The sequence below is a fragment of the Rhodospirillales bacterium RIFCSPLOWO2_02_FULL_58_16 genome, from assembly GCA_001830425.1.
Lineage (GTDB): Bacteria > Pseudomonadota > Alphaproteobacteria > Rhodospirillales > 2-02-FULL-58-16 > 2-02-FULL-58-16.
Genome location: MIAA01000050.1, coordinates 546 through 49,602, shown reverse-complemented (window position 1 = coordinate 49,602; position 49,057 = coordinate 546). Strand labels below are relative to the sequence as shown.

At 54.5% G+C, this 49,057-nt stretch carries 43 protein-coding genes and 3 pseudogenes (1 of these 46 running past the window's edge); 3 read left to right on the top strand and 43 right to left on the bottom strand.

What is annotated here, in order from left to right:
• Positions 1–549: pseudogene (locus tag A3H92_00365) on the bottom strand (hypothetical protein); it reaches 54 nt to the left of the window's first position.
• Between the two features lie 76 nt (positions 550–625).
• Between A3H92_00365 and A3H92_00360 the strand changes: the two are divergent.
• Positions 626–1,615 (top strand): GDP-mannose 4,6-dehydratase, encoded by a 990-nt coding sequence (locus tag A3H92_00360; GenBank protein OHC73501.1) that lies wholly within the window; start codon positions 626–628, stop codon positions 1,613–1,615.
• Here A3H92_00360 and A3H92_00355 read toward each other — a convergent pair.
• From A3H92_00355 to A3H92_00250, 22 genes are all read right to left on the bottom strand, one after another.
• Positions 1,597–2,352 carry a hypothetical protein gene (locus A3H92_00355; GenBank protein ID OHC73500.1) on the bottom strand — a complete coding sequence of 252 codons (756 nt, stop codon included), beginning with the start codon at positions 2,350–2,352 and terminating at the stop codon, positions 1,597–1,599. The genes A3H92_00360 and A3H92_00355 overlap by 19 nt on opposite strands.
• On the bottom strand, positions 2,349–3,641 hold the full coding sequence (locus A3H92_00350) for a hypothetical protein (GenBank protein OHC73499.1): 1,293 nt from the start codon (positions 3,639–3,641) through the stop codon (positions 2,349–2,351). Before A3H92_00350 ends, A3H92_00355 begins: the two co-directional genes overlap by 4 nt.
• A complete protein-coding gene (locus tag A3H92_00345; GenBank protein ID OHC73498.1) occupies positions 3,638–4,831 on the bottom strand; it encodes a hypothetical protein in 1,194 nt (397 codons plus the stop codon). Before A3H92_00345 ends, A3H92_00350 begins: the two co-directional genes overlap by 4 nt.
• Positions 4,828–6,198, bottom strand: coding sequence for a hypothetical protein (locus A3H92_00340; protein ID OHC73497.1), 1,371 nt, complete (start codon positions 6,196–6,198; stop codon positions 4,828–4,830). The genes A3H92_00345 and A3H92_00340 overlap by 4 nt, the downstream gene beginning before the upstream one ends.
• Before the next feature lie 31 nt (positions 6,199–6,229).
• Complete coding sequence (locus A3H92_00335) at positions 6,230–7,093, bottom strand: hypothetical protein (GenBank protein OHC73496.1); 864 nt, start codon at positions 7,091–7,093, stop codon at positions 6,230–6,232.
• A complete protein-coding gene (locus A3H92_00330; GenBank protein OHC73495.1) occupies positions 7,093–8,382 on the bottom strand; it encodes a hypothetical protein in 1,290 nt (429 codons plus the stop codon). Before A3H92_00330 ends, A3H92_00335 begins: the two co-directional genes overlap by 1 nt.
• A complete protein-coding gene (locus tag A3H92_00325; GenBank protein OHC73494.1) occupies positions 8,382–9,581 on the bottom strand; it encodes a hypothetical protein in 1,200 nt (399 codons plus the stop codon). The genes A3H92_00330 and A3H92_00325 overlap by 1 nt, the downstream gene beginning before the upstream one ends.
• Positions 9,578–10,354 (bottom strand): hypothetical protein, encoded by a 777-nt coding sequence (locus A3H92_00320; GenBank protein OHC73493.1) that lies wholly within the window; start codon positions 10,352–10,354, stop codon positions 9,578–9,580. Before A3H92_00320 ends, A3H92_00325 begins: the two co-directional genes overlap by 4 nt.
• A complete protein-coding gene (locus A3H92_00315; GenBank protein OHC73492.1) occupies positions 10,355–11,353 on the bottom strand; it encodes a hypothetical protein in 999 nt (332 codons plus the stop codon).
• Positions 11,350–12,297, bottom strand: a complete 948-nt coding sequence (locus tag A3H92_00310; protein OHC73491.1) for a hypothetical protein — start codon at positions 12,295–12,297, stop codon at positions 11,350–11,352. The genes A3H92_00315 and A3H92_00310 overlap by 4 nt, the downstream gene beginning before the upstream one ends.
• Positions 12,297–13,925: a hypothetical protein gene (locus A3H92_00305; GenBank protein OHC73490.1), complete on the bottom strand. Its 1,629-nt coding sequence runs from the start codon at positions 13,923–13,925 to the stop codon at positions 12,297–12,299. The genes A3H92_00310 and A3H92_00305 overlap by 1 nt, the downstream gene beginning before the upstream one ends.
• A complete protein-coding gene (locus A3H92_00300; protein ID OHC73489.1) occupies positions 13,925–14,692 on the bottom strand; it encodes a hypothetical protein in 768 nt (255 codons plus the stop codon). The genes A3H92_00305 and A3H92_00300 overlap by 1 nt, the downstream gene beginning before the upstream one ends.
• Positions 14,680–15,780 carry a hypothetical protein gene (locus A3H92_00295; GenBank protein OHC73488.1) on the bottom strand — a complete coding sequence of 367 codons (1,101 nt, stop codon included), beginning with the start codon at positions 15,778–15,780 and terminating at the stop codon, positions 14,680–14,682. Before A3H92_00295 ends, A3H92_00300 begins: the two co-directional genes overlap by 13 nt.
• Positions 15,771–16,778 (bottom strand): hypothetical protein, encoded by a 1,008-nt coding sequence (locus A3H92_00290; protein ID OHC73487.1) that lies wholly within the window; start codon positions 16,776–16,778, stop codon positions 15,771–15,773. The genes A3H92_00295 and A3H92_00290 overlap by 10 nt, the downstream gene beginning before the upstream one ends.
• Positions 16,778–17,536, bottom strand: coding sequence for a hypothetical protein (locus A3H92_00285; protein ID OHC73532.1), 759 nt, complete (start codon positions 17,534–17,536; stop codon positions 16,778–16,780). Before A3H92_00285 ends, A3H92_00290 begins: the two co-directional genes overlap by 1 nt.
• Before the next feature lie 326 nt (positions 17,537–17,862).
• Positions 17,863–18,660, bottom strand: coding sequence for a hypothetical protein (locus A3H92_00280; GenBank protein ID OHC73486.1), 798 nt, complete (start codon positions 18,658–18,660; stop codon positions 17,863–17,865).
• A gap of 128 nt (positions 18,661–18,788) precedes the next feature.
• Positions 18,789–19,823: a spore coat protein gene (locus A3H92_00275; protein OHC73531.1), complete on the bottom strand. Its 1,035-nt coding sequence runs from the start codon at positions 19,821–19,823 to the stop codon at positions 18,789–18,791.
• A 107-nt stretch (positions 19,824–19,930) separates the two neighbouring features.
• A complete protein-coding gene (locus A3H92_00270; protein ID OHC73485.1) occupies positions 19,931–20,527 on the bottom strand; it encodes a hypothetical protein in 597 nt (198 codons plus the stop codon).
• A 1-nt stretch (position 20,528) separates the two neighbouring features.
• Positions 20,529–21,437, bottom strand: a complete 909-nt coding sequence (locus tag A3H92_00265) for a hypothetical protein (protein ID OHC73484.1) — start codon at positions 21,435–21,437, stop codon at positions 20,529–20,531.
• On the bottom strand, positions 21,437–21,679 hold the full coding sequence (locus tag A3H92_00260; GenBank protein OHC73483.1) for a hypothetical protein: 243 nt from the start codon (positions 21,677–21,679) through the stop codon (positions 21,437–21,439). Before A3H92_00260 ends, A3H92_00265 begins: the two co-directional genes overlap by 1 nt.
• On the bottom strand, positions 21,676–23,280 hold the full coding sequence (locus tag A3H92_00255; protein OHC73530.1) for a hypothetical protein: 1,605 nt from the start codon (positions 23,278–23,280) through the stop codon (positions 21,676–21,678). The genes A3H92_00260 and A3H92_00255 overlap by 4 nt, the downstream gene beginning before the upstream one ends.
• Positions 23,281–23,294: 14 nt before the next feature.
• A complete protein-coding gene (locus tag A3H92_00250; protein OHC73482.1) occupies positions 23,295–24,014 on the bottom strand; it encodes a dolichol-phosphate mannosyltransferase in 720 nt (239 codons plus the stop codon).
• A gap of 165 nt (positions 24,015–24,179) precedes the next feature.
• On the opposite strand from A3H92_00250, the gene A3H92_00245 reads away from it, so the two are divergent.
• Complete coding sequence (locus tag A3H92_00245; GenBank protein OHC73481.1) at positions 24,180–25,847, top strand: hypothetical protein; 1,668 nt, start codon at positions 24,180–24,182, stop codon at positions 25,845–25,847.
• Between the two features lie 13 nt (positions 25,848–25,860).
• On the opposite strand, the gene A3H92_00240 is transcribed toward A3H92_00245, so the two are convergent.
• Together A3H92_00240 and A3H92_00235 are read right to left on the bottom strand one after the other, a co-directional pair.
• On the bottom strand, positions 25,861–27,684 hold the full coding sequence (locus tag A3H92_00240; protein OHC73480.1) for a hypothetical protein: 1,824 nt from the start codon (positions 27,682–27,684) through the stop codon (positions 25,861–25,863).
• A gap of 58 nt (positions 27,685–27,742) precedes the next feature.
• Positions 27,743–29,458, bottom strand: a complete 1,716-nt coding sequence (locus tag A3H92_00235) for a hypothetical protein (protein OHC73479.1) — start codon at positions 29,456–29,458, stop codon at positions 27,743–27,745.
• Positions 29,459–29,570: 112 nt separating this feature from the next.
• Between A3H92_00235 and A3H92_00230 the strand changes: the two genes are divergently transcribed.
• Complete coding sequence (locus A3H92_00230) at positions 29,571–29,891, top strand: hypothetical protein (GenBank protein OHC73478.1); 321 nt, start codon at positions 29,571–29,573, stop codon at positions 29,889–29,891.
• A 166-nt stretch (positions 29,892–30,057) separates the two neighbouring features.
• Here the strand turns inward: A3H92_00230 and A3H92_00225 are convergent, their stop codons facing one another.
• From A3H92_00225 to A3H92_00140, 18 genes and pseudogenes are all read right to left on the bottom strand, one after another.
• Positions 30,058–31,089 carry a hypothetical protein gene (locus A3H92_00225; protein OHC73477.1) on the bottom strand — a complete coding sequence of 344 codons (1,032 nt, stop codon included), beginning with the start codon at positions 31,087–31,089 and terminating at the stop codon, positions 30,058–30,060.
• A 9-nt stretch (positions 31,090–31,098) separates the two neighbouring features.
• Positions 31,099–32,412, bottom strand: a complete 1,314-nt coding sequence (locus A3H92_00220; GenBank protein ID OHC73476.1) for a DegT/DnrJ/EryC1/StrS aminotransferase — start codon at positions 32,410–32,412, stop codon at positions 31,099–31,101.
• Positions 32,409–33,398, bottom strand: a complete 990-nt coding sequence (locus A3H92_00215) for a hypothetical protein (GenBank protein OHC73475.1) — start codon at positions 33,396–33,398, stop codon at positions 32,409–32,411. Before A3H92_00215 ends, A3H92_00220 begins: the two co-directional genes overlap by 4 nt.
• Positions 33,395–34,096: a hypothetical protein gene (locus A3H92_00210; GenBank protein OHC73474.1), complete on the bottom strand. Its 702-nt coding sequence runs from the start codon at positions 34,094–34,096 to the stop codon at positions 33,395–33,397. Before A3H92_00210 ends, A3H92_00215 begins: the two co-directional genes overlap by 4 nt.
• Before the next feature lie 36 nt (positions 34,097–34,132).
• Positions 34,133–35,314 carry a hypothetical protein gene (locus A3H92_00205; GenBank protein OHC73473.1) on the bottom strand — a complete coding sequence of 394 codons (1,182 nt, stop codon included), beginning with the start codon at positions 35,312–35,314 and terminating at the stop codon, positions 34,133–34,135.
• Positions 35,315–35,483: 169 nt separating this feature from the next.
• Positions 35,484–35,996: a hypothetical protein gene (locus A3H92_00200; protein ID OHC73472.1), complete on the bottom strand. Its 513-nt coding sequence runs from the start codon at positions 35,994–35,996 to the stop codon at positions 35,484–35,486.
• Between the two features lie 129 nt (positions 35,997–36,125).
• The gene (locus tag A3H92_00195; protein ID OHC73471.1) at positions 36,126–36,668 is read right to left on the bottom strand and encodes a GNAT family N-acetyltransferase; all 543 of its coding nucleotides are present in this window, start codon (positions 36,666–36,668) and stop codon (positions 36,126–36,128) included.
• Positions 36,669–36,670: 2 nt separating this feature from the next.
• A pseudogene (locus tag A3H92_00190) lies at positions 36,671–37,747 on the bottom strand (N-acetylneuraminate synthase).
• Positions 37,744–38,598, bottom strand: coding sequence for a hypothetical protein (locus A3H92_00185; protein OHC73470.1), 855 nt, complete (start codon positions 38,596–38,598; stop codon positions 37,744–37,746). The pseudogene A3H92_00190 and the gene A3H92_00185 overlap by 4 nt, the downstream one beginning before the upstream one ends.
• Positions 38,598–39,632, bottom strand: a complete 1,035-nt coding sequence (locus A3H92_00180; protein ID OHC73469.1) for a UDP-N-acetylglucosamine 4,6-dehydratase (inverting) — start codon at positions 39,630–39,632, stop codon at positions 38,598–38,600. The genes A3H92_00185 and A3H92_00180 overlap by 1 nt, the downstream gene beginning before the upstream one ends.
• A 49-nt stretch (positions 39,633–39,681) precedes the next feature.
• Positions 39,682–41,070, bottom strand: coding sequence for a hypothetical protein (locus A3H92_00175; GenBank protein OHC73468.1), 1,389 nt, complete (start codon positions 41,068–41,070; stop codon positions 39,682–39,684).
• 7 nt (positions 41,071–41,077) lie between these two features.
• Entirely contained in the window at positions 41,078–41,719 is a 642-nt protein-coding gene (locus tag A3H92_00170) for a hypothetical protein (protein ID OHC73467.1), read from the bottom strand.
• A 232-nt stretch (positions 41,720–41,951) separates the two neighbouring features.
• A complete protein-coding gene (locus tag A3H92_00165; GenBank protein ID OHC73466.1) occupies positions 41,952–43,103 on the bottom strand; it encodes an NAD-dependent dehydratase in 1,152 nt (383 codons plus the stop codon).
• A 94-nt stretch (positions 43,104–43,197) separates the two neighbouring features.
• Positions 43,198–43,887 (bottom strand): hypothetical protein, encoded by a 690-nt coding sequence (locus A3H92_00160; protein ID OHC73465.1) that lies wholly within the window; start codon positions 43,885–43,887, stop codon positions 43,198–43,200.
• A gap of 9 nt (positions 43,888–43,896) precedes the next feature.
• Positions 43,897–45,042, bottom strand: a complete 1,146-nt coding sequence (locus A3H92_00155; protein OHC73464.1) for a UDP-N-acetyl-D-glucosamine 2-epimerase, UDP-hydrolysing — start codon at positions 45,040–45,042, stop codon at positions 43,897–43,899.
• Positions 45,039–46,079: a hypothetical protein gene (locus tag A3H92_00150; protein ID OHC73463.1), complete on the bottom strand. Its 1,041-nt coding sequence runs from the start codon at positions 46,077–46,079 to the stop codon at positions 45,039–45,041. The genes A3H92_00155 and A3H92_00150 overlap by 4 nt, the downstream gene beginning before the upstream one ends.
• Before the next feature lie 117 nt (positions 46,080–46,196).
• Positions 46,197–47,759, bottom strand: a complete 1,563-nt coding sequence (locus A3H92_00145) for a hypothetical protein (GenBank protein OHC73462.1) — start codon at positions 47,757–47,759, stop codon at positions 46,197–46,199.
• Positions 47,760–47,833: 74 nt separating this feature from the next.
• A pseudogene (locus A3H92_00140) lies at positions 47,834–49,057 on the bottom strand (hypothetical protein).

The window sequence follows — 49,057 nt, the reverse complement described above, 5'->3', positions numbered from 1 at the left end:
GCAGACGGCGCCGTCCGGCACGCCCAGCCGCGTCCGCATTGCGCGCCTTTGTTCCTCGCCGGGCGGATAAAACAAGGACGTATCCACCCCCAGCGGCACGCGGACCAGTTTTTCCCTGGGGACGCCCCATTGCAATAAGCGCCGCTCAACGAGCGAGGCCGCCGTCACCACCCGCTCCAGCCGCCCCAGGTTAGAGAGGAAATAGTCAATGTTTTGCGACATTTCCGGGCCGTCCTCATGCTTGCCGTGAAAAAAGGTAACGACGGCCCTGTTGGAGGGCGACAAGGATTCGGCCCACAGTCGCCAGAAAAACTGCGAGCCGAAATGAACGATGCGGTCAAAGAGTTTATAAGGGCGATGAGTCAACCCGATGGTTCCGGGATGAACGGCTTCTATGCCGTCCGCATAACCTTTGCCGATGAAATGAATGGTCCAATTGGCGCCTTCGGTGACGAACATAACCGGAGGAGCGCCGCAACGATAAACGCCCAGATCATGCATTGCGCCGTAGCCGACGCCGATCCCTTTTCGTAAAGCGCCCGCCGCCATGGTTCTTAACGGCGGCATTAAGAGAGAACTTTCATGGAGTGTATACTTGCCCTGAAAAAAGATGTAGCAAACTAAGATGCCGATAACAGAAAAGAAGCCATGCGCCTTGATCTTCGGCGTTTCCGGTCAGGACGGCGCGTATCTTTGCCGATTGCTTCTTGATAAAGGTTATCAGGTCCATGGGACATCCCGCGACGCCGAAACAACGTCTTTTGTTAATCTCGAAACATTGGGAGTTCGTCACCGGGTAACTATCCATTCAGCGACGCCCGCCGATATTCAAAGCGTAGAAAAAGCCATCGAACTAACGTCCCCGACGGAAATTTATAACCTGCTCGGCCCCAGTTCGGTCGCCATGTCATTTGAAAAACCGAAAGAGACTATCGAGGTCATTACTCTAGGCTCACTCAATATACTCAAGGCGATTCTCGCCGCCGACGTTTCCATCCGCTATTATAATGCCGCCACTTCGGAATGCTTCGGCGATACGGGCGATTCCCCGGCTGATGAACAGACGCCGTTCAATCCGCAAAGCCCTTATGCCGCAGCCAAGGCCGAAGCCTTTTACAAAACCGCGAAATACCGTGAAGACTTCGGTCTGTTTGCCTGTTCGGGAATATTTTTCAATCACGAATCACCCCTGCGCCCGGAACTCTTTGTCACCGGAAAGATCATCAGGGGAGCCGCTCGCATCGCCGCCGAAGGCTCCGGTGTTTTGCATCTTGGAAACCTGGATATCCGCAGAGACTGGGGCTGGGCGCCGGAATACGTCGATGCCATGTGGCGAATGCTGCAACAGAACCGGCCCGGCGACTTCGTTATCGCCACCGGCAAAAGTCATTCGCTGAAAGACCTCGCCGCCGCCGCTTTCTCTCATTTCAATCTTGATTGGCGCGATCATGTAAAAAGCGATCCGTCACTGTTCCGCCCCACCGACATAATCACCAGCGCCGGCGATCCGTCCAAGGCTCTCCGAATATTGAAATGGCGCGCCGAGACGCAGATGAAAGACGTTGTCCGCCTGATGGCCGAAGCGGAAAGCGGCAGTCACGCCGGTCGGCAATAAGCCCACATTTCACCCCATAGGGTCTGCCTATCGACAATGATCAAGCCGGCGTCCTTCATCTCCGCCTCGAATTCATCGACGGTGTGCTCGATATGATGAGTCGGGTCGGAAAAATAATTGACCCCCAACTCCTTCCTCAACGGCAAATGCCAGTGGCGCTCGAATAAAGGCACGCGGATCAGAACCCGCTTGGGCGTGTTGCGGCGCAGCAGATCGGCAAGCAGTTCCTTACGGTCCTCCATATGCTCCAATACATTGGACAAGACGATCACATCCCAATGTTCGTCCGCCAGATCCCGAACGCCATCGCTATGGATGAATGTCAGATTGACCGGCGTCTCCTCGCCACGCGCTCTTTCAAGCACCGCCTTATCCAGATCAACGGCGGTGACCAGGACGCCTTCGACGCGATTGGCGATAGAACGCGCCACGGCGCCGATGCCGCAGCCGACATCCAGAACCCGGCTCCCCGCCGGGATGTTATCGACAAAAAAATCATGATAGCCGGTCAACCTGTGCTTGGGGTTGGCGCCATTGCCATAAGCGGTGGCCCGTTCATTAATGAACAGGTCCAGATCGTCCCACAAAGCGAACAGACGCCTCAATCCGCTCTCAGGCGAACCGATTCGCGATTCAATCAGCAACAACCCGACGATCAGGCCGCGCCGCATCCTGAAAGGAATCAACGAAAACGGTTCGGCTATTATCCGGGCCAGGGCCTTGCAAAACTTTCTCACGGCGCTGATTCCAATCCGGTATAAACGCCTCCATTGTAGATTTGCTCATAGGCGTACGGCCCCAATATTTTCCGAGGCTCCGTCGCAAAGACGACGCGGCGCTTCTCCTCCAGGGCGGAAGGAGAAAACGGCCCACTCGGCAACAACCCGGATTCAGCGATGAACGTTGCCACATCATGAGCGACCAGACTGTGAGCCAATGGGTTCCAATGTCCGTCACAAGCAAACGAAAAGCCGGGATAGGGCAAAGCAAAGGAATTACGATATCTGATGAATGAGGGTAGCAGGTCAAAAGCCGGCAATCCAAGCCTCTTGGTGATTTCCATCAATCGCCGGGTCGGGTGGCGAGGATCGAAGTCATCGGTCACGGCGCTTCCCGCGCCGTATCTGATCTCGCTTTTCCAGTCGGTCCCGGAAGCGAAATGTTCGGGAATAATAACCACCGCCAGCCGCGCTCCATCGGCTTCGACCTCGGTCTTCAGGTCGCGGATAAGCGACTCGGTGATGACCCATGCTTCCCTGAATTCCGGCGGCTCGTTGACCAGATATTGGCGCCACCGGCCCGGCACATGGCCCCGCGCCTGATTGAACAGGCCGTAGACGATCAGTTTCAGATCATGCATCGCCTGATAAAGAACCAACCGTGGCCGCAGGAAGTCCTTGAGAGCGCCGATCACATCGCCGGGCTGGTCGGTCGTTTGCGGCTTGGCCGCCGGCGGCGCCTCCGCCACAACTTTACCGGCTTCCAAGGCGGCGCAATAACTGCGCCCTTGATCCAGGCGGCAGCTATTTCCGGTCAAGTCATTGCCTATGTAAAAAAACAAAAGCGTCAGGTCCGGCTTATAGGGTTTGATCAACGTGCGATATGCCTGTAATTGGTTGAGAGTCGAATAACCGCTTATCCCGGCATTAAGCGCCTCCACGCCGAGAAGATCGCCGATAATATTGACGGCAAGCAACCTGTCCGGCGTCTGCAAGGCGGCAGCGAAAGAATCGCCGAGAACCGCCACCCGCCTTCCCGTCTTTTCGAGCCGCCATTCATTCCCCCTGAACCCCTGTGAATTAACGCGGATAGAGGCGTTATCAAAACAGCCGCCGACATTACGCAAGGACTCGCCTGCCTCCATGACATACAGGCCTTGCGCCACGGACCTGTGATTTATTGTCGAGCGATCAGGCGTCACATTCTGATAAAGCCGAAGATAATTATTTGGCGCGATCCTGAGAGCCGCCTCGAACCCCAGCAAAGACAGAACTACGGAGACCAGGACAAGAACCGCGTTTCTCATTCCGCAGCCTTCTTTTGCGGCATTGCGGCCAGAAACAGAGTCAGCATGACAATCCCCGTGGCGATCCACCAGTTCTGCCAGATGCCGAAACTGAGTTGTCCGAGAACCATGTAGACGATAAAGCCGGCCATCAGGCAGGCCGTCCCCGGCCAATCCCGCGCCATACGATGCAATTGAAAAGGCACACTCGCCGTCAGGACCGCCATCGCCGCAGCGCCGACGACGCCCAACTCCAGCCATATCTGAAGAAAGGCGTTATGAGGATGCAAAGGCAAAATCTCGGCGTAGTTCTGTCCGAATATGTTTTCTCTGCCGCCGGGAATAAAGCGGGACGAATCCAGCCCCCATCCGATAAGCGGATGATCCATGATGCGCCCCCGGACAAATTCCCAGATCGCCCAGCGGTGCTGCCATGAACCCTTGTCGGAGCTGAACATTTGTCCGATTTCGTCCGAGGTGAATAACTGTATGAAGAATGGGAACGCCAGGGCGCCGACGGCAAGCGACGCCGCTACCGCAATCAATACCGGACGCTTGCCCGCCGACACGGCGGCAAAAACCAGTGAAGAGACCAACATGGCGGCAACCGGCGCCGACGACGTGCCGAAGGCCAGCACCGTAATAATCAACCCATACAACAAAACGCCGCTCAATAAATTTATCCGGCGTCCGGCGGCAAAGATCATCGGCCAAGCGCAGACGGACAGAATGGTGTTCCCCGGATTGATCCAGGCCATGTAGTCGTTGACGCCCTTGCCCTTGGATGCCTTAAGAAATTTTATGACAAACCCTTCGCTGAAATTTTCAACGCCGAGGATAATCAGAAACATCGCCGCGCTCCCGACCATAAAGGCCGTCACCCGCTTTTGGTCCCGCTCACCGAGCAGACGGGCGCCGACGGCAAGAACCCAAGCCGCCGCCGCCAGCAAAACAATCGACAGCCAGACGTTAACGGCCCTGCCCGGCTGAATGGTCCAGGCAACGGACGCCAGCGCCCACGCCGACAAGGGAGCGAACGCCCATAATATCCTCGGCGCCCCTGACGCCGCCAATTCATCCCGCACCCGCCGGTCAAACAACAGCGCGACCGCCGCCGTGCAGACCAAGGGCGTCATGCCCATCGGCGCGTAGACGGCAACAGGCGGCAACAAAAAAATCATTGCCGTAAAAATTCCGGCGACCAAATTCATCTCAGTTTCTCGTAAACTTTTTCGGCGATTAATCTATATCCCGCCGGCAAAGGATGAGTGTCCCCGTCTTTGGGGAAGACATCAACGCCGGACTCAACGGCATCACGCAAGACCGGCAGGGCGTCAATCATGGCGATTTTGTTTAACTCCATAAAAGAGAACAAGTCCTCTCTGATCCGTTCCTCCATGCGAACCGCTTTTGAAAACATTTCGCCGACCGGCTGACCCTGCTTCATAACGATGTGAGCAAAGGCAAGCTCCTTGCTCGGCAATATCAGGATCAGCAACCCGGTTCCCTCGGCCTCCAACGATTGCCGGAGGCTCAAGAGTATTTTCTTGGTCAACGCCACGCCTTCACGAATCCGGGGGTTGTCCAAATCCACGGCGAACAGATGCTCGGATGGATGCAGAATAGTTTTCAGGTATTTGCCGTCGATAACGATGGTGTGATCTGGAGCCTGCCGCGCCCAGTCCTTGAAGGCCATGAACTCAAGCTCTTTCAGCGTGGTAACCGGCGCCAATTCGGCACGGGCCGCCAGACGCGCCACGGCGCTGTAGCGGAGCAACAGACCGGCCCACCCCGATAAGGTTTCTCGGGCTTGCTTGGCCATACGCTTGCTTATCCACTCCTTCTTAAGCCGATTAAGTTCCCTAATTTTTTCCCCGACTTTGTATTCCTTATCGGAAGCCGCGTAAGTCGGGTCTCTGAAATCCGCATAGGCGTCAAGTCGGTAGACGACGTTCTCGGCGTCGATCATATCGTTACCCAAATACAATCCGATGACGACCAATTCAGGAGAGAGACTTTTTGACCGCTTGTTCAGGAACCAATACTGCGCCGGTCCATATCCCCCCATCCCCATGTTGTAGACATTCTTTCCGGTAAGCGCCGCCAACCGAGACGGCCATGACTGAGAGCGCTCCGCGTTGACGCCCCAGGTCCAGGAATCGCCGATGGCAACGATATCGGTCTGCTCGGGAACGCGAACGTTGCGAAACCCGTCGGCGTCATGTCCGTATGTATTCGCGGGTATCTTGTGGAGAAGATTCTCATCAGGGATTAATTTGGAAAGCTGTTCCCTCTCGACAAAGTAAGAAGCATTGCCGCTACCCCCTTCCCACAGCCGCAAGGCGATCTCGGCAATGGCGAGGCCGAAGCACACGCTGAAAATAACCAGTGATGTCCCGGTTGCAAGAAACCGCTTTAAACATGCGCGGCTTCTCTGAAAAGCGATAATCGCTCCCAGAAAGACCAAGAAGCCGCCGGCAACGATCCCGGCAATCTGCAAAGGCCCCCAACCGGCATATCCCCCCCAAAGATCGGCAGCGGTCGATGCGCCGGCAAGCCCCAGCCCGCAGGCAAACAAAAGGAGTGAAACAGCTTTCAATACGGCTCCGTTATCTCTCAACAACGCCCCATCGCCCGCTGTCCGTATCAAAGACACACACCTTGCCGAGGGTTATAAGGTGAAGTTCGGACATCAGCGGCTTAAGGCGGTTGGGGCATATCCGTTTACAGCCGTGAGCAATGGCGGCGGCCGGTTGTCCTCTCGGCTTTCCTCCGTGGCGGAGCAAGGCCTGCAAGGCTTCCTGTTTGTATTTGTCCGGCGCCGTCCCCGTCTTCTGGGCGCCGTAGCGGCGGAAACCGCCCAGCGGAACATCGGCGGCGTAAAGAACCCCAAGTTTGAAGAATCTGGCCCAAAGCTCGAAATCCCCGGCGTAGCTCATGGAAGCATCCAGCGATCCGCCGGCCCGCTCCCACAAGGAGCGTCGCCAGAAGGTGGCCTCCTGCTGAATCCACCCCGTCGCCTGACGGCCCATGCCCGGCAGGTTGTCCCCCTTGAAGAAATCATCGCCGTTAAACGGCCCGCGCGGCGCACAGCGCACCGCCCGGCCCTTCTCGTCCCAGACCAGCGGATACATCGAGGTCAACCACTCCACTTCGGGGAGTTGCCGGAAAATCTCCGCCGCCACCGACAAGGTCCAAGGAGTGTATTTGTCATCGGAGTTCAACCAGCCCATGATCTCGCCGGTGGATTTTGCGAAGCCCTTGTTAAGGGCGTCGTACTGGCCGCCGTCCGGCTCGCTGACCCACCACGCCAGACGGTCTTCATATTTTTTAATAATGTCGAGAGTTTCATCATCGGAGCCGCCGTCGATCACGATGTACTCCAGGTCAAGACAGCCCTGGCCCACCACCGAGACGATGGTCTCTTCGATAAAGCGCCCTTGATTGAAGGAAGGCGTAACGATGGAAATCATCACCTGCTTTCCAGAATTTCCCTGAACCAGTCCAGATAGGCTTGCGCCTGCGTCTCCGCCCGGTAGGCGCTCACGGCCAGCCGTTCGGCGTTGGCGCCGAGCTTCCGGCACAAATCCCCGTCGGTCAAGAGCCGAACCGTCGCCGAGGCCATGGCTTCTTCGTCGCCGGGGCTGACCAGCATCCCCGTGTCCTTGCCGACGCGCTCGGGTACGGCGCCGACCGACGTCGCCACTACCGGCGTTCCGCAAGCCATGGCCTCGGCAATAGTCAACGAGAATGTCTCGACCCGCGCCGCGTGCAGGTACACATCGGCGGCCCGGTAGTAGGCGGCAACCTTCGCCGGATCACGTTGGAACGGAACGAAGCACAATCGAACGTCGCCGATCTTTTCTTCGGGGCCGTTATCGCCAAGGGCAATTAGGACCACTTCCTGACCGCCAAGTTTGTTGGCAACCCGCTCAATGGCGCCGCGCAATGTATTGTAGTCCTTCCACTCATTTTCGCGGATGGTGTTGGCGGCAAACAGAAGAACCTTGGCGTCGTCGGCGATGCCGAGGGAGCGGCGAACGCCGCCGCCGTCCGCCGCCTGAAAAAAACAATCATCAATGCCGTTGCCGATCACCCGTCTTTCAACAATCCCCGGCATCATCATGGACTGTTCCACCCGCTCCATCAGCCAGTTGGAAGGAGCGGCGACGTAAAGGCGGCTGCCGGTGTAAATATCCTGCTTGCGCCGCCAATTGTATGCGGTGGAGTCGCTCTTGACCGCCGGATAAATGCCAAGATCGGGACACGCGCCGCAGCCCGTCTTCCACCGCGTACAATCAAAGGAATGGGCGCAGTGGCCGCTTAACATCCAGCTATCGTGCAGGGTCAGAACCACCGGCAACGCCCTGGAAAGAACGGGCAAGGCGCAAAGGTCGAAGTAGTTGCCGTGAAGATTATGGCATTGGAGGATATCGGAACGCTCGGCAAGCGTCCTCGTGGACGGGAAATCAAAATCCTCGATTCCCCGCGACCGATTGCCTCTTGCTCCCGGTCTGGCCGCGTCACGCAACACCTGCCCAAGCAATCCGCAGCCCGGCAATCTTAATGATCCGATCGCCGTAGAGGCTTTCAAAAATGCGCCGGTTTCGGGGATGGCGAAAACATCCGGGTCATCGCCGAGCTTTTTCTTGACCGCAAGCCGCGCCCGGTTTCCGGCTTGGCGATAGCTTGCGTGCAAACGCGACGCCACCATCTCGGCGCCGCCGCCGACATCGAATGTGTTTACCTGAAGGATGCGCACTACAGGCCCAGAATGCTTTTTATGCAGCGGGGAGCGACGGCGGCCTCGCTCAACCGCGCCCGCGCATCGGCAAAAGTTCGCCGACGCATGTCGTCCAGTTCGGACGGGTCAAGTAATCGGGACGCCGATCCAATCAAAGCAACCGTGTCCAATTCAGCGGCGAGAAAACCGGTTTCGCCGGAGACAATGATCTCCCGGTTGCCTCCCACATCGAAAGCGACCATGGGAAGTCCGCACAGCGCCGCCTCCAGCAAAGCCATGCTGTAATTTTCCACCAGACTCAGACAAATGCCGAAAGAACAAGCCTTTATCCATGACAAATTTTCTTCACCGCTTACATTGCCGGGCATGAACCATCGAGCCTTGGGAGATACGGCGTGAAGGCGCTCGCCAAGCTCCGGCGGCACGGCGCCGGAAATATAAAAACCGACAGGCCCCCCGGCGGCCCCGCACAGGCCCTTGACGACATCGCACAGCATCAGCGCACCCTTGAACTTATTGCCCCCGGCCGGGATGTAGATAAGGGGAGCGTCCGCTTCCAGGCCCATATCCCGACGCGGGTCCGCCATCTCAACGCCGTCAAGGAAATCATCCTCAACAAGGTTCGGCGCAACCTCCACCGGGCCATTAAAGCGATGCGACGCCGAAAAAACTTCCTTCATGTAAGCGGAGGGGCAGATCACCTTGTCGATGGTTTTAAGAACACGATCCTCCAGCCGCATGGCTATGCGCGCGTCCCGCTCGGAATGGGGGCCAATCAACGGCAAGTCGAGAAAGCGCATGGGATTGTGATGGGCGATCAGCACCCAGCGGCATCCCTTGATGGGGCGGATGAAGAGGCCGGGCGCTCCATGATCGGGAAGGATAATAACATCGGGCCGAAATTGGGATAGATCACCGTTAAGCCGAAAAGCTCCCCATGCCCGCAACAGGATGTCGGCGAACTGGTAGGCGGCTTTTTCCCGGTCGAGAAAACGGAACAGCAGACTGTTGGCCCGACGGATGAGGCGCACCATCCATTGCGGGCTTCTGCGCCTGACTACATCCTTGGCGTCTCCCCCTTGATCAAAGCAGGCAAACGCCTTGACCTCATACCCGTTCTTTTTGAGTACGCGGGAAAGATGGTAATGAGAACTGGCGATGCCGCCGCCCCAGGAAGGCGGAACCATGTCCGAAACAATGGCGATGCGTTTGCTCACCGGGTCCTAAGACGCCTTGTCAAGGCTCGGCGCTGCTCGCCGGTGGCGTAATGATGATCGGCCCTTAACGGACTGTCCTCTTTGACAAAGGCGATGTCGGCCTGGGCCAACGCGCCGTCCAGGGGCCGGTGAGACAATCCGAAAATGTCGTAAACAACAAACCCCCTGGATTTCATATGCGCGATCACGTCATAAAAGATCGGAGCGCCGGCGAAGAACGACAGGAAAGATGCTTCGAGAATAAGCAGCTCGGTATTTTTCAATGTCTCCCCGGCGCCGTAAAGAACATCCAGTTCACTGCCCTGCACATCCACCTTGAGCAGGTAGGGAGACAACGCTCCCGCGTTCTTGACCAGATCATCAAGCGGCGCCGTCGAAACGGAGCGCGGAACGCCGTTGACATCGGAATCCTCATCCTCGCGATAAAATGATGACCCCACCAGATCAGGATGGACATTGAGCGTCATTTCCCCCGACCGGGAAGCGGCGGCGATGAGGATATGCCGGGAGCGGGACAGCTTCGAACACACCTTATCCAGATAAGGCGTGTATTCCTTCAGCGGCTCGATCAACAGATAACCGGCGTTGGGGAATATCCTGGAGCATATCTCGGTAAATCGCCCGTGAGCGGCGCCGACATCAATCACCTCCGCCGGATTCACTCCCATCTTCTTGGCATGTCTGAGTACGCCGGCAAAGGAGGAGCGTCCGTCTTTCCGATGCAGTTCGTAACCATGAGAGCCGATCATTTTCAACAGCAGGGATTTTACCATTCAGACTCTCCCCGGAAAAAACATCGCATAAACGGAGCGCGCCAAGGCCGTTGCGGAGCGGGAGCGAACCGCCGCCTCCAGCATACGCCGAACCGCCGTCCTGCGTCTTGCTCCATCCAAATCCTTCAAACGACGAGCCAGCCGCGAGGCGGCGTCCTTCCATACGGATGGAGCGGAAAAACGACCGGCCCGCTTCAAACAGCCGTGAAGGGCGGCATCTACGGCGCCCGGTTGCCGGGGGAAATCATATCCGGTCATCAGCCAACGCAACCCCGCCAACTCATCTTCCGGCACATTATCAAATGCCCGCTTCAGGGCGCGAATGCTGACGACACGCGCCGCCTCGGCCTGCTCCTTGGCGCGAAGGGAGGTAATAGACTGCCGGTGCGCGCAAAAGCGAAGCAGAGGCTTTGGCTCGTAAACAAACTCAAGGCCGCGAGTCAGGCACCTGTCCCAAAGATCATAATCCTGGGCATAGCGGAATCCTTCGTCGTAGCCGCCCGCATCAATTATGGCTTGGCGGCGGAACATCGCCGCCGAATGAGCGCCGAAGGCATTGTCAAAGAGAACCCGCCAGCGAACCAGCGGCCAATCCGGTTCCCGCCGTTCTTTTTCCCCGCCCGTCGCTTCATCGGCGATCAGGCAGCGGCAGAAACAGATGGAGGCCCCGCTCCGGGCCAGGGCCTCGACCTGGGCCTCCAGACGACCGGGCAGGGACTGGTCATCTACATCCATGCGGGCGATAAATTCACCCCTGGCCATTTTTAGGCCGATGTTGAGGGACGCCGTCAGGCCCAGATTATCGGCGTTGCGACGGGTAATGATGCGCGGGTCGGTCAGGGAAGCAAGCATCTCCGCCGTCTTGTCGCCGGAACCGTCGTCGATGATGATGAACTCGAAACTCGGTCCCGTCTGCGCAAGAACGCCGGCGACGGCGTCGGCCAGGAAAGCCTCCCCGTTATGAACGGCCATCAGCACGCTGACGGTCGGCGCCGTCACTTCAACCGCCCCTCCTTCCGGTCCAGGATCATCGAGAAAAACAGCTCCGCTTCTTCCTGACTGCCGTCGCCGTCATGTCCTACCGACGGATGTACGCGAAGGCCGTACCAGCCCTTGCGGCGATTGTAGATTTCCAGCAGGCGAAAGGCATGGTCGGCAAAAGGATTAACGTGATCGTATTGATTCTGGATCAGGAACATGGGAGGCAGGGTTTCACTATTCCCGGCGATTTCCAGCAAGTCCGGCATGTTATCGCCGCGCAGATAGGCATAGGGGTTATCGGCGACATCGCCGCCGTAATCGTCAATCTTGGCATTAAGATCAACCTGCGGATACAAGACGTAAATGCCGTCGCAGCCGTAGCGTATGCCGTGGTAAAGAGCGCCGAATCCGCCCATCGAGCCGCCCGTGCAGAACCACGGCAGCCCCGGCGACTTGTCGCGAAAACCGGCAATCAATTCCTGAATCATTTCAGCGACGAAGCCGTCGCCTTTTTCACCCCAGAACCAGCTTCCCTGACGTTTCCAGCCGAAAGTATCCCAGGGAGCCAGCACGTCAAAATGTTCCCACGATTTCATTATCCCCAAATGCCGAAAGGCGTTATGGCCATGGAAGCGCACGACCAGCCCCCGACTTTTGCCCTTGGCCGGCAAAAATACATGACGCAGGAACTTGCCGTCTTTCTCGAAAACCAGCGGATAGGCGGCGTCTACATGCGAAGCGTCAAACATCATCGGCGTAGAGCGGATTCTGATTTTCTCCCGCTCGTGGACGGCATCCACATCGGTAGCAAACAGGCCTTCCTTTTTAACGCGGGCCAGCGGCAAAATATCCTTGCCGGTAAGCAAAAAGCGCACCAAGGCCTGACGGAGTCCCTCTTTCAGGCCATTGTCACGCACCAGTTCGGCGACGCGCCCGGCATATCTGAAATATTTATAATCCATCAGTTCTTGACCCCGACCACGTTGCCTATGCAAAGCACGTCCATGTCGGTCTTCATGAACGTCTTTACCGCATCCGCCTCGGTTTCAACGATAGGTTCATTATTATCGTTGAAGCTGGTGTTGAGCAGTATGGGAACGCCGGTCAGCTTATCAAAACGGCTGATGAGTTTGTGTAAATCCGGGTTGCGCTCCTCATCTACGGTCTGCACCCGCGCCGTTTTATCGACATGAATAGCGGCGGCGGCGTCATCAACAGCCTTGTCCTTGGCCTTAACGGTGAAGGTCATGAACGACAGGTCGGCGACGCCTTCGGGAAAATCGAAATAATCTTCGGCTTTCTCGGCCAATACCGCCGGGGCGAAGGGGCGGAACCATTCCCGGTGCTTGACCCTTTGATTAATGATGTCCTTCATTTCGGCCTTCCCGGGATCGGCCAAAATACTGCGATGACCCAATGCCCTGGCCCCCATCTCGGAACGTCCCTGAACCCAGCCGATGATCTTTCCCTCGCTGAGAGCCTCTGCGGCGTAACCATGAATATCGTCGACGACGAAAGGCCTGATCCCGGCTTTTTTCATCGCCTTGGCGGCGGCCTTGTCGGAACAGGTTCCGCCGAAAAATACCGTATCCAGTTCAAAGAACCGGGGAACCTTGATCTCGGCATGTACATAATAAAGGGCCGCGCCCAACCCGATCCCCCTGTCGGACGCCATGGGCAGGGCGTAGATGCCCTTGAAGGCGCCGCTTTCAAGAAGGCGACCGTTCAGCGATGAGTTCATCATCACCCCCCCCGACACGACCAGAGCATCGTGGCCGGTTTTACTTTTGCCGTTAAGGCAAACTTCGCCGATTACATGCTCCAGCATCTTCTGCACGCTTGCCGCCAGATTGTTGTGATCCTTGGTCAACGGTTCGGGCGTTATGCGCCTGGGTCCGTAATCATCAAGGAAGCGGTTGGTGAGAATTTGGGTGTTGAGGTAGCCGCCTTCAACGGCGAGAGTGGAACTCTGACTCTTGAGCCGGTCGGAAAGAATAATGTTTCCATCGGCAGTCACCCGGATTTCATTCATATAGTCGTCAAACACCGTCGGCTCCCCATAGGGGGCCAGCCCCTGGGTCTTGCCCTCCGCCCCGTAGCCGCCGAGGCCGAGGTGATAGGTCGCCCGCAGGTATTCAAGGCCGATGCTGTCGGCGTCGCTGATCCTGGTCACCTCGCTTATATTCATGCCGTCGCCGGAGGCGATGACCCCGGAAGAGCCGTCGCCGAAACCGTCGATGGAAACAATCAGCGCCTTGTCATAAGCGGATGAGTAGAAGGCTCCGGCGGCATGGCAGAGATGATGATCAACCTCTACATGCCTGGCCTTGGGCAATTCATTTTTCAGCCATTCCTTGACCTGGAAGGGATCGGCATGGCCGTGAACCACCACGTCGATCTTTCGCGGATTGATGCCGAGGCTGTCGCAGACCACGCGAACCGGCGCCATGACCTCGGCTTCCCCGCGCACCACATGGTGTTTGCTCCTGGAGAACCGCTCGGCCTCGGCCATGGCGACGCGCTTGCCGCCGACGTCGATCAGACAGCAATTATAGTCATGCATATAGCCGCCGACGCCGAGAACGTACATTAATGACTTCCTTGCTTTATCGGAGTTGCTTCCGCCCATATCTCACCCCAGCGGACTTCCTGATGGATGATCGCAAGGCCGGCCTCGGCCATCTCTTCGGCGAAAGATTCCAACGTATATTCCGTTTCATGAGTAGGGTCTAATCGCCATTCCACGCCCAGTTCCTTCTTCAAGGGAACCCGCCAGTCACGCTCGAACAGAGGAACCCTGAGAAGAAAGCGTTCGGCGCCGGTAACGTCTGCAACGCGGCTGAGGAAGCGGATTCTTTCGGTCAAGTGCTCAAGCAGGTTGGACATGATCACCACGTCAAACCTCTCCCCCGGAAGGTTTTGCACGGCGTCTCCCACCAACCATAAAACGGGAGAGTCGGGAAAGCGACTCTTGGCGATATCAATTTTTCCACTATCTATTTCCAGGGCGGTAACGGAGCATCCGGCGCGCATCGCCACATCATGGGCCAAATTACCGGCGCCGCACCCTATCTCCAGAACACGCTCGGCCCGGTCAAGACGATCAACAAAAAAATCGTGGTAACGGGTAAGGCGGTGTTTAACATGCACCCCTTCTCCATAACGTTCGGCCAGCCGTCCGGCCAGATTGTACAAGACTCCATCAAGGCGGAACAGGAAACGCAAGCCTTCATCCGGCGCCATCTTCATTGTCCGTCGGTTGACCAGATCGGCGATCAGGGTCTGGAGTTGGGCGGCAGGCAGAGTCGAGAGGAAAAACCCGAGAAAGCCGCCGATAAGGCGTCTTAACCTTCGCATTGACCACAAAGCTCCCGCAACAAAGCCCACTCCTTTTCAACAATCATATTCAGTGAATAATTGGCGACGACATGGGCGCGGGCATTGCTTCCCAGCGCTCCGCATAACTCCGGATTCCCCAGGATAAAAGTGATGGCTTCCCGGATCGCCTGATGATCAATACCACTGAGCCAACCGGTGACTCCATGATTAATGACTTCGCGAATTCCCGGAGAATCGCCGCCGATGACGGGAAGCCCACAGGCCATGGCCTCGATCAGCGCCTTGGGATGACCCTCCCAATGCGATGGCAGAATGAATACCTTGGCGCGTGACATAAGTTCGGGAATGTCCTTACCCGCCATCCGCTGAACCCAACAAAGGCGATTCCCTTGGTCAGTTTGGGCTTGCTCGACCGGTCCCCGCAGAGGTCCATCACCGACAATGGCGACGGTCGCCTTCATAGGCGCCACCGCCTTCAGCAGCTCCTCGATATTCTTCTGTTCGGCCAAGCGACCGATGAACAGGACATCTATATCTTTTTTTGCATCCCGGTCGGGGCGAAACAGGTCCGTGTCTACATAGTTGGGGATCACGGTCGTTTTAGACCCGGCTTGCGGCAAACGACGCGCCACGTCATCGGCCATGGCTTGGGTCGTAACCACCACGCGCCGGGCGGCGGCGAAAAGGCTGACCTCCATGGCCAGGGCGGTATTGACGCCGGCCTTGCCGGCAAGGGAATCCGACAGTAAATAGCCGCACCGCACAATCAACGGCTTGCCCCACAGGCGGGCGGCGCGAAGGGCCGTAAGCCCCCCGTTGATCTGATTGGTCTTCAGCACATTAGATCGGCGCAGCCATGATCCATGCAGCCAGGGAATCAGGCGCTCATACCAGGAAGCGGGAAGTCGCCACCGGTTGCACATGATCTTTAGTCCCGGCAAATGGTCGGCGTAAGAAAGTTCAGAAGGTCCGCCGTAACTGACTATGCCGACCTTCACTTTCCGCTCCTGAAGCCGCCGGTATAAAGCCAGCTCCCGGTCGATCATCCCGGCTTTGTCCCATGCTTCAAGGGACATGCCGCGAGTCATGAACAGCGTCAGCCGCATAGGTTAAGCGGCAGCAGTCGCTTCACTACCGACAAATATTGTTCGACCATCCGGGCGCCGGAAGGAGGGTCGGCGAGAACCTTGGAACGCAGCATGTCATAGTTATCCTTCGCCTCAAGGATGGCCCCGCGCACATTGTCCGTAAAGCCGATGCCATACCGCTTGCCGAACTCGACGATGCCGCCGCCGTCCTTGTGGTAAATGAGGGGCAGGCCGCACTGAGCGCCTTCGATGTGATGCATGCCGCAAGGCTCCCAAAGAGAGGCGGTCAGGTAGGCGTGATGGGAGCGCAATAATTCAGCCAATTTTTCACCCCTGGTCGGTCCATGCAGTTTTGCCGAGCGCCAGCGAATATCGCTCGGCCACCTGCCGATGACCGATAATGCAACATCCGGCAATTTCCCGTCGGCGATCATCCGGTCCACTTCCCGGTAGACCTTGAAACCTTTCATCCAATTGTCGGACCAATGGTGGGTGACCAGACGAAATGGAGAGCGAGCCTCGTCCGTCTCTCCGCCGGGAAAAAAGATCGCCGGATCGGCTCCGTTGCCGATGACCATATGCGGCCGCGACGGATCAAACCAGCGCTCGACAAAATAATCCCTCAGCCATTCGGAGATAAAAACCGTAAAATCGACGATGGCGTTGGCCTCGCCGAGAACCTTATCAACGCCCGTGGTGCCTTTGCGTTGGTCGCATTCATTGACGCGATGGATGATGGGAACATCCGGGCGCCTCTCCTTAAAGGAACGGATCGCCGCCATTTTGAAAGCCGTCGGACTTTCGGCCCTCGGATCGATAAGGAGAATGCAGCGGACATCCTCGTCAAGCCTAAAAACGACCGAATAGCCTTCCGCCGACAGCCGCCTCTCAAATTGCTCGACGAATTGATTGCCGCCGCCCCACGGACTGCGGCGCGGCTTCAGGTTGATGGCGACCTTGGGTCCGCCATGTTGCCTGAACCTGCCGGCAAAATCCCTTGCAGCATTCCAGACCATTATTCGCCCAATACGGGAGCGTAAAGTTCGCTCATGTAACGATCAGCGATGCTGCCCCAGCCGTAATCGGCGACACGCTTCAATCCTTCGTCCACCACCCGCTCCCTGAAGCGTTGATCATTGATCAATCTCAGCGCCCCTTCCGCCAGAGCTTGAGTATCTTCCTGCGCGACCATCACACCGTTGACGCCGTCGATCATGAGGTCGGCGCACATGCCGACGCGGGTAGAGGCCAGCGGCACGCCGCAAGCCCAGGATTCCAAAAGCGCCTTTGGCCCCCCCTCGCAGCGCGAAGCAATAATGTAAAGATCGAGAGCCTGATAATAACGAACAATGTCACGATAATCGTCCAGCATTTTATGAATATAGGGGACGCCGATCTTATCCAGCCCCGCCTTGACGTAGCCGCGTGACGGGCCGGTGAGCAGGACGAAAAGACGAGGGTGTTTGCCGGCCATGACGCGGATGGTTTCAAGAAATACGTCAGGCCCCTTGATCAGTTTCGCTTCCATGCCCTCGCCCCATCCCACGCCGTCTTTCTGGAACGAGCCGATAACCATGACGTCATCAGGCAGTCCGATCTCGTTACGAATCTTTTTCTTTTCTTTGGGAGAAGGAGGACAAAAATGCCCCAACTCGACGCCGAGAGGAATAACCGCCAATTGTTCGGGCGGCAGGCCCATGTCCAGTAACGGCATCCTGGTTAAAGCGCACGGCACGACTATTTTTTCCGTTTCTCCGGCGACGCGAGCAAGGATATCAAAATGTGGGGCCAGTTCAGGATCGGTAAGCTCGCCATGAAACCAGGTGAGAAAAACACGGTTATACAAATGCAGGGAACGGCTTGATTTATGCAGGAATTTATAGCGCGAACCGAACTGGATTATCTGCCCCTTTAAGCCGTCGACTCGGCGAATGATTTCCGTCTTCCGGCCATGACGATCACGCAGCCCATCGGTGATGTAGCGCCCATCCCACAAGAACGACCAATCGGCGTCATCAATGACATAATAGATGCCCGGTCGCCTTCCCGGAGCGGCGAGTCGACCAAGCCGCCATCCCAAGCGGGCGCCGAAAGAGCGGCTCAAGGGCGGATCAGGTCGAAAAATGCCAGCCCCCCGCCGTCCTGTTGTTCCAATCGGTCAACCAAGGGAACGATTGCCGCGCCCGGCAGACGTATGTAAAAACGCCGGAACGCCGGAATAAGTATCCACCGCCCCAATGCTTTTTTGAAGACAAATGAGGGTAAGGCGAATATCACCAGGAAGTCGCATAAGGTGCAAAGATTTTGCGGATGGTAAAGTCTGCTCGTGGACACCCGAAAACCTGCTTCCTTGAATATATCACTCCATCCTGCAACGTCGTGAACGTTATAGTGCCGCCAAAACCGATTATAAAATGAACGGTAACGACCTGCGAGTCGCGTCAGTCCCACCCCTTCCAGAAGACGAGACGCCACCGAGTAGCGCTCGAATCTATCCGTCGGAACCGTGACATAAAAATGTCCGCCCGGCGCCAACAAACGATGAACCTCCCGTAACGTCGGCCCCAGGTCGATAATGTGTTCAAGAACGCTGTTGCTGAAGACAGTCTGAAAGGCGCCTTGGTCTTTCGGCACATCGTTACCCTTGCAGGCGATCAACTCCTTGTACATACCCGTACGCGCAGCATTATCGATTTCCGCTTGATCCGCATCGATTCCGGCATCAATAAACTCATTGAAAAGGATACCGGCAAAAACGCCGTCCCCGCACCCCATATCCAGGATCGGACGCGCAAACGGCAGCTTGCTGAGAATGCGACATTCCTGCGACCGTTCAATGGACAACGCCATAGGCGCCGCTGAAAGATAGCGAATCAGGAAATTATCATTAAATTTCAATGTGTCACACCAACTCGCTTTTTATAAATTAGCGTCATGGCCGGGCTTGACCCGGCCGTCCACGTCTTCAACTTGTCAGCAAACAAGACGTGGATGCCCGTGACAAGCACGGGCATGACGAAGTGGTATCACTTCTGTCGGTCGAGGGCGGATCGGAAAACGCCGCAGATGTGATCAATGGTGCGGTCGTCAAGGTCAGGATAGGTCGGCAAGGAAATGATACTGCCGGCGATTTTCGATGCAACCGGAAGTTCGGGACAATCATAGGGAGGCATGGCGCTCAAAGCATGAAAACCCGGACGGGTTTCTATGCCTTTCAGAGCCATATCCTTAATGATTTGATCACGATCCGCACAGTTCATCTGAACGGCATAGGTCCACAGCACAGGTTCCACCGCCCGTTCAAAATGCTGCGCCTTTATCCGGCGATCTCCGGCCAGATTCTTTTTATAAGCAGTATGAACCCGGTGACGCTCACGGAGAATGTGATCAATATTTTCCAACTGGGCGCAGCCTAGGGCCGCTTGCAGGTTGGTCATCCTGAAATTGTATCCTACCACGTCATGCCAGTAGCGTTTTCCCCTGCGCATACCGTGGTCACGCAACAGCATCATTTTTTCATGCAGTTCCCGGTCATTGGTCAGCACCATTCCGCCCTCTCCGGTGGTTATGGTCTTGGTCGCGTGGAAGCTCAGGGCGCCGAGAGCGCCGATGGCGCCGGCGTAACGACCATCGTATTTGGAAAAAACGGCCTGAGCGGCGTCTTCGATAACGATGATATTTTGTTCTTCGGCGAAGGCGGTAATCTCCTTCATGGCGGCGACATTGCCGTACAGATGAACCGGAATGATCGCCTTGGTTTTTGCCGTAATCAGCGGCGCCGGAACTTTGGGGTCAAGCAGCCAAGTGGCGGGATCTACGTCGGCGTAAACCGGCGTCGCCCCCACCGCCAGCACCATGTTGGCGGCGGCGACAAAGGTGTAGCCGGGAACGATCACCTCATCGCCGGAACCGACGCCGGCGGCAAGCAGCGCCAGATGCAAAGCCGTCGTGCCGCTGGAAACGGCGACGCCGAAGCGAGACCCCATTATTTCGGGTAACTTACACTCCAAACGCTCGACATAAGGCCCGCCGGAAATCCAGGTGGAGTTCAGGGCGTCCATCACATAATCCTTCTCGTTCCCGAAGAAGGTCGGCTTGGCCCACGGGATTTCGATTTTCAACGCCTATGCCTCACTTTAGTTCCCGGACAAAACACTAAACCTTATTGTCAGACGATGGCGCCGGCGTTGCAACGAACAATAAAAATATCATTACGCCTCAGCCGGGCGACAACATCATAACCAAGCTTTTGAAGGTATGCCTGTGGTCGTGGATTAGGCTTTTGAAATTGACCCAGACAACGTTCATGGCCGCGCACTTTCAATTCTGCAAGCGATCTCATCAGGCATTGATGCGCCGACAGGCTGGCTAAAAAATTTCCCGGCTCGGCGATCCACGCAATGAGTTCTGCTGAAATATCGGTATCGGAGAAAATTTTGGGGACATAAAACATTGTCTCAAAAATAACGATCAAATCCGATGGATGAAAGAGGCAGCTTAAAAATACGCGCAGTTTTCGCATAAATGGAAGTCTTGATAACCGTTTACGCACCATTCGCCAATCGGTCGTGCTGACTTGAAATGCGACAAGACGCCCCTGATGCTCAGAGGCGAAGCCTATAATATCGGCGCCGTCCAAAAGAAGCGCATACACGCACGAAAGATGCTTGATTCCCATGCGGCCGTTGATCGACCAATTCAAGGCGTGAGCGTGAAGCTCCGCCATGGCGGGAATATCACCTACGGTCAGAGATCGAATCAGCACATCATCCCGCGTTAATTAAGAATCGATTCCAATCCGATGGCGGCACCGGTTTCCCCATGTGAAATGCCTTGGTAATTACAACAGTTTCGCCGGACCCACACGAAATAACAGGCCCTGTTTCACAGACATCGACAATCTTTCCGGGGGCTTCAGAACTGATCACTTCTCCACGTCTAAGCTTTTTGATAATAATGTCACCATTCAGGCTTCTCCAAAGCGGTTGGTAGGTTGGCGATGCCAAGGGTTCATAATTTGCGGCGCGCACGAAATTAATAAGTTTCTCCGCCGGCCAAGACCAGTCGATTGTTCCATCAAGAGCGTGTCGATGAAAATAAACGCGCCTTTGTGAAATATCCTGTGATCGACATGAAAGAGCGGTTCCTTTCAAAATATCGTCCAGAACATACAAAAGGCATTCGGCGCCGATATTCATGGTTCTCATAAAAAGAGAAAGGCCGGTATCCTCATCTTGAATTGCCGTTCGCACCTGCCGGATGATCGGTCCGGCGTCGATATCGGAATCCATGAAATGAATGGTGGCTCCATGCAACCGCTCGCCATTACGGATTGCCCATTGATGACAATGAAGACCGGCGTAGTTCGGCAGAAGAGCAGGATGCATGTTCAAGGCCCGCATTGGAAAGCGGGCGATAACTTCCTTGGAAATTAACGTAACGCCATTGATATTTATGAGCCAATCCGCATCCGCTACAGAGGGAAAAAAGGCCGCTCCGGTCAGTATCGCCGGATCAAGCAGCTCTACATTCCTGCACTTTGCCAACTCTATGGCTTTAACGGAAGCATGTGATCCGGCAACGTAGCCCGCAACCCTCGCATTCGACTTGGAAAGTAAAAAGTTAAGAACATTAAAGGCAGGGAATCCTTCGCCGACGACAAGAAACGAAACCATTACCCTAACCCGGCGACAAACCTGGAAAATGACTCAGGAGTCTCCAAATCATCGGTAGTCGCTTCACCGAAATCGATTTCCTTGCCTAATGTCACCGTCAGGTGAGATACCAATTCTACGATGGCGTATGAATCGATAGCATCGTAAATCCTGGTCGATGGCGTAATAGACTGAGACCGTGAGCTTCCTACGGCGGAACGCATATACCCGATTATGGCTTCACAGACCTCGTCTTGAGTCATGGCGCCATCTCACGAAACATCGCTTCAAGCGTTTCATAGTTAGTTTTACCATTCTCGGTCAACGGCATCTTGTTCAGCCGAAACAGGCGGCGCGGAATCATATAAGACGGCAAATCAGCCTCACATGCGCCTTTAACATCATCCTCAATGAAATCATCAACGGTTTCTACATAGGCGACAAGATAATCAGCCGTCTTGCTTTCATTCATGCAGGGAATTACCGCCGTAAACTCCGTCTTCAAATTACGACGCAGAACAGCCTCGATTTCAGTCAGCTCTACGCGATAGCCTCGAATCTTCACCTGGCGCGTCAGGCGTCCTTTGTAAATCAAGCCGACGCGGGCGTCGTAGCTGACCAAGTCACCCGTACGATACCAGCGTTCGGAAACTTTGCCTGAAAAAGTTCGTTCAATAAACTGCCTTTTTGTCATCTCGTCATCTTGCCAATAACCCTGAGCGACCTGGATGCCGCCCAAAAACAATTCGCCTATCTCACCGGGCGGCACAGGTGTCGGCGTTTCATCGCAAACGGCGACTTCCAGGCCCGGAAAAGGTTCGCCAAGCGGCAAGATAGAGAAGTCGACGCCATTGCTGCATGAATAGCCTGTAAAGGCGACGGTCGCTTCAGTCGGGCCATAAAGATTATCGACAACGGCATTCGGCGCGGCGGCGCACCAGTCTGAAGCCAACTGTCCCGAAAAAGGCTCGCCGCAAAAGACGCTGACCCGTAGTCCTTCAAAACAGCCCGGCTTCAATTTATTGAATTGCTTCAAATAGGCCACAGCCGAGGGTACGGAGGTCCATCCGGTTAATGCGTGTCGGCGAACAAAATCATCCGGCAACATCAATTCCCGCTCCGGAACGCTGAACAATGACGCGCCGCTTGCCCAGGCGACAAACAAGTCGTGGACGGACAGATCAAAACTGAGTTCAGGCAAATGAATCAGGCGATCATCCGAACAATACCCATACCGCTCAATCATAGCTTGAGAATAAGCCATGACATTGGCGTGACTGATAACAACCCCCTTCGGCACACCCGTCGATCCGGATGTAAACATGATATAAGCGGTATCCGATGATTGCGCCGTCGGCTTTAATTCACCCTGGTTTAAAAAGTCCGAACGGTAATAAAAACGGTGGCGGGGACACCGGCGCGTCCACTCCGGGGCATCATTGTGATCGGGCATCAGGACGCGCATCGAATTCCTGCACCGCTCAAGCAACAAATGCGCCATAGAGGAACATTTGCCGTCTATAACGATAGATGTGGCTTCGGACTGATCAAGAATCGTTTCAAGCCTGTGTATAGGATGCTTCGGGCTTAGAGCTATGTAGGCATGGCCGGAAAGCAAGCACCCGGCAATACCTGCATAGGCCGTCCGGCTTCGATGTGCAAGAATGGCGCAATTTTGCGGGGTTGTCCGGGCGTTTAGACTCAAAACGTGCGCTATTCCCAAGGCGGCTTTTTGCAGGTCGCCGTAAGAATAAGTTCCTTCCTCGGCCCACAAGGCAAGTCGTCGGCTGAAGCGCTCTGATGTTAATAGAAACTGATCGGCAAGGTTCGATGCGCGATTACGTTCCTCTTTCGAGGCCGGTATTGACGTCGGCGAATCTACCATCGTCCCGTCGCCCTGAGATAGATGATCCTGAAAACCTCCATTGTATACTTGGCAAAAATGTTAAGAAACCTTGTTTTAGGCTCCCCTCCTAAACGGTTTCCATACATCACGGGAATCTGAACATGGCGCAAGCCGAGACGTTGGGAGAGAAGCAGCAGACGAAAAAAATAATCGCCATAGCCCCAAAAAATCTTGTCAAAGTCCAGTTTCTCCAAGGCCTCGCGCTTTATTGAAAACAGGCCGCCCAAGTTATCGTCGATGCGGGTGCCGAGAACCAGACGCATAAAAAGGTTATAACAGTAGCTGAGATAGTAACGTAACCGGCTTGAACTGGTCCCGCCGCCGAAGGTAAATCTTGACCCGATCACCAAGTCGGCGTGGCGGGTAAAGTCATAAAGAATCGGCACACATTCAGGCGGGTGGTTGAAATCCGTATCCATAACCACGACAACTTCGCCGGCGGATTTTTCAATGCCGACGCGAATGGAATTGGCCAGCCCTCTATTCTCGGTGCGGACGACGACCTGAACGCGGTGGTCTCCGGAGAAGACTCGACGCACAGCCTCGGCCGTGCCGTCCGGGCTGTTATCGTCAATGACGATAATTTCCAGCCCCTTTACAACCCCATCCATGACTTGAAGCAGTCGCTCCACCAACGCAACAATGTTTTCGCGCTCGTTATAAGCGGGCAGGACAATGCTGAGATCAGTCATAAGAAAAGCCGATAATGAACGAATAGAATATAAATATGTTGAACCTCAAGTGTGATACACGCTATCAAAATATAATTCCACTAACCAAAAAAAACGACCATGAATCTCCTGAAAAAACTACCGAAATCGCCGAGCCTTCCTCTCGCACTGCTTGGCGCAGTCTTTTTGCTGACCGGCCTTTCCCTCGCCGGATTGATAAAGAATCTGCAATTCTCCGGGCCGGAGTACGAGTACTTAAGAATACCATTTTTCAATGATTTTATTGACAGCATTATTGGAGCTATTAATAGAAAACAGCGAATAGGACGTGAATTATTTTGGATTATTGTTTTTAAAACTTTTGGATTTAATAGAATAGCTTTCTTTCTTGCTGTAATTTTTCTTCATGTAATTTCTTCAATTATGTTCGGGCTTTGTCTGCTAAGGGCGTTCCCGCAGCGTCCCTTCTTCGCCGCCGCCGCCGCCATGTTGGCTTTCACAATGCCTATGCCCATGGCGATGAACTACTACGCAATGAATACGGCCCCTCTTTCTTTGCTTCTTTTCTGGATTTCAATTTATTCGCTACAAACTTGGGCCAAGCATAATGCTTCATTGCTTGTTCTGGCGGTTTCATGCGTACCCTATATTTTATCATTTACCGTCTACGAAAATGCCGTCCTTTTCATTTTTGCCGCCCCTTTTTTCGTGATCCCAATATTGGCCGAAAGATGCGCCGGGAAGCTTGGTGAGCAATTCACCACATCGGTTGTCAAACTGGGCGTCGCCGTTTTCCTAGCGTTCCTTGTTGTCCTGGGCCTTAGATACGGCCTTCAATTCGGGGATGTCGCCAGCACCATTAAAGGATTACCCAAGGCTGACGCCATTGCCGCCTCCTTATGGAACACCGGTGGATACCTTGTCGCGCCGTTCCATGGATTATTTTCCCTTGATCGGCCGGCCATGGCCTTCGGCGCGGCGTTCACGGCATTAAGCGGCAGTTTGTTGCTCGGCCTTCCTGATTACACCGAGGATACGGCATTCGGCATAAACCGATTCCTGCAAGGCGGATGGTGCCTCTCGGGTCTCGGCGCCGCTTTGTTTGTCCTCGGGATCACGCCATATCTAATGGCCGGAAATTATGCACCTTCGGTTTCATGGGATATCGGCGCCCCCCGTATTTTTTCCAGTAGTGGATATGGGATCGCCGTGCTGATGGCATTGATCCCGACGCTCTTTAAAAAACGTTTTTTCCAGACTTTGCTAAGGATCGGAGTGGTGGCATTAGCCGGCGTTTGGGTGGCATTCTGGGTTGGCCTGCGCCATGACTGGGAAACGGCGGCAGATATCCACTGCGACATGTGGAAAGGTTTTGTGGAACAAGTTCCCTACGTTTCCGGCAATACGACATTTCTGTTTACCGACCTCCGTCATAACGTAGGAATCGTTCCTGTTTTCGACGGCTCAGATAGTCTGATGGTGTTTATGCAGATGTTGTATACGACGCCCGAAATGATGGGCCGGGAACATATTTACGCCTATCACTCCGAACCGCTTTTGCAGAGCGGCAACAACGAAAGCTACTTTTCGACCGTCACCGACGAAGGACTGACAACGCCGCTAAGCAAATTTACCCCCGACCACCCCATCATCCCGCCGGATAGCCTTGTTCTGGTCGCCAGGGAAGGCCGCCGACTTGTCATCACCGATAAGATAACCGCATCTTCCGGCGCTCACGCCATTCATTGGCAAGGCGTTAGCGAGATACGCACCAACTTCAGCCGTATTCTTCCGGCGCCGGCCGACGCCCCTTCCATTAAGGAGCGGTTGAAGCAGGTCGGCTCCAGATGCTGATCCCGCTATTGTCTTATAAATCATCTTGTGAGCCGAACTGGGCCGTGTACAGGTCATAAAATGCGCCGCGCCGGACCAACAAATCCTTGATGTTCCCTTCTTCAACGATCCTGCCTTTGTCCATGACGATGATGCGGTCGGCTTTACGGATGGTAGACAGACGGTGAGCGACAATGATCGCCGTGCGATCTTTCAGGAATTTATCAACGGCTTCCTGGATAAGGCGTTCTGATTGACTGTCCAGTGAACTGGTCGCCTCATCAAGGATAAGAATTTCCGGATTTCTCAGAATTGCCCGCGCCAGGGTGACGCGCTGCCTTTGCCCCCCGGACAACCGGACGCCGCGATCCCCGATGAAGGTATCGTACCCCTCGTCCCATTGTTCAACAAATTCATCGACATGGGCGATCCGCGCCGCCCGGATAACATCGTCCTCGGCAACCTCCATGTCCACTGCCGCATAGGAAATATTATCACGAACGGAAGCGTTAAAGAGGATCGGGTCCTGCGTCACGACGCCGAACAACCGCCTGTGTGACGCCTGCCTGAACTCCCGCAGGTTGACCCCGTCCAGCAGGATATCGCCTTCATCAGGATCGTAAAAGCGCATCAGCAATTGCAGCAGCGATGTTTTCCCCGCGCCGCTGGGACCGACCACGGCAAGCACCTCGCCCTTATGCAAGGTCAGGTTGATGTTGTGAAGGGCCGCTTTGTCGGCTTGGTAACAAAAAGATACATTCCTGAACTCAATCGTGGATTTGAACCCATTAACCGTCTTGGCCCCGTCATGAACGGTCGCCTGCTCTTTAAGTATTTCCAGAACGCGAACCGACAATCCGCGAGCCTTGTAATAATCCATAATAAACCTGAGAAGCTTGCCTGTCGGCTCCTGGGTCCGGGTGGCGGAAAAGAAGAAGACAAGAAGCGTGGCAAGTTCTATCGAACCGTCGATCAGCATCACCACGCCCAAGGTCGCTATGGAAACGCCGGCAATGCTTTGCAGGATCGTCTGAATCGTGTGATCAATATTACCGAGTAATTTTTGATGGTAGTTATATTGGGCGGTGTCATCCACCATGCCGCCGATTACGCCGTGTTCATAACTCTCCATCCCGAAAGTCTTGACGATGGCGATATTGGCGAGAACTTCCGTTATCTTGCCGGCGGTTTTGCCTTTAATGCGGCCGGAGCTGATAATATTTTTACGAATCTTTTCAGCAAAAAATCTGGAAACAAGGGTCTTAAGCGCAAAAATTACCGTGGCCGCCAGGGTCAGCTTCCAGTTAATCACCACCAATAATGCCCAGTAAAAAATAAAAAGCGGCAGTACGGTCAAGATCATGCTTACCGTACTGAAAACGACATCCGACAAAGCAGTGGTGTCGCCTATGATCCGCGAGGCCAGATCACCGACCTGCCGGCGATGGAAAAATTCCATGGACAGGTTGGATACATGATGAAACATGTCCTTCACGACGGCGCGGGACGTATAGTTCTTGGCGATCAATAATGTTTGTTCTGACAATAGCTGGGTGAGCCTGCTAAGAATAACTATCAATAAATACGCCGCCGAGACAAAGATGATGCTGACAACAATCCCGTATTCGACGGAAAGTTGATCGGCCAGGCTCCCGATTTTCATCAGGATGCTGTTGATATCCAGCCCGAGAATCATATCGCCGCTCGGCTGCTTCGCGCCGGCGAAGATATCTCCCTTGCCGAAATTTTTCATGATCAGTTGCGGTATGGCGGCGAACAGACCGAGACTTAACAGGTTTAGGACCGTAACCAATACGGCCGCGCCGGCGGCCAGCGCCGTATGCCCCCAATACGTCAAGGCATAACGTCGGGTGAACGTCCAAAGGCTATTCAAAAAATTACTCTTTTGTTCCGTGTTATGGAGATTTCTTGGAATTCACAAGGCTGCCGGTCTCGACCGCATTTGAAAGCTGGTAACCCTCCGCCTTGTCCATCAAATAAACGTGTAACCGATCATGGTCGCTTTCCCACCAGTCGGATATTTCGTTAATTACCCGATCAACGACCTCCCTATTCTGCTCGAATTTATCAAGCATGGTTTCGTATAACTCTTCACCCCGAGTATCATCATCAAAAATAAACCCCTTCCGCCAGTCCGGCGCTCCGTAAAACAGGCCCGCAAAAACTTTAGCGCGGAAAGCTGCATCATCCATATCCATGTCCGACCACCACGCTTTACGCAACGCATGGATATACGCCTCGCGATTCTTGGGAAAATGCACAAAACCGAAATCGTGATAAAATCCTCGGTCAGCGACCATGACCGGCTTGCCGAGGGCGGCACCCTCAATGCCGATCGATCCATGGTAAGTTATCATTGCGTCAACGCAGTTGATAAGTGATTTCCCCTGCCAATCTTTTTGCGCATGACGGACATGAACGGCTATAGGATCGGGCAAAATATCATCCAGGGTGGAGCCTTTGTACCAAGCATCGCAGGGATGAGCCTTGAACAGCCAGTTCACGTCCGTAACCTCGCGGGCAACGGCGACGGTTGCCCCGATCCAATCCAGAAAATCCCGAAATTGGTTCATTCCATAGGTATGGGGATAATCAAACCAGTTGGATGCATATACGACGACAATCGGCAGGTCAGGGTTCCAGCCGAATTTCTCAAGGATATCTTTTCGTTCAACATGTTTTTTACGCTTTTGGTAGGCGTAAATTCCCCCGATATCGGTCGTCTCCCCCAAAAATCGCTTTTTAAGATATGCATCGCCGATCTCGGCCAGAGCTTTTACTTTGTTCGGAATCATAAAATTCAGGTCTTTGTTTTTAGGGACGTCAAAGTAATCATAAAAATAAGATTTACCGGTGATTTTCTTGAATCGTTCTGTCCCAAAGCGTCCGCCTAAAAAAATCGCCGGTATATTTTTTTGAGCCGCAAGCATGCCAAGAGTGGCGGAAAAGAAACCGGAGAGATGTGACAGCAAAAGCAGTTGGGGCCGAATCCTGTCCAAAAGCTCCATATTATTATCGATAATCCGCAGTATCGTGGCGACATAGCCCTCTATTTTGGGATCAGAAAGATCGATACACGGCATCCTCTGTTTTTTGAGGATTGCGTCATACATGACTATATCGGCGGGCAGGTCATATGGAAGGCGCCAGCTCAGAATGTCTCCCGGAGCGTTGGTTTTTGCGAGCAAGTCGCACGCCTTGGTCAGAAACCTTTCGTCAATGGCCGTATCTTTATATTCCTCGATTCGCGTTATCCCCAGATTATTAAGACACTTGGTTGTGATCTCGTTTCTCGGCGGGGCGACGACGGCGACTTCGTTGCCGGAAACCACGCCCAAGGCTGCACGAAAAAGAGACAACCGCGCCCAATAATTCGGATTATCCCAGGTGGCGTCGATAAGAACCGCGCCTTCAAGCCGGCCCGGCCTGTCCGCCAGGCGCCGGAAATAGTATTCGACCTCACGGCGCTTCCCCGCCAAGCGCCGCCGGCGCCGCAACCTTTTCAAATCAAATTCCAGAAAGGCGTTGACGGCCTGCTTAATTCTCGTTCGGCCAAGAAAAAACGGCGGCTTATCCGGCGATCTTAAAAACAAATCAACCCCTTGTCCCACAGGACTGTAGAATCATTTATCGGCATCGGCTTTTGACATTAACAATCTTCCCTTGGCCCGCTGAACCGGGAACGGGGGCGCAAAACCGACCTGCATATATGCCGTCAACTTCATGGCCGTTGAGCAGAAATTGCCGTGGCCGCACGGCTTCAATCTTCATCGACGCCGCCGCCATAAGGGCCAGCATCGGGCGGTTCTCGGACATTGTTCCTGCCGTTATCTTACGAAGACCAAGAACAGTCAGGGCGTGTTCACATGCCAAACACCACGCTTCCCGCCCCAATCCATAACCCCGCGCCGATCCCTCGCCGATCATAATCGCGATATCGCCGACTTTATTTGGATGATCAACGTAAATCGTGATGTTACCGATATGACAACCATCCGTTTGTCTCATGATCGCATAAAATTCATGCCCGCCATCCGCCATTGAGGTAAAATAGGAAGCACAACTATTCAGGGTGTGGCGGCGGTGTCGATTCTCGCTGTAACGAACTGTCTCGGGATCATTAAGCCAGCCGACATAACGATCCGTCAGGAGTGACGCAGTGAACCGTTCCAGCCGGATTCCGACTCCTGACACAATTACTGACGTCACTCTATGCGTCATTTTCCTTCTCAATCGCCGATAATAACCGTGCGCCGGCGTTGTTCACCACTTCATAAACGACGCCGGCGTCGGGCCGGATATCGCCGCCGGCCAGGGCGCTCTTCAGCGCCCGGCCAAGCTCGTCTTGATTTGACGCCACCGTCACGCCGGGCAATGTATCGAGTCTGGGGTTGCCCCCGGCCGGCCCGTCAGGCTGCATGGTGATTACGGGAATGCCGAGAAAATTCGCCTCGATCAGGGCTATGCTGTGAATGCCGGTCACCACATCCGATTTTATGAAAAGCGCCTCGGCATCGTCTTCGCCGGCGATCTCGATCTCCACATGTTTTACATTCTTGAAATGATCGCGCCACCGCCGCCATGTTTCAGCCTTTTCCGTCGGATGAGGTTTGACCGTAAAACAGGCCGGCCCGATCCCGCCCAATGCGCGAACCATTTCACCGGCAGCCCAGAACTGGTCCTTGGCAAACCCCATGACCTCGCGGATCGGTTCAGAAAAGAATGTCAGCCGGGGAGTTTCCGCCCGTGTTCGTCCCTTACGCAACGCCGTCGTGCGGCCCAAACGCTCTTGCAGGTGAGGGTGGCCGACAACGTGAATGCGCGCCCCGCACCACCCCTCCGCTTCGATCCGCCGCCGACACCATTCGTCAATGACGCAGATCGCGTCGGGAAGAATCTCCGCGCCGGAGGCATCAATGAATCGGTTATGGAAATTAACCCATGAATCGATGACGGCGATGGTGGTAACGCCGCGCTCAATGCCAATTCGCCACAGGCTGCGCTCCATTTCCGAAGCGCGGCTTGTGCCGGTGATGATCAGGTCAGGAGCTGTTTCCCCGACAGCCGAGGCCAACGATGTGAGTTTATCGCAATCCTTTGCCGTCATGCCGCGCCAGGCGGCAAGCGCCGGGCCGTCGGCAAAGGGAAAAACCTCGTGCCCTGCCCTTATCGCCAAAGGCATCACCGGCGCCAGCATATTGGCGCCGCCGATGTCATGGGCCGCGAACATGAACCTGGCCATTTTATACGATCAGTCGGCGTAGTCGCGCAGCGACGGAAGGTTGTCAAAGACTTTATGGAAGGCGGCGACGACATCGTTCAGGTCTTTCTTTGTCATCGGCGGGCGCATCAATTCATGAGTGATCATGGTGCGGGCGGCGTGTTCGGCGGCGGGACAGAGGCCCTCCGCATAATCGGCCTTGCCTGAATAATGGGGGCCTTTGAAGGGGAAGCCCGTGCCGCCGAAGCCGATCTGTTTTTGGTACATGGGAAAAAGATAAAGCGGCGGCTTATAACCGCCAATGAGAGCGCCTCCCGCCTCGTCGCGCATCTCCGTCGGCGGCAGTTCCGCCCGCAGGGCGCGGACCATCAGATCGCGGGAGACGCCGTGTACGGTCTCATCGCAATGAAAGGCATGAGCGTAATAACTGTGCCGGCAACCGGCCACGGCGCGGGCCGGGGCAAGGCCGGGAAGGTCGCCGAGACGCTGTTCCAGATAGGCGACGTTGTGACGACGCTTATCCACCAACCCGACGCCCTTGGGCAACAGGCTGCGCCCGATGGCCGCCTCGATCTCGCCAAGGCGGTAATTGAAGCCCACCATGTTGACCAGATCGGTCTCGCCCTTGCCGGCGACCACCGCCTCGGCGTGGTTGCGGATCAGGCGTATGCGGTCGGCCAGCCGCGCATCGTTGGAGGTGCAAACCCCGCCTTCGCCGGTGTGGATGTGTTTGTGGTAATTGAGACTGAATACCCCGATATGACCGATAGCGCCGACCGGGCGTCCCTTATAGGCGGCCGACAGCGCCTGGGCGCAATCTTCAATGACCGTCAAGCCGCGCTCGGCGGCGACAGCCATGATCGGGTCCATGTCCGCCGGATGGCCCAGAAGATGAACCACCATGATCGCCCTGGTTCTGGAGGTCACTTTGTCGCGGATGCTGTCCGGGCTTGGGTTAAAGGTTCCGGGGTCAATATCGCAGAACACAGGCACGCCGCCATAGATCACCGCCGCCGTCGCGCTTGCCGTCATGCTGAGAGGAGGCACGATCACCTCGTCGCCCGGCCCGACGCCGGCGGCGCCGACGGCGGCATACAAGCCGCTGGTGGCCGAATTGACCGCCACCGCGTGTTCGACGCCACAGGTCGCCGCCCATTCCTTCTCGAAAGCCTGCACCTGGGGACCGCCGTAAAAATCAGCGTGCCACGTTCCGAGAAACCTGGACAGGACGCCGGTTTCCATAACGGCGCGAACAGCATCGATCTCGTCGGCGCCGATTACGTTGTAAGCCGGGAAGGGCTTGACGCGAACGGGATCGCCTCCCAATAACGCCAATTTGCTCATAACTTTCCCTTCGCCATCCGGCGGATGTCGTCGCAGGCTTTCTCGGCCGCCAGCGCGCTTTCACCGTCACTGGACAAAGGAGCGCCCAACGTCATGGCGGCATGGAAGTTGTCGTAAGCGTGGTACTGGGCGTCCCGCCAGCCGGTCTCTGTTTCCGTCGCCGCCGCCAGCCGCTTGCGACCGGGAACCAACGGTTCGTCTTCTATCCGCCGCAGCCTGAGAACCCGCCCCCAATCCTCCAGAGAGAAAGCGCCGCGCTCCAGGTAAGCGTTCATTTCAAACGTGCCGTAACGGCTTGCATCAAGGGCGATCATGCTTCCCGTCGCGCCGCCGCCGACCGTCATCATGACATCGCACAAAAAATCATCCCCGCCTGAATTTTTCACCCCGGATACGGATAGAGGAACAACCTTTCCGAAAAGAAACGACAGCAGGTCCATCATGTGACAGCCGTTGTTGATAAGGCCGCCGACATAGTGACAAACGACCGATTGCAACGCCCCCCATTCCCCGTCGGCCAGCCGCTCCTTGAGATCAACAATAGCCGGATTCCAGCGGCGCGGGTAATTGACCGCCATAAGCCGCCCGGCCCGGCCATAGGCCGTCACGATGTCGCGGCTTTCCCGCCATGAACCGCAGATCGGCTTCTCGCACATGACGCCCTTGACGCCGGTGGCGAGAAGACGGCGCAGGATGGGAACATGTTCCGGCGTCGGAGCGCTGACAACCGCCACGTCGAACGCCGCTCCGCTGTCAAGAAAGCCGTCCAGGTCGGCGAATCCTCGACCGATGTCCCAGAACCCCATAAAAGCGGAACGCCGCGCTTCGTCGGGTTCAACGCAGGCGACGACGGTAAAACCGGGATGGCGGCGGCAGGCGGCGGCATGGGTGATGACACCTTGCGGCCGATCAATTTCGTCATAGCCGCCGGCGATCTTGCCGCAGCCGATGATAACCGTCGAAAGGACCGGGCCGGAAGATGTCATGCGCCGTCCCTGGCCCGTCTGCCGAGATAGAGGAGTTCCGCTACCTCCATGTCTTGCGGATCATTGATATCAACAGCCTTCCAGGACGGCAGAACCAAGGGCAGAAATTCCTCCAGCACGCCTTGGCGATCTGCGTACAAATGTTCACGGCTGACGAACAAGAACGCCGCCGCGTCGTAGTAGGCCTTGATGCAGTTCTGGGAGTGAAGAAACCGGTTTTCCGGATGGAGCCAACGCAGCATCCCGTCAGCGTCAATTTTCAGGGCGCGCTCCAATGGGGCGGGGAACATCCCCACCGCCAGAAGCGGTTTTGCCCCGTTATGGCGCCTGAACAACTCATATCCTTCGGCTATGTCCGAGCCGTCAATCAGCGGCGAGGTGGCGTAGACCATGCAGACCTCGTTAAAGACCTGCCCTTTTTCGTCATATCGTTCCAGCACCCAGCGAAGCATTTCCATCATCGAACTGTCATTCCGGGACAGGCTTTGGTCGCGCAGGAAATCGACGGGGAAACCCAGGCCGGCCGCCGTATCGGCATAGCGTTGACTGTCCGTGGAAAGGTGAATCATGTCGAAAAGACCCGACTCCCTCGCCGCTTCCATAGGATAAGAACACAACGGCTTGCCGCAGAAAGGATGAATGTTTTTATCCTTGATGCGGGTGCTTCCGCTGCGCGCCGGGATGATGGCTATCCGCATCCTAAATTCTCGTTTTTCCAATAATATCCGAACTCATCAGATGTCGCTAAAACAACTTAATAAGGCAGCCTTGATTACTGAAGGACCATGAGGGATGGCTGTATCTACGTCGTGCAATAATTTCTCGATACGGCTCTGCAATTCATCGCCTGACATATTCCGGTGAGCATTCATACAGAGATGAATATAGGAATTAAACGCCGTACCGACAAAACGCAGAGCGCCGAAACAATTACTGCAAAGTTTAATATTCAGACTGTGCGGGTTAAGGTGCTGCGCTCGTATCGCTTTTGCTTTTTCATTGGTAAAAAGATCGATAAGAGAATGTTTATGGATGTCCCCGATTGATAATTCCGCCTCATAATCACGGCAGCACAGCGTAGCTTGACCATCATAAGTAAAATATATGTCTGAAAACGGAAGACTGCACGGCGCCTGAGACTTGTAAATATTCTTGTAAGGCAAAATAGTATTGTTAAAATAAATATCATCAGGAGCCAAGCTGTTAACAATATTAAAAGAAATTTTTTTCGGATTAATATAACTTTTGCCGAGATTAAAAATTTCACTGATTTCATGAATATTATCGAGTGAAATCACAGCCCTGATCCCGAGATCTACGCCGTTTTTCAAGTATGGGCGCATAATATCAAGCGACTCAATTACACGATCAAACTTTCCATTAACCCGGATGTTTTCATATGTATTTTCTGTCGCCCCATCAATAGAAAAACCAACATATCTGACAACATCAGGAAATTCTTCAAGTATATGCTTTAACCTCTGGGGGAATTGAGCATTGGTGCTTATAAATGGAATAAAATTATACTTTCTGCAAATCTCCATAAATCGATCCAGAGTTTTCTCAGGCACCATAAATATTTCGCCAACGGTAAATAATCCTGTTCTTCCCCCATTCTCGACGCATTGGGAAACAACACGCTCAAATGTCTGTTCAGACATGTACCCACGTCGGCGCGTCGCCTTGTGAGTTCCGCACATTTTACATCTGAGATTGCAATTGTTGGTCACCTCAATCAATGATGAGCGGGGTTTCTTCAGTGTCTCCAACGGCTCTGCTGTGAAATGCTTCTCCAATTCACTAAACACATCATTAAGGTAACCGGTGCGCATGCGGTCAAAGTTACGTCGCAAAGCAATGTTATTTGCTATCGGCAATTTCGCGATAAAATGCTTCAGTCTGACAATGGCGTTCATAAAGTAGGCCTCAGGAAATCAACGGGGAAACCCGGAAAGGATGAATGTTTTTATCCTTGATGCGGACGCTTCCGCATCGTTTCCGCACTGGCGTGAACATTGGTTATGTTTTTAATTCTTTTCATTTCCCGACCGCATTTAAGAAGATATTGAACGAAGCGGAACGGCTTCAGTTGGGTCGTTTTTCGGCGCTCAATTTACTCACCCAGTCCTTTGCTGTTTTTTTGGCTTCATTGATTTCCGCCGGAGACAATTTTTCGGCAATCCTGTCTCGTTCCGTAGCTCCTTTTTGTTCGCCATAAGACGAAGCAAGGTCAAACCACATGTAAGCCGCCTTGTGGTCCTGAGCGACGCCCTTTCCGTCCCTGTGCATTTCTCCCAACCTCAACTGAGGATAGGGATGATTTCCCTTGGCCGCCTTTAGATAAAACTCAGCCGCCTTTGCAAAACTTTGAGATACGCCGAGACCCTCCCGGTGCATCTCGCCCAGAAAATATAATGCGCCGTAGTTTCCCCCTTCAGCTTGGGCATTAAAGATTTTCAGAGCAGTTTTGTAATCGCCGGCATAGAATGCCGCCTCCCCTGATTCCGAGCCGGCGACAACCTGACCCGGATAAAATAAAAAGCCGGAGAAAAGAAATATTATAACAGCAAGTGATCGTTTCATTTTTACGTCCTCCATAAATGTGCAACTTCTCCAAGATAAATATCCGCGTCACCGTCCATTGCTTTGTTTTTGTCTCAACAAACTTTTAAGGATGAATGTTTTTATCCTTAATGCGGGAGCTTACGCTTCGCTCCGGGATGATGGCTACCCGCATCGGTTGCCGCGCCATTCATCAACCAACAGCCCGTAAAACAGGGAATCCACCCATCCGCCCTCCGTCCAATGAGTCCGGCGGTGCCGACCTTCCAGGGTGAACCCGAGGTCGGCAAAAAAAGCCTGCTTGGCATTATCGATAGAATAAATCTCGGCCCATACCCGGTGAAGATTCAATTCGTCAAAACCATAGCGTAAAAGCGTTCGGACGGCGTCGGGGGCAAAAATGTCGTCGATATAAAGATCATCGGCGCCGATATAGATGGAAAGATCGGCGCTGCGGTCGATAGGGTGGATGTAGCAAAGTCCGGTAGCGCCGAGCAGGCGTCCGCCGGTCGTTTCAATTACCGAGAACATACGGGTCGCCGGATCATCAAGCACCGTATTTTCGAACCACATAATCTGCTGAACCATGGAAATCTCGCGAAATTCGCGGAATAAACGGCGAAATTCCGGCTTGTTACGCCATGCAAGAAGCAAAGCCAAATCTTCGCGCTCGACCGCCCTCAAACTGATGACATTGCCTTTAAGCATGATTATTCCATGTCTGCGGGGTATAGGGCGTCGCCGGTTATTTTAGCACGGATCAGGCGGCGTCCCACAACCTCGGAAAGGCGATAGGGATCGTAAGACCCTACGGGGGCCGGACGCAGCGCTTCAAGGTCGCTTTCGGCCAAAACCGTTCCGGTTTCTAAATTGCGGGTCAGCCTTAAGCAGCGGCGCTGGACGATGATGGCTTGGACTTCGTTGGCCTCTACACGCTTGACCCCGTCGCCCATGGCCGGCTCCAGTTCACGGGTGCGATCAACCATCTCGCGCCACGACTTGGGAGTCATGGAAAAACGATGGTCGGGGCCTTCACGGGCATTGTCGTCGGTGAAATGCTTCTCGATTACCCGCGCACCCAGGGCCACGGCTCCCAATACAGCGGCATGGCCCGGCGCGTGATCGGAAAGCCCCAGCGCCATACCGGGATAGTGCAGAGCAAAACTGCGCAACACATTGAGATTGACCGAGCGGAAATTTTCGATTGAGCCGGTATAGTTGGTGTTGCACTGCATAAGAACAATCTTGCGCGTGCGAACGAGAACGGCCTCAACGCAGCGCTCGACGTCGGCCATATCGGCGGCCCCGGTGGCCAGAAGGATCGGCTTTCCTTTTCCGGCCAAGAAAGAAACAAATTGCAATCATGTGATATCGCCCGAGCCGATCTTGTAGGCCCCGACCAGACTGTCAATTCCCTCGACAGCCTCGACATCGTAGGGAGTGGTCATGAATTCGACCTCCGCCTTTTTGGCGACGGCGGCCAGTTTCTCGTTCCAGCTACGATCGAATTCGTATTGGCGGTATATCTCATAAACCGGCTTCTTCCACTCGGCCTGATGAGCTGACTGCCCGCCCAAAGCGCGAAAACCCCGATCACTGACGATCTTGGCGGCCAGAAAATGCTGGAACTTGACAGCGTCGGCCCCGGCTTCTTTAGCCAGATAGATGAGGGTTTCGGCCCGTTCAAAATCGCCATCGTGATTGGCGGCGATGTCGGCAATAAAATAGGCGGGAGAAGCGATGGATATCTCCCGCCCGCCTATAATTATTGATCCGTCGTATCTCATAGCCCGTCCTTAAGCGCCGACCTCACTACTTGGGCGGTATCAGGCATAGCATATCCCAACAGCTTTTCCGCTCGCGTTACATCGAGTCCCAGGCTTTCGGCCCGATGCGTAGTCAATTCGCGCACACTGGCCGTTTCCGCCCAATCGAGGATTATATCCATTTGATCCGCCAAAGCCCTGACAAACCGCCGCTTGCTGGACACTTCCCGCCCCGCCACGTTAATGACGCCCCGCGCATCCTTGGCCACCAAGTCGAATATAGCCTTGGCGCAGGAGGCAACATCAATAGGCGAGGTGAAAAAATCATCAAACAGACGCAACGGCTTGCGTCGCTCAAGTGAATCCATTGCCCATTCGAGAAAAGTCGGGCGTCCGACCCAGCCCCGCCGGCCCACAATGTTGGTCCGCACGACCAGACTTCGCCGATAAGTCAGAGCGAACGCCTCGCCGGCGTATTTGGAGCGGGCATATTCATTAACCGGATGCACCGGCATTTCCTCATCATGCTTATTGTCGCCGTCGCCGCTGTAATAATGGTCGGTGGAAACATACACAAAGCCGATTTCCAATCGCCTGCACGCCTCGGCCAGTATAGCGGCGGGGCGGGCATTCGTAAGATAAGCCGCGCCGGGATCAGCCTCGCAAGCGTCCATGTCGGTCAGCGCCGCCGCATTAATCACCAGTTCGGGCTTGAGGCGAATAACGGCGTCGCCCAGCGCCGCCTCATTACCGGCGTCCAGTATTATTTCCGAGTCATGGCGCGCCGCCCCTACCGCTTTGATACCCCGCCCTGACGCCTCGCGCATCAGGGCCTGGCCCAGCATACCGGTGGCCCCCAGCACCAGTATCATCAGTGCCGGCCTTCTTTCAACGTCGCCCTGATTTCCTCAGGCCCCAGCCACCGGCTGTTGGCATTGCTGACATATTGAAAAGACTCATCGACCGGGACGCCCCCCACTCTCTCAAATCGCTCGGATATATCGGTGCGCTTGAACGGCAAGATTACATAGCGGTCGTCAAGCTCCAGGGTGTTGCGCGCATCGTCCTCCGTAATCAGCGATTCATGCAGTTTTTCGCCGGAGCGGATGCCTATAATTTTATGAGGCAAATCCGGCGCCATGCAGCGCGCAAGATCGGTAATGTGAATACTGGGAATTTTCGGCACGAAAATTTCTCCCCGGCACATCATCGCCAGACTCGACAAAACAAAATCGACGCCGTGCTCAAGGGTGATCCAGAATCGCGTCATGCGCGGATCGGTAATCGGAAGACTTTGCGCGCCGCCGTTGATCAGACGGCGAAACATAGGCGCTACGCTGCCGCGCGAATTTGACACGTTGCCGTAACGCACCACGGAGAACCGGGAGCCGATACCGGCGCTCAAGGCGTTGGCGGCGATGAATATCTTGTCGGCGGCCAGTTTGCTGGCGCCGTAAAGGTTAATCGGATTCACCGCCTTGTCGGTAGACAGGGCAAGCACCTTCTTGACCTTGCAGTTCAGCGCCGCCCTGACGACGTTTTCGGCGCCGATCACATTGGTGTTGATGCACTCGAAGGGATTGTATTCGGCCGCAGTGACATGCTTCAGCGCGGCGCAGTGGATAACGTAATCAATCCCCCGCATCGCCATGGTCAGGCGTTCCACGTCCCGCACGTCGCCGATGAAATAGCGGATGAACGGATAATCGGCATCGTTGAAATCAAGGGCCATCTCGTACTGCTTCATCTCGTCACGAGAGAAGATAACAAGACGGGAAGGTTTGTAGTCGCGCACGACCCTGTCAACGAAAGCGCGTCCGAACGAACCGGTGCCTCCCGTTATCAAAATGGCGGCGCCGTTTACTATGGACGCCGGATCGTTTGGGTCGTCAGCGGTTAATTTCATAGTCAAATTCCCTCAGATTATCCCGACGCCTTTGAATCCTACGATGTCATTATTCTCTGAAAAGAGATTCCGCGTAAGTCACTAAACGGCTTGCATAAGGCTCGTCAAACCGTTGAGCAAAATAATTACTGAGTTCAATCAGCCGTGCCGATAGCACCGTATCGCGAGAACGCTGCATCAATTCAACAGCTTTCGGGACTAACTCATCAACGCCTCGGGCCTTCAGGAATTCCGGCCATGCGTATATTTCCTGAAAGTGAGCCAACCCGGCGGCCAGATTAAAATGAACGGCGCCTTCCTCATAGGGCAGAAGACATATGGAAGGTTTGCCCAGCATCGCCGCTTCCAGAATGATTGTCGATAACGGAGAAATAACGGCGTCAACATTGCTTAATGTATCGATTGTGTCCTTATAATCGGCAAGGGTGATTCCTTGATCTCCCTCCCTGAGCGATTCAAGATAAGGTTTGCCGGCGAGTTCCAGAAAAACATTGCGCCATGGATGATCGATTATCCTTTTGCCTCCCTTACCGCCGTTTCCCCAAGGATGCGGACGGTAAAGAACGGCAGTCTTTTCCCCGAAGTCGCCGCGCTCCACCGCCTCATCCAACAGGCACAAGTGCGCAAACTCATCGGCGCCTTTACTGGCGCCCGCGTAAAGCAATATCTTGCTGCCGGACGGAATCTCGTGAAGGCGTTCGTATTCGCTTCTCGTGACACGGGCCGGATTTCTGTAGACATCAAACTGAGCAGCGCCGAAGATGGTCACGTTAGAGGGGTGAATTTTGAGATACTTGACCGCATGGTCCCTGGTTTGCTCACCCCAGACAAGCAACCGGTCAAGCGCCAAATAGATATTGGCCTTACTGGCCGGATTATCCCACGAATTCATAATTGCCGTCATGGGAATGCGGCGTTCAGCGGTGATGCAGCAAAGGTCGTGGATAAGCGGGCCGTAAAGAACCGATGGGTGAAATACGACATCGGGAAGTTCTTCATCAAAAAGCTTTTCAAGATGAGTGTTCGGGTGGGCGACAATCTCCCGCAAGGTCTTGCGCTCAAACCAATGATAAACGCCGGGTAGCGACAGGAAGGTGTATTCCCGCACATGCCCCGGCCCAATCGCATGCCGAGTGAAGTCGCGCAAGTGTCTCATATGTTGTCCGGGCCGCCACTTCAAGCGGCTGACATGGGTCAGTTTCGCCCATTTGCCCTGGCGATAGTCATCAACTTCTATTCGCCGCAGCCTGTCCCCCAGTCCCAGCGATTCCAGCGGAGTTCTGATGCGCGCCCCATTTTTATAATTCTCTGAAATAAGGCAGAACAAGACATCATGCTTGGCGGCCAGCTCGGAAAAAACGCCGCTTTTTATGAAATGGCGGATAATGATGTCATGGTCAATAAAGACGAGAACCTTTAGGCGTTTCTTTTTAGTCATAAACTTCTTATCTCGAACGACTTAGATCATCAGACCCGGACGACCCGTTCAGCAGAAAACCGTTCGGCAGACAAAACGAAAGGTGCAGTTCGCTGTAAACTCCCAAAGGCGTTTCCTGAAGCTCGAAATAATGCACATCAGCCGCCGGATCATGTTGATAGGCCCACTGCCTTTTCAAAAATGACCTCAAGAATCGCGCATTGGCTGTTCTACCGTCGACAATGATCAAACAACCCGGAGGAAGAAAAAACTCCAGCGTAATGATATCTGCCGCCATAGGCATTCGATCCGGGGAATTAAACGAAAAGCCTCTGATATCCGACAAATTCGCTGTTTGTGAAGGGCCGTCAAGATAAATAAGATCAAAGGCATAGTTTGGAATTTTATCATAAAGAGTTACGATCCGATGAAACATCTCGGTCACAATGACATTGCTCTTATACAGAGAAACACAGGGTCTTGCCTCTTTTGAAAGCATCGTCTCGGTCCGCCCCAGGAATTCATCGCTCTCCTCGACCGAATGAAGGTGAAATGGCCGCTGAAATCGAAGGCTGGAACCTGCCCAAGAATTAAACTCCTTATGCAAAACACGGCAGGCATCGGCCAAAACAGCCGTCGAATAGCCGGACCCGAATTCAAGAACCGACACGGCTCGCCGACTTAAGGCAAGCCAGTGCAGGCGACAAAGATCATTATATTTAGGATTAGAGGGCGCCGGGAGAATGTCGCTGCTGATCGGCGGACAAATACTTTCAATACTCATACTTCGGGAATATGCGCTTACTTTGTCAACATCATTAAAATCAAAAAGATTATAATTTTGCACAATACTTACTATTTGTTGATATGTCGCCATAATAATCCCATATAAAGGCGACGAACTAGCGCCGCCAGCGAACGGAAGGATTGATCAAGGAAAGATCAATCCTGTCGCGGGCGCTTGATATCGTTTTCAACATGCCTGAGATAACATCGGACGTCAGCAGGTGCGGCGCTAAACCCAGATCAACCAGCTTGGTATGAACGGGATTGTAATAATGCTCCTCGCTTTCAATGCGCGGGTTGGCAATATGGTCGATGGCGACCTTCAACCCCATGCCTGCTGCTGCATCCCTGACGCGATTCGCCAAATCAGCCACTGAGAACACTTCGGTAAACTGATTGAAGACTCGACAGTCTCCCTCGTCGGCTGGATTTTTAATGGCCAGTTCGACGCATTGCAAGGTATCGCGGATATTAAGAAAGCCGCGCGTTTGGCCGCCTTGGCCATAGACGGTCAGCGGGATGCCGGCAATCGCCTGAACACAAAACCGGTTGAGTACGGTGCCGAACACACTGTCGTAGTGAAAACTGGTGCGTAGCTCAGAGGCCATGAGAGTTTGGTCGGTGTCGATGCCGTAGACCACTCCCTGATTCAGGTCCGTAACGCGCAATCCCCAAACCCGGCAGGCAAACATCAGATTGTGTGAATCATGCACTTTTGAGAGATGATAAAAACTCCCCGGTTGCTTGGGAAACGGAAGAGTGTCGTTTCTTCCGTTGTGATTGATGGTTATGTAACCTTCCTCAATATCGATGTTCGGCGTGCCGTATTCTCCCATCGTGCCCAGTTTGATAAGGTGAGCAGAAGGACAGTGAGCCTTCATGGCGAAAAGAAGGTTAAGCGTTCCGATAACGTTATTGTGTTGGGTAAGAACGGCCTGTTCGCGTCCCTGCATTGAATAAGGCGCGGAAGGTTGTTCAGCGTAGTGAATAACGGCATCAGGTTGAAACTCACGCAGGATATTATAAATAAAGCGATGGTTGGTAAGATCACCGACGCGCAGATCAATCATCTTGCCGGAAATCTCCTGCCACGCCCGGACGCGACGATGCAAGGTGGGAGTAGGCATTAGAGGTTCGATGCCGTCCTCAAGTTCTATTCTGCGCTTCATGAAATTATCGACGCCCATGACCTCGTCGCCACGCTGCGAAAAATGCATGGCCGTCGGCCAACCGAGATAACCGTCACCGCCTAGAATTAATATCCTCATTTATAACGCCATTCCGTTAATAAAAGCCAAGAAGCGAACCGCCCGGCACACCGGGAGTGGATATGGCAACCGTGCCCATTTGGAAACGCGATGTTCAAAAAATACTCTCCAGAAACTCGGCAATCTTCAAATCCAAAGGGGTATCTATGTTTATTGACTCTGAGGCTGACATCTCAACGATGCAAACAGGGTCTACAATCAACTTGCCGGCGCGAATGTTCTTTGCCCAAGTCGCATAGACGCATCCGTTCACGCGCATTAAATGGGAGAATTCCCGTCTGGACGTGAATACGCAGGAAGGACTTTGAATGAATTTGGTTGCGACATCGCCCTCAACGCTGAAAATATTGAAAGGATTACGCTCAAGCTGCGTCACCGTAATGACGGATTGGGCACTCTCATAAAATAATTTTTCAACGCACAAATCGACGTGCCCGGCTTGCCGAAAGGGGCTTGTCGCATCGAGAAGAACAACGGCGCCAACGGCATTATTTTCAGCCTCAAAAGCATCAAGAACGTGGTTCAAGACAGGCATCATCGGCGTGTCGTCTTCCGCCAGCTCTATCGGTCTGCGCAGAACATAGGCTCCCGCAGATTCCGAGATTGCCGCCAGTTCGTCGTCATCTGTCGACACGACGACCTGAGAAACAAGTTTTGCATCAAGACCGGAGCGAATGGCGCGAACAACAAGAGGAACGCCGCCGATCAGACGTAAATTCTTGCGCGGCACGCCCTTTGATCCGCCACGAACCGGAACAATGGCCAAGGTCTTGATTTCATTCATAATACTAACCTAATAGGTTATCTGCTTTTCAAGCAGTCGCTGCCCCAGTTCAACCGATTTCAGCTTATCCACGATTCTGCGAAAGGCCAAGCCGTCTCCAAAAGGCCGACCGGTTTGTGCAACGCGCCTTGCCGTTTCAGCATCATCAAGCGCCGACGAAAGAGCTTGCGTAACGGCTTCTTCGCCATAATCGCAATCAATGACGTTTTCCGCCCTCTGCCTGCCTCGCTGTCGCCGGCCGATATTAACGGCGGGAAGACGGAAATAGGGGGCTTCAATAAGACCCGCAGAAGAATTTCCCACCATGACGGAAGCCATGGCCATGAGGCCCCAAAAGTCAGGAGCATCAATATTTTGGTGAACCGATACGCCCTGCCTACCCTCGATCTCCTTGATGGCCGCAATAATCCCTTCATAGCCGTGATCGGAACAAGGGAAGACGACGATAGTTCTTTTCTCGCGGGCCAACACGGCACCAAGCGCCGCCTTGGCATCCGTGTAACTGTCCCGTTGAACGACAGTCTCAGGGTGCAGAAGAAAAAGTATGGGACGATCTTCGCATTGAAGGCGATAACGGTCACGCACAACTTCCGGGGAAGAATAATTACCGGCTGTAATCTGATCGACATGGCTATCGCCGACGACATGAATACGCCACTCTTCCTCCCCCATTTTGCGGATGCGTACGGCGCTTTCTTCAGTAGATGCAAAATGAAGATGCGCCAACTTAGTCAAGGCATGGCGCATCGACTCATCCACATTGCCGGTACGATCACCTCCCTGAATATGGGCGATGGGAATATCGAGATGAATGGCGGCCAAGGCGGAGGCCAAAACTTCCCCACGATCACCGTAAAGAACCAATATATCAGGGCGAATAGAATGCAGCGCCGAACTCATTTCCAGCAAACAAGCGCCAAGTGCGCGTGAGCGCGCAAGGGCGCTTCCATCCGATTGGCTTATATCAATCTCTGCGGCGATAGGGAATTCACGCCTGATTTCTGAAATAGTCTTGCCGAAAATAGGGTTCAGATGCTGATCTGTAACGATTAACGAAAGCCGCAGTTCAGAATCTTCCATAATCGCGTGAAGCATAGGCTTCATGGCGCCGAAGCCGCCTCGTTTCCCGGTCAACACCGCAATGTGACGAGTCACGCTTCCAAATCTTCCACGCGGATAGGCATATCTTCCTCAATTTCCCGGGCCAATTTGCGACCGATAATACGGGGAAGTTCCGAAGGAGGCAGACCATCGCCGGGCCGTTTGGCGGTAAGCATTGCAGCATCTATAACGGCGCCTGCCGCAAGAAATCGCGTAGCGACCAGAGATTTCAAGGCCCAGAATTGAGAAGGACGCTCACAGTCCTGGATATCCAGGCTCCCTGTTCCCAAGGCGGCCTCGACTTCCCTTACCCGCTTCACAAAATCAGGGAAATTACCCGAACCCAGGGAGACCTTCCAGTCCTGCGCATTGGGAACATCAAAATCGAGAGTGATATGTTTTTCGATCACTTTAGCGCCCAATGCAACCGCCGCCAGACTGACATGCTCGCCTTGAGTATGGTCAGAATAGCCGACCGGACCCCGAAAAAGATGTTTTAATTCGGCCATTGCCCCAAGATTTGCTTCTGCATAAGGAACCGGGTAAGCCGTCACGCAATGCAGCAACGCAAGCTCGCAACAACCGCTCTCGGACAAAATAGATATGGCTTGTTCGACATCATCTTTGGAGTACATGCCGGTTGACAGAATAATCGGCTTTCCACGTTTGGCGGTGGCCGACAGGAACGGCCAATTTCCCCGTTCCCCCGAGCCGATCTTATAGGCCGGAACCTCCAGCTCATCCGCCCACCGTAAAGCCGACTCATCATGCGCCGTACAAAGAAAGATCAACCCTTGATCTTCGCATCGCTTCTTCATGCGTAAAAAAAATGGAAGATCTACTTCCTTCGGACGCATGCGCTCATACCAGTCGCCGCTTCGCTTTGAAATCAGATCATCTGTTATGAAGGCCTGTGTTTTAAAGGCGTCCGCGCCCGCCTCGGCGGCAAGATCGACCAACCGATCCGCTTTTTCCGGATTGCCGAAATGTGCAACGCCTGCCTCGGCGATAAGAAATACAGGATGCCCATCGCCGATCTTGCAATGGCCGACGTTGATGGTTTGTAAAAAAGGTAAGTTGATATTAGACATCACGATGATCGAACAAACAAGCTACCGCAGTCCAGGTGAAATCCTGAACGCCGCCGGCGGGTTCCCCCGCCGGCTTCTAAACAGCATCAATTGCGTGATATAACACGAGTATCCTGGTTACAAAAGATCAGATATTTTCCATGCCCCAAGCGACTTGGTCGAATTCGGCGCCTCCTCGCTGATAGTTATCAGAGGTTTGGGGAGGTTAAAAGGAGCGGCGGTAAGGTCAATGGGGAACCAGCCGCCCGTCTTGATCTCAGTATTTTTCCCCAAGAAGTGGGTGGTGGCGAAAAGATAGCGTGACCCGCTCTCCTTGAAGAGCTTCAAGGCCGGCAATATTTCCTGATGATCCAGATGCGTCAGGCAGTCCCGGCATATAATCGCGTCACATTCAGGCAGCGCGTCAATCACGATATCCACTTGGGAAAAGAAGTGGTTGCGCCGGTCGTAAAACTTTTCCCTTGCCTCATTTATCAAAGAATCGACGATATCAAAACCAAGATAGGCCTGTAGACCGCCCGTTATATGGCTGATCCAATTAAGGTCTCCACATCCGGCATCGCCGAGAATCCGAATGTTCAGGGAATCAAATACCCCCGGCAAGTCCCGCCGAATCGCCTCCGTCTGCGCCATGGTTGACCCGCCGCCGCTTGCGGTCTCTTCACAGCCCCAACCGTTACTCTCTTTAATGAAAGTGAACCGGCGTTTCCGGTCGGCCTTTCTTTCCGGACTGCCCGCAGGTAAATCCGCTATGCGTCCCGGCTTTCCATTGATTAACCGGCGCTTGTAATCAATGCCGCTGAAAGCCTCGTATTCGGCAAGGGTGCGCCGGGCGCCCAGGCCGAAGTTCTCAATTCCCTTAAGCGCTTCCGGATCGCCGTTTTTTTCCATGCCCAGAAGATGGTGTAGGCGAGTCTTGGAAACCGTATTCAGCCTCCTCCAATCGACCTTGTCTTCCCAATGACGGGGCCGTTCCGGTCGTTTTGAAAAATCGTGATAGCAGACGACCTTGTTGGGGGTAAAAAAATCCCACCCGTGAGTCCATAGACGAACCGCTAAATTGGTTTCCTCACCCTGAAAATATATACGGGGATCATAAGGAACGTCGGCGATCAGCTTTGAGGGGCCGAACAAAAATCCTGCGGCGACAAAAGCCGATGGTTGCGGCTTTTCAGGCGCGTCCTCCGGCAAAGATATCCTGGAGCCGAACGATACGATGTCGTCATTGTCAAAAAACCTTGCGAACATGACCGGCAAGACAGGCGAATCAAGCTTGTCCGGGGGCGTATAAGGAACAGGGTAAGTGGTCAGAACAGGCCGGGCCGAGTCACACTCGCCCAGCATATCAAGCAACACTTCATCCCAATCAACGACGAACCGCATATGGCTGTCTATCTGAAAGGCATACTCCTCGCCGCGCCACAGTTTCTGCGTCTGATGGCGCGCCCAGCAAACCCCAAGGCTGTCCTTGGCATGAACATCATAAACCCGGCACTGCTCGGCAAAGACGCCGTCGGGCGCGGCATCATCATCCTCGCCGGGCGCATACTGCCGGCAAATACCGGCAAACACCCGTTCCGGATGCCTGGCCTTCTCGAATAAATCCTTGATCGTCCACGGGAGTTCGGTATCACGATAGCCGGCGATATTAACGAATATTCGTGGCAACTCCCGCAACATCGCCCCCTATAGCCCTCGAACGGAAACGGGCCGCAGGATAATCCCGCAGCCCGTTCCTTAGCAACAACGTAGGGTTACCACTCAATCTTATCGACGTTATCGAACTCGATAGAGCCTTCCTCGGTAGTGATGCGACCGGAGTGTCCGCCGATATCGACGGAGTCTTGACCGTCGGCGACATCGACCACCTTGCCGTCGATCTCAAGCGTCCAGCCGCCGCCTTCGGCAGACATGCCCGGACCGCCATCGAAGGAGACCTCAATCACATCGGTCCACTTGCCGCCGCCTCCATCAACCTGGGTATCGCCGTTGAGGCTGTCGAAGACGAAGAGATCATCGCCGGCATCACCGAACAGGCGGTCATTCTGGCCACCGCCATAGATGGTGTCGTCACCCTCGCCGCCGTAAATAACGTCGTCGCCGCTGCCGCCGCGAAGGTCATCATCACCATCGGCGCCGGTGACCGTGTCGTCGCCGCTGCCGCCGCTAAGATCATCATCTTCATCGGCGCCGGAAAGCACGACATCAGGATCATTGACCGGTTCAGGCTCTTCTTCCTCTTCGTCCTGCGCCGCAGGGGCATCGCCGGACGATGACGAGCCATCATCGCTACCGGAAGACTGATCCGGCTCGTCGCCTTCAGAGCCGCCATCGGACGACACGTCATCCTCAGAACCGCTGTCGGATGATTCGTCATCCTCAGAGTCGCTGTCGGACGATTCGCCATCCTCAGAGTCGCTGTCGGACGATTCGCCATCCTCAGAGCCGCCATCGGACGATTCGCCATCCTCGGAGCCGCCATCGGACGATTCGCCATCCTCAGAGCCGCTGTCGGACGATTCATCACCGCTCAAGCCGGCATCCAACGCCTGCGTGTACTGCCAAGTGACGTCAGCAAGATCGGCAACCGGCAGGGTGGCTTCGCTGTAGGCGTCGTTGATGACGAACAACTCGCCCTCGCCAGGGCCGTAGCCGCTCGGATGGTTGTCGCCTGCCTTGATGGTGACGGCGACCAGTTCGTAGCCGTCATAGTTCTGCTCGACGAAATCACTGAGGTTGAGCGCGTCGGCGTCGCGGCAACCTTCATCGCCATCCGAGAAGCTGTCGATCTTGACCTTCATGATATCGCCCGACCCATTATCCAGATACAGGACCATGTTCGAGATGTCATGCGCCATCTCGGGGAACATATCTGAGGGTTCATCGCCCTCGGAGCCGCCGCCGGACGGAGGAACATCGCCCTCGGAGCCGCCGCCGGACGGAGGAACATCGCCCTCGGAGGGCGATGTACCTCCGAG

Excerpts from the sequence above, each read along its gene's own strand:
- A3H92_00360 (OHC73501.1), top strand. The coding sequence starts at position 626 with ATGCCGATAACAGAAAAGAAGCCATGCGCCTTGATCTTCGGCGTTTCC.
- A3H92_00350 (OHC73499.1), bottom strand. The coding sequence starts at position 3,641 with ATGAGAAACGCGGTTCTTGTCCTGGTCTCCGTAGTTCTGTCTTTGCTG.
- A3H92_00345 (OHC73498.1), bottom strand. The coding sequence starts at position 4,831 with ATGAATTTGGTCGCCGGAATTTTTACGGCAATGATTTTTTTGTTGCCG.
- A3H92_00335 (OHC73496.1), bottom strand. The coding sequence starts at position 7,093 with ATGATTTCCATCGTTACGCCTTCCTTCAATCAAGGGCGCTTTATCGAA.
- A3H92_00320 (OHC73493.1), bottom strand. The coding sequence starts at position 10,354 with ATGGTAAAATCCCTGCTGTTGAAAATGATCGGCTCTCATGGTTACGAA.
- A3H92_00310 (OHC73491.1), bottom strand. The coding sequence starts at position 12,297 with ATGGATTATAAATATTTCAGATATGCCGGGCGCGTCGCCGAACTGGTG.
- A3H92_00305 (OHC73490.1), bottom strand. The coding sequence starts at position 13,925 with ATGTACGTTCTCGGCGTCGGCGGCTATATGCATGACTATAATTGCTGT.
- A3H92_00300 (OHC73489.1), bottom strand. The coding sequence starts at position 14,692 with ATGCGAAGGTTAAGACGCCTTATCGGCGGCTTTCTCGGGTTTTTCCTC.
- A3H92_00295 (OHC73488.1), bottom strand. The coding sequence starts at position 15,780 with ATGCGGCTGACGCTGTTCATGACTCGCGGCATGTCCCTTGAAGCATGG.
- A3H92_00290 (OHC73487.1), bottom strand. The coding sequence starts at position 16,778 with ATGGTCTGGAATGCTGCAAGGGATTTTGCCGGCAGGTTCAGGCAACAT.
- A3H92_00275 (OHC73531.1), bottom strand. The coding sequence starts at position 19,823 with ATGGACGCCCTGAACTCCACCTGGATTTCCGGCGGGCCTTATGTCGAG.
- A3H92_00265 (OHC73484.1), bottom strand. The coding sequence starts at position 21,437 with ATGGTTTCGTTTCTTGTCGTCGGCGAAGGATTCCCTGCCTTTAATGTT.
- A3H92_00260 (OHC73483.1), bottom strand. The coding sequence starts at position 21,679 with ATGACTCAAGACGAGGTCTGTGAAGCCATAATCGGGTATATGCGTTCC.
- A3H92_00250 (OHC73482.1), bottom strand. The coding sequence starts at position 24,014 with ATGACTGATCTCAGCATTGTCCTGCCCGCTTATAACGAGCGCGAAAAC.
- A3H92_00230 (OHC73478.1), top strand. The coding sequence starts at position 29,571 with ATGGCCGTTGAGCAGAAATTGCCGTGGCCGCACGGCTTCAATCTTCAT.
- A3H92_00225 (OHC73477.1), bottom strand. The coding sequence starts at position 31,089 with ATGGCCAGGTTCATGTTCGCGGCCCATGACATCGGCGGCGCCAATATG.
- A3H92_00220 (OHC73476.1), bottom strand. The coding sequence starts at position 32,412 with ATGAGCAAATTGGCGTTATTGGGAGGCGATCCCGTTCGCGTCAAGCCC.
- A3H92_00215 (OHC73475.1), bottom strand. The coding sequence starts at position 33,398 with ATGACATCTTCCGGCCCGGTCCTTTCGACGGTTATCATCGGCTGCGGC.
- A3H92_00210 (OHC73474.1), bottom strand. The coding sequence starts at position 34,096 with ATGCGGATAGCCATCATCCCGGCGCGCAGCGGAAGCACCCGCATCAAG.
- A3H92_00205 (OHC73473.1), bottom strand. The coding sequence starts at position 35,314 with ATGAACGCCATTGTCAGACTGAAGCATTTTATCGCGAAATTGCCGATA.
- A3H92_00200 (OHC73472.1), bottom strand. The coding sequence starts at position 35,996 with ATGGAGGACGTAAAAATGAAACGATCACTTGCTGTTATAATATTTCTT.
- A3H92_00195 (OHC73471.1), bottom strand. The coding sequence starts at position 36,668 with ATGCTTAAAGGCAATGTCATCAGTTTGAGGGCGGTCGAGCGCGAAGAT.
- A3H92_00185 (OHC73470.1), bottom strand. The coding sequence starts at position 38,598 with ATGATACTGGTGCTGGGGGCCACCGGTATGCTGGGCCAGGCCCTGATG.
- A3H92_00180 (OHC73469.1), bottom strand. The coding sequence starts at position 39,632 with ATGAAATTAACCGCTGACGACCCAAACGATCCGGCGTCCATAGTAAAC.
- A3H92_00175 (OHC73468.1), bottom strand. The coding sequence starts at position 41,070 with ATGACTAAAAAGAAACGCCTAAAGGTTCTCGTCTTTATTGACCATGAC.
- A3H92_00165 (OHC73466.1), bottom strand. The coding sequence starts at position 43,103 with ATGAGGATATTAATTCTAGGCGGTGACGGTTATCTCGGTTGGCCGACG.
- A3H92_00160 (OHC73465.1), bottom strand. The coding sequence starts at position 43,887 with ATGAATGAAATCAAGACCTTGGCCATTGTTCCGGTTCGTGGCGGATCA.
- A3H92_00150 (OHC73463.1), bottom strand. The coding sequence starts at position 46,079 with ATGTCTAATATCAACTTACCTTTTTTACAAACCATCAACGTCGGCCAT.
- A3H92_00145 (OHC73462.1), bottom strand. The coding sequence starts at position 47,759 with ATGTTGCGGGAGTTGCCACGAATATTCGTTAATATCGCCGGCTATCGT.